This is a genomic window from Pseudomonas sp. JH-2 (assembly GCF_036231725.1).
In the GTDB taxonomy this organism is placed as follows: Bacteria; Pseudomonadota; Gammaproteobacteria; order Pseudomonadales; family Pseudomonadaceae; genus Pseudomonas; species Pseudomonas delhiensis.
Genome location: NZ_JAZAQP010000010.1, coordinates 96183 through 152169 on the forward strand (window position 1 = coordinate 96183; position 55987 = coordinate 152169).

Annotated in this window: 48 protein-coding genes; 31 read left to right on the forward strand and 17 right to left on the reverse strand. The window is 69.6% G+C overall.

All coding sequences use genetic code 11. From position 1 onward, the window contains the following. Together VV867_RS09860 and VV867_RS09865 are read right to left on the reverse strand one after the other, a co-directional pair. A partial coding sequence (locus VV867_RS09860) for a serine/threonine protein kinase (RefSeq protein ID WP_328566253.1) occupies positions 1-959 on the reverse strand: 959 nt, incomplete at its 3' end. A 110-nt stretch (positions 960-1069) separates the two neighbouring features. Then, a complete protein-coding gene (locus VV867_RS09865; RefSeq protein ID WP_328566254.1) occupies positions 1070-1555 on the reverse strand; it encodes a GNAT family N-acetyltransferase in 486 nt (161 codons plus the stop codon). A gap of 169 nt (positions 1556-1724) precedes the next feature. Between VV867_RS09865 and VV867_RS09870 the strand changes: the two genes are divergently transcribed. Then, the gene (locus tag VV867_RS09870) at positions 1725-2096 is read left to right on the forward strand and encodes a hypothetical protein (protein WP_109936634.1); all 372 of its coding nucleotides are present in this window, start codon (positions 1725-1727) and stop codon (positions 2094-2096) included. Position 2097: 1 nt separating this feature from the next. Here the strand turns inward: VV867_RS09870 and VV867_RS09875 are convergent, their stop codons facing one another. Continuing rightward, entirely contained in the window at positions 2098-3681 is a 1584-nt protein-coding gene (locus tag VV867_RS09875) for a glycoside hydrolase family 17 protein (RefSeq protein WP_109937341.1), read from the reverse strand. A gap of 276 nt (positions 3682-3957) precedes the next feature. Between VV867_RS09875 and VV867_RS09880 the strand changes: the two genes are divergently transcribed. The 10 genes from VV867_RS09880 to VV867_RS09925 all read left to right on the forward strand — a co-directional run bounded on the left by VV867_RS09880 (position 3958) and on the right by VV867_RS09925 (position 12384). Further along, positions 3958-4815 (forward strand): glycine betaine ABC transporter substrate-binding protein, encoded by an 858-nt coding sequence (locus VV867_RS09880; protein ID WP_109936635.1) that lies wholly within the window; start codon positions 3958-3960, stop codon positions 4813-4815. A 447-nt stretch (positions 4816-5262) separates the two neighbouring features. Further along, on the forward strand, positions 5263-5574 hold the full coding sequence (locus tag VV867_RS09885) for a DUF485 domain-containing protein (RefSeq protein ID WP_109937342.1): 312 nt from the start codon (positions 5263-5265) through the stop codon (positions 5572-5574). After that, positions 5571-7226 carry a cation acetate symporter gene (locus VV867_RS09890; RefSeq protein ID WP_109936636.1) on the forward strand — a complete coding sequence of 552 codons (1656 nt, stop codon included), beginning with the start codon at positions 5571-5573 and terminating at the stop codon, positions 7224-7226. The genes VV867_RS09885 and VV867_RS09890 overlap by 4 nt, the downstream gene beginning before the upstream one ends. A 78-nt stretch (positions 7227-7304) precedes the next feature. Further along, complete coding sequence (locus VV867_RS09895; RefSeq protein ID WP_328566255.1) at positions 7305-9095, forward strand: DUF294 nucleotidyltransferase-like domain-containing protein; 1791 nt, start codon at positions 7305-7307, stop codon at positions 9093-9095. Beyond that, positions 9092-9718: a 3'-5' exonuclease gene (locus VV867_RS09900; RefSeq protein WP_109936638.1), complete on the forward strand. Its 627-nt coding sequence runs from the start codon at positions 9092-9094 to the stop codon at positions 9716-9718. The genes VV867_RS09895 and VV867_RS09900 overlap by 4 nt, the downstream gene beginning before the upstream one ends. A gap of 146 nt (positions 9719-9864) precedes the next feature. Continuing rightward, positions 9865-10017 carry a DUF3309 family protein gene (locus VV867_RS09905; protein ID WP_009620484.1) on the forward strand — a complete coding sequence of 51 codons (153 nt, stop codon included), beginning with the start codon at positions 9865-9867 and terminating at the stop codon, positions 10015-10017. 114 nt (positions 10018-10131) lie between these two features. Continuing rightward, entirely contained in the window at positions 10132-10437 is a 306-nt protein-coding gene (locus VV867_RS09910) for a hypothetical protein (protein ID WP_089393064.1), read from the forward strand. A gap of 128 nt (positions 10438-10565) precedes the next feature. Next, on the forward strand, positions 10566-11378 hold the full coding sequence (locus VV867_RS09915) for an SDR family oxidoreductase (RefSeq protein WP_328566256.1): 813 nt from the start codon (positions 10566-10568) through the stop codon (positions 11376-11378). A gap of 233 nt (positions 11379-11611) precedes the next feature. After that, positions 11612-12037, forward strand: coding sequence for a hypothetical protein (locus VV867_RS09920; protein WP_089393062.1), 426 nt, complete (start codon positions 11612-11614; stop codon positions 12035-12037). 17 nt (positions 12038-12054) lie between these two features. Next, positions 12055-12384: a YnfA family protein gene (locus VV867_RS09925; protein ID WP_089393061.1), complete on the forward strand. Its 330-nt coding sequence runs from the start codon at positions 12055-12057 to the stop codon at positions 12382-12384. A gap of 307 nt (positions 12385-12691) precedes the next feature. Here the strand turns inward: VV867_RS09925 and VV867_RS09930 are convergent, their stop codons facing one another. The 4 genes from VV867_RS09930 to VV867_RS09945 all read right to left on the reverse strand — a co-directional run bounded on the left by VV867_RS09930 (position 12692) and on the right by VV867_RS09945 (position 17803). Beyond that, complete coding sequence (locus VV867_RS09930; protein ID WP_089393060.1) at positions 12692-12922, reverse strand: YheU family protein; 231 nt, start codon at positions 12920-12922, stop codon at positions 12692-12694. Positions 12923-13000: 78 nt separating this feature from the next. Further along, complete coding sequence (locus tag VV867_RS09935; protein WP_109936641.1) at positions 13001-14203, reverse strand: osmoprotectant NAGGN system M42 family peptidase; 1203 nt, start codon at positions 14201-14203, stop codon at positions 13001-13003. Beyond that, positions 14200-15972 (reverse strand): N-acetylglutaminylglutamine synthetase, encoded by a 1773-nt coding sequence (gene ngg, locus VV867_RS09940; RefSeq protein ID WP_328566257.1) that lies wholly within the window; start codon positions 15970-15972, stop codon positions 14200-14202. Before ngg ends, VV867_RS09935 begins: the two co-directional genes overlap by 4 nt. Before the next feature lie 61 nt (positions 15973-16033). Beyond that, positions 16034-17803, reverse strand: a complete 1770-nt coding sequence (locus tag VV867_RS09945; RefSeq protein WP_328566258.1) for an N-acetylglutaminylglutamine amidotransferase — start codon at positions 17801-17803, stop codon at positions 16034-16036. A 157-nt stretch (positions 17804-17960) separates the two neighbouring features. On the opposite strand from VV867_RS09945, the gene VV867_RS09950 reads away from it, so the two are divergent. Next, the gene (locus VV867_RS09950; protein ID WP_256595984.1) at positions 17961-18416 is read left to right on the forward strand and encodes a MarR family winged helix-turn-helix transcriptional regulator; all 456 of its coding nucleotides are present in this window, start codon (positions 17961-17963) and stop codon (positions 18414-18416) included. Positions 18417-18672: 256 nt separating this feature from the next. On the opposite strand, the gene VV867_RS09955 is transcribed toward VV867_RS09950, so the two are convergent. Both VV867_RS09955 and mnmC read right to left on the reverse strand, forming a co-directional pair. Next, positions 18673-19422: a sulfite exporter TauE/SafE family protein gene (locus tag VV867_RS09955; protein ID WP_328566259.1), complete on the reverse strand. Its 750-nt coding sequence runs from the start codon at positions 19420-19422 to the stop codon at positions 18673-18675. Between the two features lie 38 nt (positions 19423-19460). Continuing rightward, a complete protein-coding gene (gene mnmC / locus VV867_RS09960) occupies positions 19461-21419 on the reverse strand; it encodes a bifunctional tRNA (5-methylaminomethyl-2-thiouridine)(34)-methyltransferase MnmD/FAD-dependent 5-carboxymethylaminomethyl-2-thiouridine(34) oxidoreductase MnmC (protein WP_328566260.1) in 1959 nt (652 codons plus the stop codon). Between the two features lie 107 nt (positions 21420-21526). Between mnmC and pap the strand changes: the two genes are divergently transcribed. Further along, a complete protein-coding gene (gene pap, locus VV867_RS09965; protein WP_109933602.1) occupies positions 21527-23017 on the forward strand; it encodes a polyphosphate:AMP phosphotransferase in 1491 nt (496 codons plus the stop codon). 16 nt (positions 23018-23033) lie between these two features. Next, entirely contained in the window at positions 23034-23366 is a 333-nt protein-coding gene (locus VV867_RS09970; RefSeq protein WP_109933603.1) for a tryptophan synthase subunit beta, read from the forward strand. A gap of 359 nt (positions 23367-23725) precedes the next feature. Here the strand turns inward: VV867_RS09970 and lapD are convergent, their stop codons facing one another. Further along, positions 23726-25675: a cyclic di-GMP receptor LapD gene (lapD, locus tag VV867_RS09975; protein ID WP_328566261.1), complete on the reverse strand. Its 1950-nt coding sequence runs from the start codon at positions 25673-25675 to the stop codon at positions 23726-23728. 9 nt (positions 25676-25684) lie between these two features. After that, entirely contained in the window at positions 25685-26380 is a 696-nt protein-coding gene (gene lapG, locus VV867_RS09980) for a cysteine protease LapG (RefSeq protein ID WP_109933605.1), read from the reverse strand. A gap of 191 nt (positions 26381-26571) precedes the next feature. Between lapG and VV867_RS09985 the strand changes: the two genes are divergently transcribed. Genes VV867_RS09985 through VV867_RS10000 form a run of 4 tightly spaced genes read left to right on the forward strand, consistent with a single transcriptional unit; the run spans position 26572 to position 32936 of the window. Next, positions 26572-27696 (forward strand): efflux RND transporter periplasmic adaptor subunit, encoded by a 1125-nt coding sequence (locus tag VV867_RS09985; RefSeq protein ID WP_328566262.1) that lies wholly within the window; start codon positions 26572-26574, stop codon positions 27694-27696. Then, a complete protein-coding gene (locus VV867_RS09990; RefSeq protein ID WP_328566263.1) occupies positions 27693-30782 on the forward strand; it encodes a multidrug efflux RND transporter permease subunit in 3090 nt (1029 codons plus the stop codon). Before VV867_RS09985 ends, VV867_RS09990 begins: the two co-directional genes overlap by 4 nt. A 46-nt stretch (positions 30783-30828) precedes the next feature. After that, positions 30829-31521 carry a heavy metal response regulator transcription factor gene (locus VV867_RS09995; protein ID WP_275629162.1) on the forward strand — a complete coding sequence of 231 codons (693 nt, stop codon included), beginning with the start codon at positions 30829-30831 and terminating at the stop codon, positions 31519-31521. Further along, the gene (locus VV867_RS10000) at positions 31518-32936 is read left to right on the forward strand and encodes a heavy metal sensor histidine kinase (RefSeq protein ID WP_109933609.1); all 1419 of its coding nucleotides are present in this window, start codon (positions 31518-31520) and stop codon (positions 32934-32936) included. Before VV867_RS09995 ends, VV867_RS10000 begins: the two co-directional genes overlap by 4 nt. A 3-nt stretch (positions 32937-32939) precedes the next feature. Here the strand turns inward: VV867_RS10000 and VV867_RS10005 are convergent, their stop codons facing one another. Together VV867_RS10005 and VV867_RS10010 are read right to left on the reverse strand one after the other, a co-directional pair. Next, positions 32940-33341, reverse strand: a complete 402-nt coding sequence (locus VV867_RS10005) for a YbaN family protein (protein ID WP_109933610.1) — start codon at positions 33339-33341, stop codon at positions 32940-32942. Between the two features lie 9 nt (positions 33342-33350). Beyond that, positions 33351-33938, reverse strand: coding sequence for a UPF0149 family protein (locus VV867_RS10010; protein ID WP_089393041.1), 588 nt, complete (start codon positions 33936-33938; stop codon positions 33351-33353). Between the two features lie 844 nt (positions 33939-34782). Between VV867_RS10010 and recQ the strand changes: the two genes are divergently transcribed. The 6 genes from recQ to VV867_RS10040 all read left to right on the forward strand — a co-directional run bounded on the left by recQ (position 34783) and on the right by VV867_RS10040 (position 42477). Further along, positions 34783-36927 carry a DNA helicase RecQ gene (recQ, locus tag VV867_RS10015; RefSeq protein ID WP_328566264.1) on the forward strand — a complete coding sequence of 715 codons (2145 nt, stop codon included), beginning with the start codon at positions 34783-34785 and terminating at the stop codon, positions 36925-36927. 85 nt (positions 36928-37012) lie between these two features. Then, the gene (locus tag VV867_RS10020; RefSeq protein WP_109932672.1) at positions 37013-37297 is read left to right on the forward strand and encodes a hypothetical protein; all 285 of its coding nucleotides are present in this window, start codon (positions 37013-37015) and stop codon (positions 37295-37297) included. A gap of 34 nt (positions 37298-37331) precedes the next feature. After that, positions 37332-38489, forward strand: coding sequence for a GGDEF domain-containing protein (locus VV867_RS10025; RefSeq protein ID WP_109932670.1), 1158 nt, complete (start codon positions 37332-37334; stop codon positions 38487-38489). A 94-nt stretch (positions 38490-38583) separates the two neighbouring features. After that, the gene (locus VV867_RS10030) at positions 38584-39600 is read left to right on the forward strand and encodes a DUF2804 domain-containing protein (RefSeq protein WP_328566265.1); all 1017 of its coding nucleotides are present in this window, start codon (positions 38584-38586) and stop codon (positions 39598-39600) included. Between the two features lie 94 nt (positions 39601-39694). Next, entirely contained in the window at positions 39695-40129 is a 435-nt protein-coding gene (slyA, locus tag VV867_RS10035) for a transcriptional regulator SlyA (RefSeq protein ID WP_109932667.1), read from the forward strand. Positions 40130-40410: 281 nt separating this feature from the next. Then, positions 40411-42477 (forward strand): FimV/HubP family polar landmark protein, encoded by a 2067-nt coding sequence (locus tag VV867_RS10040; protein WP_328566266.1) that lies wholly within the window; start codon positions 40411-40413, stop codon positions 42475-42477. A gap of 778 nt (positions 42478-43255) precedes the next feature. Here VV867_RS10040 and VV867_RS10045 read toward each other — a convergent pair. Continuing rightward, a complete protein-coding gene (locus VV867_RS10045) occupies positions 43256-45442 on the reverse strand; it encodes a patatin-like phospholipase family protein (protein WP_109936433.1) in 2187 nt (728 codons plus the stop codon). Between the two features lie 65 nt (positions 45443-45507). On the opposite strand from VV867_RS10045, the gene VV867_RS10050 reads away from it, so the two are divergent. Next, positions 45508-45792, forward strand: a complete 285-nt coding sequence (locus VV867_RS10050; RefSeq protein WP_009620440.1) for a SelT/SelW/SelH family protein — start codon at positions 45508-45510, stop codon at positions 45790-45792. Positions 45793-45898: 106 nt separating this feature from the next. Continuing rightward, positions 45899-46891 carry an ADP-glyceromanno-heptose 6-epimerase gene (gene rfaD / locus VV867_RS10055; RefSeq protein WP_328566267.1) on the forward strand — a complete coding sequence of 331 codons (993 nt, stop codon included), beginning with the start codon at positions 45899-45901 and terminating at the stop codon, positions 46889-46891. A 1-nt stretch (position 46892) separates the two neighbouring features. Here the strand turns inward: rfaD and VV867_RS10060 are convergent, their stop codons facing one another. Next, positions 46893-47807, reverse strand: a complete 915-nt coding sequence (locus VV867_RS10060; protein WP_328566277.1) for a LysR family transcriptional regulator — start codon at positions 47805-47807, stop codon at positions 46893-46895. A 126-nt stretch (positions 47808-47933) separates the two neighbouring features. Here VV867_RS10060 and araD1 point away from each other — a divergent pair, with 126 nt between their 5' ends. The 5 genes from araD1 (at position 47934) to VV867_RS10085 (ending at position 54284) form a co-directional block, all read left to right on the forward strand. After that, entirely contained in the window at positions 47934-48932 is a 999-nt protein-coding gene (gene araD1 / locus VV867_RS10065) for an AraD1 family protein (RefSeq protein WP_328566268.1), read from the forward strand. A gap of 101 nt (positions 48933-49033) precedes the next feature. Continuing rightward, on the forward strand, positions 49034-50353 hold the full coding sequence (locus VV867_RS10070; RefSeq protein ID WP_109934409.1) for an MFS transporter: 1320 nt from the start codon (positions 49034-49036) through the stop codon (positions 50351-50353). 28 nt (positions 50354-50381) lie between these two features. Further along, positions 50382-51938: a UxaA family hydrolase gene (locus VV867_RS10075; RefSeq protein WP_328566269.1), complete on the forward strand. Its 1557-nt coding sequence runs from the start codon at positions 50382-50384 to the stop codon at positions 51936-51938. A gap of 121 nt (positions 51939-52059) precedes the next feature. Then, complete coding sequence (locus tag VV867_RS10080; protein ID WP_328566270.1) at positions 52060-53640, forward strand: aldehyde dehydrogenase (NADP(+)); 1581 nt, start codon at positions 52060-52062, stop codon at positions 53638-53640. A 158-nt stretch (positions 53641-53798) separates the two neighbouring features. Next, a complete protein-coding gene (locus VV867_RS10085; RefSeq protein WP_109934406.1) occupies positions 53799-54284 on the forward strand; it encodes a hypothetical protein in 486 nt (161 codons plus the stop codon). A 437-nt stretch (positions 54285-54721) separates the two neighbouring features. On the opposite strand, the gene VV867_RS10090 is transcribed toward VV867_RS10085, so the two are convergent. Then, on the reverse strand, positions 54722-55585 hold the full coding sequence (locus VV867_RS10090) for a DMT family transporter (RefSeq protein WP_244161012.1): 864 nt from the start codon (positions 55583-55585) through the stop codon (positions 54722-54724). Between the two features lie 51 nt (positions 55586-55636). Beyond that, complete coding sequence (locus tag VV867_RS10095) at positions 55637-55978, reverse strand: tRNA-binding protein (protein ID WP_328566271.1); 342 nt, start codon at positions 55976-55978, stop codon at positions 55637-55639. Positions 55979-55987 lie beyond the last annotated feature (9 nt).

The window sequence follows — 55987 nt, forward strand, 5'->3', positions numbered from 1 at the left end:
TCGATCGGGTAGTGCGGCGGGGTGACCAGCCCGCGCTGGTTGATCAGGTCCGAGGTGAAGGCGATGTCGGCCGAGGAGAAGCGGAACACCGTGCCGATCAGCATGGCCATCTCTTCGTTGGTCAGGTGCTGCCTGGAGTGCTGGAAGTCGTAGAGGAAGGCATCGTTGAGGTCGATGTAGCCCTTCTGCTGGAAATAGCGCGTCAGCTTGCCGAGCACCAGCTGGTAGTAGGTCCGGGAGTCGGTGATGCCCTTGACCTGGGTTTGCACCAGGCGGTCCAGGTTGCTCACCGAGGTGTAGAGGTTCACCGGCGGGTTGAGCAGCAGCACGCGCTTGAAGTTGAAGCTGCGGCGGGTTTCGTCGAGGTGGCTGACGAAGGCCGCGTGCAGGGCGCCGAGGCTGTAGCCGGTGAGGTAGTAGTCGGTCACCGGCAGGCTCGGGTGCTGGGCGCGCACCGCCTGCATCACCCGGTACAGGTCGTCGGCGTCGTCGGGGCTGTAGCCGGGGGTGGCGCGCATCGAGGCGCCGGCCATGAAGTCCCAGCTGGTCGGCGAGGAAATCTGCACCACGTGGTAGCCGGCGCCGTAGAACAGGCCCTTGAGGTACTCGGGCGTGTTGCTGAGGTAGCTGGCGCCGGTGCCGGCGATGATGAACACCAGCGGCGCCGGGTGGTCCTGGCGGGCCAGCCGGTAGTGCAGCTTCTTCACCGGCCAGAAGTTGTCCGGCAGCTCGAACTCGCGCTCCGGGCGCAGCTTGAGGGCGTAGTCCTGCTGGTCGATGTCGGCGGGGTCCGGCAGCTGCGGGCGCAGCTCCACCGGGGTGGTGGCGATGGTCGCTTCGAAGGGGTTGCCCAGGGGGTAGCCGTAGCTGGCCGGGTCGACATCCCTGGCGAGCGCCGGGCCTGCGAAGCCCATGACGAGGCTGCCGAGCAGGGCAGCCACGCGCGTAAGCAGAGGCATGGGGTGGATTCCTTTCAGGGGGACGCGAAATGCAGTGAAACCGAGCACTATGACAAGCGCAAGTGCTTCAAGTGCTGTAGGACGCGTCAGAAATCCACTCCAGCGGTCGTTCAGTCGCGCCGGCCGAGGCGGGCGAGGGCATCGCCGGCCAGGCGGTAGACGGTCCATTCGTCCAGGGGCACGGCGCCCAGGCTGCGGTAGAAGCCGATGGCCGGTTCGTTCCAGTCCAGCACCGACCACTCCAGGCGCCCGCACTTGCGTTCCACCGCCAGGCGCGCCAGTTCGCTCAGCAGCTCCTTGCCCAGGCCCAGGCCACGGGCGCTGGGGCGCACGTAGAGGTCTTCGAGGTAGATGCCGGGCTGGCTCAGCCAGGTGGAGTAGTTGTGGAAGAACAGCGCGAAGCCGGCGCCGACGCCGTCCACTTCGCCGATCAGCACCTCGGCGTAGGGGCGCGGGCCGAACAGGTGCTCGTGCATGCGCCCGGCGTCGGCCTTGTTCTCGTGGGACAGGCGTTCGTAGTCGGCCAGCTCGGCGATCAGTTCGAGGATCAGCGGGACGTCGTCGGGGCGGGCGGGGCGCAGCTGGATGCGGGACATGGCGATCTCCTTGAAGCGGACCGCCGAGCATGCCGTGCCGGCCCGGCGCTGGCAACCTCGGCGGTGGGGGATGCACAGCTGCTGCAGCCGCCCACGCCAGGGGCTGCGCCTCTTGCATCGGCCCCCGCGCTGGTTATGCTGGGCGCCCTTCGCCTGCGGAAGTGGCGCCATGCCCCATCGTTCGTCGCTGATCCTGCTCTGCCTCGCCGCCCTCTGGCTGGCCGCCTGCTATGGCGTGCGCTTCGGCCTGCTGGAGAACGCCAGCTGGGTGGACGTGTGCGCCGAGGACGCGTCGCTGTGGGCCTGCCAGGCGCGCTCCGGGCTGGGCCTGCTGATTCATTTCGGGGTGTTCGGCCAGGCGGCGCTGGCGGCGTCGGTGCCGGCCTTCCTGGTTCCCGGGCGCATCGGTTGGTGGCTGGCGGCGCTGGCGCTGTTCGTCGGCCTGCTGGCGCTGGTGTTCTACAGCGTGAGCATGGCGGTGTTCGCCGTGGTGCTCGCCGGGCTGCGCCTGGTGCGCCAGCCGCGCCCGGCGCGGGCCTGAATCAGGCGGCTGGTGCCGGGGCCGCGGCGGCCAGGGTGTTTTCCTGGCGCAGGCCGCGCCACAGGGCCGCGCCGAGCAGCAGCGCGACCCCCGCCCAGGTCAGCGCCTGGCGGTTGTCCAGCCCTTCCAGCAGCAGCTGCGGGACGATGCCGGCGACTATCAGCAGCGCCAGCAGGCCGGCCTCGCGGCGCGGCGCCGCCACGGGGCGGCAGAGGTAGACCAGCGCCGGGAACAGCAGGGCCGCGTTGGGGAAGTTGCGGTAGCGCGCGTCGAACACCAGGGCCAGCATCCACACCGCGCCGGCGAAGCCGCTGGCCAGCAACCACCAGCTGCCACGAGCCTCCAGCCAGGCCAGCAGACGCGCGCGCCAGCCGGCGCCGGTACCCAGGGCCAGGGAGAGGTGCAGCAGCACCAGCAGGTTGAGCAGCACCAGGTAGGCCGCCCACAGCCACTCGTCGAGGAAGGTGCAGATCACCTGGGCCTGGGCGCCCCACAGGCCGACGCAGGCGGCGCCGAGGGCGGCAGCCAGTGGCTGCAGCAGGGCGTAGCGGGCGTGGGCCGGGCGGCCGCCGAGCAGCAGGGCTGCGCCCCACAGCGCCAGCGACAGAGTCAGCCAGAGCGGCCAGTCCGGCTGGTTGGAAACCGGCCCGGCGAGCACGTTCTTGTCCTGTCGGTCGGCGTCGAACAGGCCCCAGTAGCCGCCCACGGCGCCCTCGATGCGGCGCTTCCACGGCTGGTCGAAGGCCTCGATCAGATTGTAGCGCCAGCCGTGCTCCTCGGCCAGGCGCACGAAGCCGCGGATGTAGCGCGCCTCGTTGACGCGGCTGGGCAGGGCGGTCTGGCGCTGGCGGCCCTCGCTGGGCCAGCCGGTCTCGCCGATCAGGATGGCCTTGCCGGGGAAGGCGTGGTCGAAGCGCCGGCGGATGTCCGCGACGTGCTCCAGGGCGCCGTCGATGCCGCTGGGCTGGTTGTCCCAGTAGGGCAGCAGGTGCAGGGTGATGAAGTCGACGCCGGCGGCCAGCTGCGGGTGCTTCAGCCAGTACTCCCAGACCTCGGCATAGGATACCGGCTGGCGCACCTGGCTCTTCACCCGTGCCAGCAAGCCCTCGAGGTACTTGCTGGTGACCTCCTGGCGCAGCAGCGTCTCGTTGCCGACGATCACCGCCTGGACCACGTCGGGGTAGGCGTTGGCCGCCGCCACCAGCTTCTGCACCTCGCGCTCGCTGTCGGCGGGGATGGCGTTGATCCAGGCGCCGAGGATCAGCTTCAGGCCGTGCTTGCGCGCCAGTTCGGGAATGCCTTCTAGGCCGCTCATGGAATAGGTGCGCACGCAACCGAAACGCGTCGCCAGCAGCGCCAGGTCGGCGTCCATCTGCGCCGGGCGCAGGGTGAAGGGCTGGTCGAAGGGCGACTGGTCCTTGCCGAAGGGGCTGTAGGAGGCGCACTGCAGCTTGTGCGTGGGGCCGGCCGCGTCGGGCAGGACGATGGCGCGGCCCTGCAGGTACCAGGTGGCGCAGAGGGCCAGGGTGGCCAGGAGCAGGCCGAGACAGTAGGCTGAAAAAGGATGGCGCTGGAATCTGGGCATGGGCGCGGTGCTTTCGAGCAGGTCGCGCATCTTAGCAATGCCCCGGCTCCGGCGTCTGCGCAGACGAGCGTGGGATGGCTCTCTGGCATCAAGGGTGGACACGAGCATGTCGCAAATGCTCCGTGGTTGTCGTAATCAGGCAGTCGTTGTCGCGTACCGGCAGGTTGCGCGTCGTTCTCGGAGCAGCCCGCCGGCCCCTCGCGCAGATGATGGAGGGGCGGCCAAGACCGTCCCGGAGCGCTCGTTCCGGTGAACCTAGAACAAGGGGAGACTCTTATGCGAATGATGCGACGACTAATGGGCCTGGGTGCGGGGCTCGTGCTGTCGGCGGCAGCGGGCCTGGCCGGTGCGGCGGCCAAGCCGGAGATCACCATCGGCTACGTCGATGGCTGGTCGGACAGCGTGGCCACCACCCACGTGGCCGCCGAGGTGATCCGCGAGAAGCTCGGCTACCCGGTCAAGCTGATGCCGGTGGCGGCCGGGATCATGTGGCAGGGCGTGGCCCGCGGCAAGCTCGACGCCATGCTCTCGGCCTGGCTGCCGGTGACCCACGGCGCCTACTACGCGAAGATGAAGGACCAGGTGGTCGACCTGGGCGTGAACTACCCGGGGGCGAAGATCGGCCTGATCGTGCCGGAGTACGTCAAGGCCAACAGCATCGAAGACCTCAAGGCGATGAAGGACGACTTCGGCGGCCGCATCGTCGGCATCGACGCCGGCGCCGGGGTGATGCTCAAGACCGACCAGGCGATCAAGGACTACGGCCTGGACTACAAGCTGGTGGCCAGCTCCGGCAGCGGCATGATCGCCGAGCTGACCCGCGCCGAGAACGACAAGAAGGCGGTGGCGGTGACCGGCTGGATCCCGCACTGGATGTTCGCCAAGTGGAAGCTGAAGTTCCTCGACGATCCGAAGAAGGTCTACGGCGACGAGGAGCATGTCGACAGCGTGGCCAACCCGGCACTGGAGAAGAAGGCCCCGGAAGTCTGGGCGCTGCTGAAGAAACTGCAGTGGAAGGACGGCGCCGAGATCGGCCAGGTGATGCTCGCCATCCAGGACGGCGCCAAGCCCGAGGAGGCCGCCAAGCAGTGGGTGGCCAGCAACCCGGAGCGGGTCAAGGAGTGGACGCAGTAAGCTGGCGCGGGTCGTTCCGGGGCTGTTGCCCGGCTCGATCCGGGGTATGACGAAAGCCGCTTTCCTCCAGGGGGAAGCGGCTTTTCTGTCTGGGCGTTCGGCGCGGCCGGTGAGTCCTACCCTGCCGGGGGCACTGCTTCTCGTAGAAGAGCACATCGGCGCAGCCGGCAAGACAGTTGCTCCTACGCCTGCACCCGACCGTAGGGCGAATAACCGTTCGCGGTTATCCGCCGCCGGCCCGGGCTCCGGAGTCGAGGGCAATGGCGGATAACGCCGTAGGCGTTATGCGCCCTACCTGTCCGACATTGCCTTCGCACCGTGGCCGGAGGCTCTATCCCGCGCCTTCCAGTCCGCTACGACTAAAGTCGTCTGGAGGCCTTGCACCAGAGTCCTAAAGTGGGGATCGACGACATCCGCGTCATCCCCCGCTGTGAGGACAACAACAAAATGAACGACAGCATCTACCAGCGGATTGATACCAATCCGCGCTTCAAGGAACTGGTGGCCAAACGCGAGCGATTCGCCTGGCTGCTCTCACTGATCATGCTGGGCCTGTACGTGGCCTTCATCCTGCTGATCGCATTCGAACCGCAAGTGCTGGGCGCCAAGGTGAGCCCCGATTCCTCGGTGACCTGGGGCATTCCCATCGGCGTCGGGCTGATCCTGTCCGCCTTCGTCCTCACCGGCATCTACGTGCGCCGAGCCAATGGCGAGTTCGACCGCCTGAACCGAGAAGTCCTCAAGGAGGTCCAGCAATGATCGCCCGCCTGTTCGCGGCCCTCGGCCTGGCCGCCTTCGCCCCCGCCCTCTGGGCCGACGCCCTGACCGGCGACGTGCAACGCCAGCCGATCAACATCCCGGCGATCGTCATGTTCGTCGCCTTCGTCGGCTTCACCCTGTGCATCACCTACTGGGCCTCCAAGCGCAGCAAGTCGGCCGCCGACTTCTATACCGCCGGCGGCAGCATCACCGGCTTCCAGAACGGCCTGGCGATCGCCGGCGACTACATGTCCGCCGCGTCCTTCCTGGGGATTTCCGCGCTGGTGTTCGCCTCGGGCTACGACGGCCTGATCTACTCCATCGGCTTCCTCGTGGGCTGGCCGATCATCCTCTTCCTGATCGCCGAGCGCCTGCGCAACCTCGGCAAATACACTTTCGCCGACGTGGCCTCCTACCGCCTCAAGCAGAAGAACATCCGCACCCTGTCCGCCTGCGGCTCGCTGGTGGTGGTGGCCTTCTACCTGATCGCGCAGATGGTCGGCGCCGGCAAGCTGATCGAGCTGCTGTTCGGCCTGAACTACCACGTCGCGGTGGTCATGGTCGGCATCCTGATGGTGCTCTACGTACTGTTCGGCGGCATGCTCGCCACCACCTGGGTACAGATCATCAAGGCCGTGCTGCTGCTGTGCGGCGCTTCCTTCATGGCGATCATGGTGCTCAAGCACGTCAACTTCGACATCAGCGCGCTGTTCTCCGAAGCCATCAAGGTACACCCCAAGGGCGAGGCCATCATGAGCCCCGGCGGCCTGGTGAAGGACCCGATCTCGGCCTTCTCCCTGGGCTTCGCGCTGATGTTCGGCACCGCCGGCCTGCCGCACATCCTGATGCGCTTCTTCACCGTCAGTGACGCCAAGGAAGCCCGCAAGTCGGTGTTCTTCGCCACTGGTTTCATCGGCTACTTCTACATCCTGACCTTCATCATCGGCTTCGGCGCCATCGTGCTGGTGAGCACCAACCCGGCCTTCAAGGACGCCGCCGGCGCCCTGATCGGCGGCAACAACATGGCCGCCGTGCACCTGGCCGACGCCGTGGGCGGCAGCCTGTTCCTGGGCTTCATCTCCGCGGTGGCCTTCGCCACCATCCTCGCGGTGGTCGCCGGCCTGACCCTGGCCGGTGCCTCGGCGGTGTCCCACGACCTGTACGCCAGCGTGCTCAAGGGCGGCAAGGCCAACGAGAAGGACGAGCTGCGCGTGTCGAAGATCACCACCGTCGCCCTGGGCGTGGTCGCGATCATCCTCGGCATCCTGTTCGAGAAGCAGAACATCGCCTTCATGGTCGGCCTGGCCTTCTCCATCGCCGCCAGCTGCAACTTCCCGGTGCTGCTGCTCTCGATGTACTGGAAGAAGCTGACCACCCGCGGCGCCATGATCGGCGGCTGGCTGGGCCTGATCACCGCGGTGGTGCTGATGATCCTCGGCCCGACCATCTGGGTGCAGATCCTCGGCCACGAGAAGCCCATCTACCCGTTCGAATACCCGGCGCTGTTCTCCATGGCCGTGGCCTTCGTCGGCATCTGGTTCTTCTCCATCACCGACAAGTCGGCGGCGGCGGACGAGGAGCGCGCACGCTTCTTCCCGCAGTTCATCCGCTCGCAGACCGGCCTGGGCGCCAGTGGCGCGGTAGCCCACTGATGCCTCGCGGCTGACCCCGACGAAGCCGGAGGCCCGCCTCCGGCTTCGCCTTTTACGCACTGCCAAAAGGGGCTCGCGATGCCCGAGAGCTTCAACTTCTCCGCGCCGCCGTTCGACCAGTTGCGCGCGAGCGAGCGCCAGGCCTTCGCCGAGGCCCTGAGCGTCGCCTACTACACCAGTGGCGAGACCGTGCTCGAAGCCGGCGCCGCGGTGCCCTGCCTGTTCATCGTGCTCAAGGGCGTGGTGGAGGAGCGCGGCGAGGACGGCAAGCTGTTCGCCCAGTACGCCGGCGACGACCTCTTCGACATCCGCGGGCTGTTCTCCGGCAGCAGCAAGCACGACTACCGCGCGGTGGAGGAGAGCATCCTCTACGAACTGCCGGCCAGCACCTTCCACCAGCTGTGCGGCGACAACCCCGGCTTCGCCCGCTTCTTCCAGGCCGACCTCGCGGCCAAGCGCCAGCTGGCGCGGCGCGACGGGCAGAACCTGGCCGAATTCATCCTCACCCGCATCGCCCGCGAGCACCTGCTGCCGGCCCTCGAGGTGGACGCCGGGCTGCCTCTGGGCGACGCCGCGCGCCTGCAGCTCAGCCATGGCGCCGACGCCCTGCTGGTGCGCAGCGCCGGCGAGCTGGGCATCGTCACCCGCACCGACCTGATGCGCGCGCACTTCCGCGACGGCCGCGCCGAGGACGAGGCCATCGGCCCGCTGGCCCACGGCCCGCTGGCCAGCGTCGAGCTGGGCGACTTCCTGTTCGACGCCATGATCCTCATGACGCGCCTGCGCATCGAGCGCGTCGCGGTGCGCGAGGACGGCGAAATGGTCGGCCTGCTGCACCTGACCCAGGTGCTCAGCCTGTTCTCCACCCACTCCCACGTGCTGGCGCTGCGCATCGCCCGCGCCGAGACCGAGGAGGAGCTGCGCGCCGCCGCCGAGACCCTGCACACCCTGATCGCCACCCTGGCCGGCAACGGCATCCGCCTGCGCTTCATCATGCAACTGGTCGGTGCGCTCAACGAACAGCTGCTCGAACGTCTCTTCGAACTATTGATACCGCCGCCGTTGCGCAGCCGCTGCTGCCTGGTGGTGATGGGCAGCGAAGGCCGCGGCGAGCAGTTGCTCAAGACCGACCAGGACAACGCCCTGATCCTCGCCGACGACTTCCCCCGGGAGCAGGCCCTGGCGCTGATGCAGCGCTTCAGCGATGCCCTGCTGGCCTGCGGCTACCCGCCGTGCCCCGGCGGCGTCATGGCCAGCCATGCGGACTGGTGCAAGCCGCTGGCGGCCTGGCAGCGCGAGCTGAACACCACGGCCCTGGAAGGGCGCCCGGAGCAATTGCTGCGCCTGTCGATCCTCGCCGACGCCTGGCCGGTGGCCGGCAACCGCCAGCTGTTCGAGAGCCTGCGCCAGGGCCTGCTGGGCTTCGCCACGGACGGCGAGCGCTGGCTGGCGGACATTGCCGTGGCGGCCCTGCAGTTCGACACGCCGCTGACCTTCCTCGGCCAGTTGAAGACCCGCGAGGAACACCTGGACATCAAGCGCGGCGGCATCTTCCCCATCGTCCATGGCTGCCGCGTGCTGGCCCTGCGCGAGGGCCTGGAGGTCCGCGGCAGCCTGGCCCGGCTGGAGGCGCTGCAGGCGCGCGGGGTGCTCGACGAGGGCCTGGCGGAGAACCTCGCCGAGGCCTTCGAACTGTTCCTGCAACTGCGCCTGACCCAGCAACTGGCCGGCGAGCGCGACGGCCGCCAGCAGGGCCTGGACGTGGCCCGCCTGAGCCGCCACGAGCGCGACATGCTGCGCTTCGGCCTGCACGCGGTGAAGAAATTCAAGCAGAGCCTGGAAAGGCAGTTCCACCTGGAGAGCCGATGAACGCCCTGGTGAAGATTCCCGACCAGCACTGGTCCGGCTGGCGCCGCCGGCTGTACTGGTACCTGCACGCCCCGGAGGAGGCCGAGGAAATCGTCTCCCTGGACCTGGAGACCACCAGCCTCGACCCGCGCAAGGCGGACATCCTGAGCATAGGCGCGGTGCTCATCCGCCGCGGCAAGCTGGTGCTCGGCGAGCGCCTGGAACTGCTGGTGGAGCCGCCGGCCAGCCTCGACGGCGAGTCGATCCGCATCCACAAGCTGCGCCGCGCCGACCTCGAAGGCCAGCTGCCGCTGGACGAGGCGCTGCGCCGGACGCTGGCCTTCATCGGCGACCGCCCGCTGCTGGGCTACTACCTGTCGTTCGACGTCGCCGTGCTGCGCCGCCACCTGCGCGAGCGCCTGGGCGAGGCCCTGGTCAACCCGCGCATCGAGGTCTCCGCGCTGTACCAGCGCAAGATGGCGCGGCGCTACCCGGACCTGCACCTGGACCTGCGCTTCGACACCCTGGCGCGCACCCTGGGCATCCCCGTGGAAGGCCGCCATACGGCGCTGGGCGATGCGCGCAGCGTGGCGCTGATGTTCCTGCGCCTGCGCAAGGGCTCGCTGCCCGACCTGCAGCACTGAGCGCCGGGCCCGCGGCGCAGAAAAACTGAATCCCGGCGCAGCGGCGCCGGTCCCAATAGCAGGTGGGCAGCCCCGTGCGCTGCCCGTTCCGCGGACGCGGGCCCGCAGCGCAGGCCTGCCGCCCGACTGCCTACGGGAGACGCACCATGGGAACCATTCTGCTGGTCATCCTCATTCTTCTGCTCATCGGCGGCCTGCCGGTGTATCCCTATTCACGCAGCTGGGGCTACGGGCCCTCGGGGATCCTCGGCGTGGTCCTGGTGGTGTTGCTGGTCATGCTGTTGCTGGGCTACGTGTAGCGTGAACCCTTCGCGGTTCGCCGCAGGCTGGAGGGGCGCAAAGTGATCCAGGACACAGCCGGGCATCCCTCCACGTCCTACCATGATGGCCTTTTGGGGGACGGGGGAAAGGGAATGCTCGGAGTCGTACTGGTCGCCCTGGGCAGCCTGTGGCTGCTCGGCCAGTTGTTCAGCGGCCTGGTGGCGCTGCCGGCGGCGGACTGGCTGGCGCGGGAGAGCGATCCGCAACGCTACTGGCAGTTCGTCTACTTCGCCCCCGCCCTGTTGCTGGCGCTGGGGGCCTTTCTGTTGCGCTACCGCGTGCACTCGTTCGCCGGCCTGCGCCGCGAGAAGGTCAATTGCGCGACCTTCCTGCTGATCTTCGCGGGCGTCGCCCTGGTCCTCGGGAAGCTTTCCTGCCTGCTTCTTCCATTGTTCTGAAGGCCGCGTCCGCCCTGGCTGTGGCGCCGGTTTGCCGGCGCCATTCAGCAGCCTGATTAAAGCGCAGCGCGGGTGGAGCCTTGGCTACACTGCCGGACAATTCCCCGGACAAGACAAGGCAACCCCCTATGCAAAACCGCATGATGATCACCGGCGCCGGTTCCGGCCTGGGCCGCGAAATCGCCCTGCGCTGGGCCCGCGAAGGCTGGCGCCTGGCCCTGGCCGACATCAACGACGAAGGCCTGGCCGAAACCCTGCGCCTGGTGCGCGAGGCCGGCGGCGACGGCTTCACCCAGCGCTGCGACGTGCGCGACTACAGCCAGCTCACCGCCCTGGCCCAGGCCTGCGACGAGAAGCTCGGCGGCATCGACATCATCGTCAACAACGCCGGCGTGGCCTCCGGCGGCTTCTTCGAGGAGCTGTCGCTGGAAGACTGGGACTGGCAGATCTCCATCAACCTGATGGGCGTGGTCAAGGGCTGCAAGGCCTTCCTGCCGCTGCTGGAGCGCAGCCACGGGCGGATCATCAACATCGCCTCCATGGCGGCGCTGATGCAGGGCCCGGCGATGAGCAACTACAACGTGGCCAAGGCCGGCGTGGTGGCGCTCTCGGAGAGCCTGCTGGCCGAGCTGGGCCTGGTGGACGTGAAGGTCCACGTGGTCTGCCCGTCGTTCTTCCAGACCAACCTGCTGGACTCCTTCCGCGGCCCCAGCCCGGAAATGAAGAGCCAGGTGGGCAAGCTGCTGGAAGGCTCGCCGATCAGCGCCGCCGACATCGCCGACTACATCCACCAGGAGGTCGGGCGCGGCAGCTTCATGATCCTGCCCCACGAGCAGGGCCGCCTCGCCTGGCAGGTCAAGCAGCAGAACCCGCAGGCGATCTACGACGAAATGACGCGCATGGCGCAGAAGATGAAGGCCAAGCAGCGCAACCCGGCCTGAGTTTCTGCACCGCTTCGGTGCAAGCGAAAACAGGGCTTGCCCAGGGCGGTGCAAAAGCGTAGTTTGGCGTCACCGGCCTGCCTGCCGATGTATGTTGGACCCCAGTGAAAGCCCCGCCTCCATCGCGGGGCTTTCGCTTTTCCGGGCCGGCCACGCAACATTGCCGCCTGCTGCTTTCCCGGCGCCGGCGCCTGTGCTAGAAGGCAGCGTCGTCCACAGGGAGTCTCAGCGTCTTGCAGTCCGAATCCATCGTCTATGGTTGCATCCGCGACTGGCCCGGCGACTCCATGGAGCGGCGCCTGCGCCGCGCGGCCAACCGCAAGGTGCTGGACAGCCTGCCGGTGGGCGAGGCCTGGCCGTTCCTCGGCCGCGAGATGTTCAGCCGCTGCGAGCAGGAAGGCGCCGGCCTGTACCAGTCGCAGGTGATCCACTTCGGCGCCAGCTACCCGGCCATCGAATACGAATGGAACCTGTGGGTGGAACAGTTCGAGGCACTGCTCAAGCGCCTGTACTGGGCCAGCGCTGTGGTCCACCTGGAAACCGAACTCAACGGCTGCCACACCTTCCGCTGGGAATCCGAACGCGGCTTCCACAGCCCCCGGGAAGGCGACCTGCGGGTACGCTGCGCCTGGGAACGCGAGGGCGGCCTGCGCGGCTGAGCCCCAAGGAAAGCGAGATGCTCAACTACCTCTGGTTCCTCCTTGCCGCCTTCTGCGAGATCGCCGGCTGCTACGCCTTCTACCTCTGGCTGCGCCTGGACCGCACGCCCCTGTGGATAATTCCCGGATTGTTCAGCCTGCTGTGCTTCGCCCTGCTGCTGACCCGCGTCGAGGCGGCCTATGCCGGGCGCTCCTACGCGGCCTATGGCGGCATCTACGTGGCGGCGTCGCTGTTCTGGCTGGCGTATGTGGAGAAAAGCCGGCCGCTGTGGAGCGATTGGCTGGGCGTGGCGCTGTGCATCGTCGGAGCGAGCGTGGTGCTGCTGGGGCCGAAGCTGGCGCCTTGATGGAGGCTGGCTTTTCGTAGGAGCGAGCTTGCTCGCGAATGGTGTTTGCTGGGGATTTCAGGTGCTGGGCTTTAGAGCACCCTCTCCCCAACCCTCTCCCTGAAGGGAGAGGGGGCCGTTCGGTGTCTGGGGTGGTTTCTATGCCCGCCGGCAATGCTGGAGTTGCCGGCAAGCACTGTCGTTTCGGTATGCACGGATAGCTCCCTCTCCCTTCAGGGAGAGGGCGGGGGGAGAGGGTTGCAAGGGGCAGCTGAGCACCAGGAGCCAGGTTCGCGAGCAAGCTCGCTCCTACGAAAAGCAGCCCCCCTCAATCCTCCAGCCACTCCTTGGGCACTTCCACCTTGAGCATCAGCTGGCACTGCTGGCTCTCCGGGTCGAACACGATCACCGCCTCGCCGCGCCTGAGCGCGTGGCGGGCGCGTTCGACGCGGGTGGCCAGGGGCGTGTCGTCGCCGTTGTCGGTGCCTTCGCGGGTGACGAAGTCTTCCAGCAGGTTGTTGAGGGTCTCGGCTTCGAGCAGGTCGTGGGGGATCAGCATGGCGGACATTCATCGGCATGGGGTGGAACAGGCGGCGATTCTAGTCGCGCGCGGGCTTGCCGGCGAGCCCGGGGCGCCTCAGTGGCGCCCCTTTTCGTCGTCCTTGTTGTTGTCCAGCAGTTCGCCCACCGGTTGCACGTGGGTGGTGCTCTCCATGTGCACCGGGTGTTCCAGCTGCTTGCTGAAGCGCTCGATGGCGCCTTCCTGGGGCTCGGCGTCGCTGTCGAACACCGGCGGGCTGAGCAGGTAGGCGCAGAGCAGCCGGGCCAGGTTGGACAGGCTGTCGATGTGGGTGCGCTCGTAGCCGTGGGTGGCGTCGCAGCCGAAGGCCAGCAGGGCGGTGCGGATGTCGTGGCCGGCCTCGATCGCCGACTGGGCGTCGCTGTGGTAGTAGCGGAACAGGTCGCGGCGCACCGCCACCTCGTGGCGCTCGGCCAGGCGCAGCAGGTGCCGGGAGAGGTGGTAGTCGTAGGGCCCGCCGGAGTCCTGCAGGGCCACGCTCACCGCGTGCTCGCTGGAGTTCTGCCCCTCGGCCACCGGGGCGATGTCGATGCCGACGAACTCGCTGACGTCCCAGGGCAGGGCGCCGGCTGCGCCGGAGCCGATCTCCTCGGTGATGGTGAACAGCGGGTGGCAGTCGATGGGCGGTTCCTGGCCGCTTTCCACCACCGCCTTGAGCGCCGCCAGCAACGCCGCCACGCCGGCCTTGTCGTCCAGGTGGCGGGCACTGATGTGGCCGCTGTCGGTGAACTCCGGCAGCGGGTCGAAGGCCACGAAGTCGCCGATGGACACGCCCAGCGCGGCGCTGTCGGCCGGGCTCACGGTGTAGGCGTCCAGGCGCAGCTCGACGTGGTCCCAACTGATCGGCAGGCTGTCCACCGCGGTGTTGAAGGCGTGCCCGGAGGCCATCAGCGGCAGCACGCTGCCGCGCAGCACGCCGTTGTCGCAGAACACGGTGACGCGGCTGCCCTCGGCGAAGCGGCTCGACCAGCAGCCCACCGGGGCCAGGGCCAGGCGGCCGTTGGGCTTGATCTCGCGGACGATGGCGCCGATGGTGTCCAGGTGCGCCGAGACCGCGCGGTCCGGACTGTTGCGCCGGCCGGCGAGGGTCGCGCGGATGGTTCCGCGGCGGGTCATCTCGAAGGGGATGCCGATCTCCTCCAGGCGCTCGGCCACGTAGCGCACGATGGTGTCGGTGAAGCCGGTGGGGCTGGGGATGGCGAGCATCTCCAGCAGCACCCGCTGCAGGTAGTTGAGGTCCGGTTGCGGCAGTCGGCTCATGCGGGCACCTCGCGTTCCAGGGGTTCGCGGCTGAGCGGGAAGAGCAGGTCGAGGAAGCGCTCGGCGGTGGGTTGCGGTTCGTGGTTGGCCAGGCCCGGGCGCTCGTTGGCCTCGATGATCACGTAGGCCTCGCCTTCCACGTCGGGCACCAGCAGGTCCAGCCCGGTGACCGGGATCTCCAGCGCCCGCGCGGCGCGGATGGCGGCCTCGCGCAGGGCCGGGTGGAGCTTGTCGGTGACGTCTTCCAGGGTGCCGCCGGTGTGCAGGTTGGCGGTGCCGCGCACGGCCAGGCTGCGGCCTTCGGGCAGCACGTCGTCGTAGCCGAAGCCGGCGGCGTGCAGGGTGCGCTCGGTCTCGCCGTCCAGCGGGATGCGGCTTTCGCCGTCGGTGGCGGCCTGGCGCCGGCGGCTCTGCGCCTCGATCAGCTGGCGGATGCTGTGGCGGCCGTCGCCGATCACCGTGGCCGGGTGGCGCACCGCCGCGGCCACCACTTCGTAGCCGATCACCAGCACGCGCAGGTCCTGGCCGGGGTGGTAGCTCTCCAGCAGCACGCGGCCGTCGAACTGGTGGGCATGCTCGATGGCCGCCTCGACCTCCTCGATCTTCGTCAGGTTCACCGCCACGCCCTGGCCCTGCTCGCCGTCCACCGGCTTGACCACCAGCGCGCCGTGCTCGGCGAGGAACGCGGCGTTGTCCCTGGCGCTGCCGGCCAGGCGCTGCTGCGGCTGCTTCAGCCCGGCGCGGGCGAGGGCGCGGTGGGTCAGGCGCTTGTCCTGGCAGAGGGTCATGCTCACCGCGCTGGTCAGGTCGCACAGCGACTCGCGGCAGCGGATGCGCCGGCCGCCCTGGGTCAGGCTGAAGAGGCCGGCGGCGGCGTCCTGCACCTGCACCTCGATGCCGCGGCGATGGGCCTCGTCGACGATGATCCGGGCGTAGGGGTTCAGGCCCTGCTCGGGGCCCGGGCCGAGGAACAGCGGCTGGTTGATGCCGTTCTTGCGCTTGATGGCGAAGGTCGCCAGCTCGCGGAAGCCGAGCTTGCGGTACAGCGCCTTCGCCTGCTGGTTGCTGTGCAGCACCGAGAGGTCGAGGTAGGCCAGCTCGCGGCTCATGAAGTGCTCGATCAGGTGGCGCACCAGCGCCTCGCCGACGCCCGGGCGGCTGCACTGCGGGTCCACCGCCAGGCACCAGAGGCTGGAGCCGCGCTCGGGGTCGTGGAAGGCCTTGGTGTGGTTCAGGCCCATGACCGCGCCCACGGCGTTGCCGGTGGCGCTGTCCTCGGCCAGCCAGTAGGTGGGGCCGCCCTGGTAGTGCGGGGTGAGCCGCTCGGCGTCCACCGGCAGCATGCCGCGCGCCAGGTACAGGCGGTTGACCGCCGCCCAGTCGTCCTCGCCGTGCACCCGGCGGATGCGGAAGCCGCGGAAGGAGCGGTGCGCCGGCCGGTAGTCGGTGAACCACAGGCGCAGGGTGTCGGAGGGGTCGAGGAACAACTGCTGCGGGGCATGCGCCAGCACCTGCTGCGGCGCCGCCACGTAGAGCGCGATGTCGCGCTCGCCGGGGCGCTCGTTGAGCAGCTCGGCGGCCAGCGCGTCGGGTTCGGCGAAGGTGTGCCCGATCAGCAGCCGGCCCCAGCCGCAGTGCAGGCTGTGGGGCTCGCAGCCGGGCTGCTCGTGGTCCTCGGCGAAGCGCGCCTGCAGGCGCTGGTAGGTCGGCACCTGGCCGCGCAGCAGGCGCTGGTTGTGCGGATGGGGCAGGTTGAAATGGCTTTTCATGGTTCGCTCCCTGGTGGGCGGGCCGCCGGTACGGTGCCGGTGGCCCGCGCTGCTGGCTGGGTCAGATTCCCTGTTCGGTCAGCCAGAGGTTGAGGGCGGCCAGCTGCCAGAGCTTGGAGCCGCGCAACGGGGTGAGGTCGTCCTGCGGGTTGCCGAGCAGGCGGTCGATCTGCGCCAGCTCGAACAGGCCGCGGTCCTGGCTGGGGTCCAGCAGCAGCTCGCTGACCCAGGCCCGGGTGTTGCCCTGCAGGTGCTTGAGCCCCGGCACCGGGAAATAGCCCTTGGGCCGGTCGATCACCTCGGCCGGGATCACCCGCCGCGCCGCGGCCTTGAGCACCTGCTTGCCGCCGTCGCCGAGCTTGAAGCGCGCCGGGATGCGCGCCGAGAGCTCGGCCAGGCGGTAGTCGAGGAACGGCACGCGGGCTTCCAGGCCCCAGGCCATGGTCATGTTGTCGACGCGCTTGACCGGGTCGTCCACCAGCATGATGGTGCTGTCCAGGCGCAGCGCCTTGTCCACCGCGTCGCTGGCGCCGGGCATGGCGAAGTGCTCGGCGACGAAGGCCTGGGCCACGTCCTCCACGCGCATGGCCGGGCGCACGGTGCTCTGGTATTCGCCATGGCTGCGGTCGAAGAAGGCCGCGCGGTAGGCATGTAGCGGCGAGGCGGCGTCGACCATGGGCGGGTACCAGTGGTAGCCGGCGAAGAGCTCGTCGGCGCCCTGGCCGCTCTGCACCACCTTGCAGTGCTTCGATACCTCGCGGGCGAGCAGGTAGAAGGCGATGCAGTCGTGGCTGACCATGGGCTCGCTCATGGCGCGGAAGGCCGCCGGCAACTGCTCGATCACCTCCTTCTCGGCGATGCGCAGCTGGTGGTGGCGCGTGCCGTAGCGGCGGGCGATGAGGTCGGAGTAGTGGAACTCGTCGCCGCGCTCGCCGCCGGCATCCTCGAAGCCGATGGAGAACGTCAGCAGGTCTTCCACCCCGGCCTCGTGCAGCAGGCCGACCAGCAGGCTGGAGTCCACCCCGCCGGAGAGCAGCACGCCCACCTCGCGGGCCGCGCGCTGGCGGATGCCGACCGCTTCGCGCAGGCTGTCCAGCACGCGGTCTTCCCAGTCTTCCAGGCGCAGTTCGCGCTCGTCCTCGCGGCAGCCGTATTCCAGGCGCCACCAGCAGTGCTGCTCGCTGCGGCCGTCGGCGTCGATGCTCATCCAGGTCGCCGGCGGCAGCTTGCGCACGCCGTTGAGGAGGGTGCGCGGGGCGGGCACCACGGCGTGGAAGTTCAGGTAGAGGTTGAGCGCCTCGGCATCCAGGCTGGTGTCGACGCCGCCGCCCTGCAGCAGCGCCGGCAGGCTGGAGGCGAAGCGCAGGCGCTGGCCGTCGCGGGCGAGGTACAGCGGCTTGATGCCCAGGCGGTCGCGGGCGATGAACAGCCGGCGGGCGTCACGCTCCCAGATGGCGAAGGCGAACATGCCATTGAGCCTGGGCAACAGGTCCTTGCCCCAGGCGTGGTACCCCTTGAGCAGCACCTCGGTGTCGCCGCCGGAGAAGAAGCGGTAGCCCAGCGCTTCCAGCTCCTTGCGCAGCTCGGGGTAGTTGTAGATGGCGCCGTTGAACACCAGGGACAGGCCCAGGGTGGTGTCGATCATCGGCTGGCCGGAGGCTTCGGCCAGGTCCATGATCTTCAGACGGCGGTGGCCGAGGGCCACCGGCCCTTCGCTGTGGAACCCCCAGGCGTCCGGGCCGCGGGGGGCGAGATGGTGAGTGATGCGTTCGACCGCCGCGAGGTCGGCCGGTTGCTCGTCGAAACGTAGTTCTCCTGCTATGCCGCACATTTTCCTTACCGGTTCTCCGTTGGGGATGAATGGGGGGTCAGGCCGGGGCCCTTTTTTCGTGTTAACAGAAAGACTGTTTCATGTGAAAGTAGTTCTATGATTTTTTTATGAAAAAATGCCTGATAAGTTCGGATAATTGATTATGGCTGAAAGGAATATGTCCACGGAGGACGCCTACGCGCTGTCCATGTTCCAGGCCCTGCGGCGGCTGCAGCAGGGTAGCGAGGTGCATGCCAAGCGCCTGGGCCGCTACGGCGGGCTGACGCCGCTGCAGCTGCTGATCCTGCAGGTGCTGCTGGTGGAGCGGGAGATCACCGCCAGCCGCCTGGCCAAGCGTGTGAGCCTGTCCCAGGCCTCGCTCTCCGGCGTCCTCGACCGCCTGGAGAGCCGCGGCCTGCTGGCCCGCCGGCGCGACGAGCAGGACAGGCGCAAGCAATGGCTGCTGCTGGAAGACGCCGGCCGCGACGCGCTGCAGTCGGCGCCGCCGCTGCTGCCGGAATACGTGCTGGCGCGCTTCGCCGAGCTGCCCGAGTGGGAGCGCCATGCGGTGCTGGCGGGGTTGCTGCGGGCAGCGGAACTGTTCGAGTTGCCGGAGGAGGAAGAAGAGGAATGAGGGGCCACGCCATGGCCTGGCTGGGGGGCTGATCACGGACGGAGTCCGCTCCTACAGGTTGCCGAGGCACAGCATTTCCCCGTAGGAGCGGACTCTGTCCGCGATTCGCGCGCAGGGCGCGCTCCTACAGGAGAATGGTGTGGGTGGGGCACTACCGTTCGCGGTTATCCGCCGTTGGCCGTAACACCGGGGCCGCCCGCGGCGGATAACGCCGTAGGCGTTATGCGCCCTACGATGTCGCCATTACCCTTGGCCCTCATGCCAACAGCTTCTGCGCCGCCAGCGACAGGCTCACCGCCAGCAGCATCACCGCGAAGATCCGTTGCAGGGTCGCCCCGCCCAGGCGCAGGGCCAGGCGGTTGCCGGCCAGCACGCCGAGGGCGCCGCCGGCGGCCAGCGCCGCCAGCAGCGGCATGGGCGGCTGGGCGTGGCTGAGGTAGAGCAGGAAGCCACCGCCGGAGACCAGGGCGATCACCGCCATGGAGGTGGCCGTGGCCGCCAGCATCGACAGCGGGGTGAACCACAGCAGCCCCGGCACTATCAGGAAGCCGCCGCCGACCCCCATCAGCCCCGAGAGCAGCCCCACCGCCAGGCCCAGGCCGAGCAGCGGCGCGTTGCCCGTGGCCTGGCCGGCGGTTTTCGGCATGGCCGCGCCGCGCCACATGCGCCAGGCCGACCACAGCACCAGGGCGCAGAAGCCGAGGATCAGCACCGCGTCGGGGATGAAGCGGCCGAGCCACTGGCCCAGGGCGTTGCCCGGCCAGCCGGTGAGGGTCAGCCAGAGCAGCGGGCGCCAGGCCACCTGGCCTTGGCGTGCGCGGGGGATGGCGCCGATCAGGGCGGACAGCGCCACCGCGCCCAGGCTCACGCCGATGGCGTCGTGCAGCGGCAGGTGCAGGCTCAGCAGCAGCGGCAGCGCCACCAGCGAGCCGCCGGCGCCGGTGAGGCCCAGCAGCAGGCCGAGGATCAGGCCGATGGCGGTGGATTCGAAGAGCAGGGTGTCCATCTGGCTCGGGGCTCCGGTGGTCCGGTGGCGCGGGGTGATCAGGACTTCTGGCCGCGCACCAGCTCGCGCAGGAAGAAGCGGTTGGGATGGCAGGCCTCGGCCACGGCACGGGGCAGGGGCAGCGGCTCGTCGTCCAGCCAGGCCGCCAGCAGTTCGCCGGACAGCGGCGCGCTGATCAGCCCGCGGGAGCCGTGGGCGCTGTTCAGGTACAGGCCGTCGAGCCAGGGGCAGGGGGTATCCGGCACCTGGCGGGCATCCTTGGCCAGCACGGCGTAGGCTTCGGCGAAGGCTTCGCGCGCGGCCAGCGGGCCGATCAGCGGCAGGTAGTCCGGGGTGGTGCAGCGGAACGCGGCGCGGCCTGCGAGGGCCGCCGGGTCCTGCGGGCCCAGGCGCTGCTGCAGGTCCGGGGAGATTTCCCGCAGCAGGTCGAGGTTGCCCTGGTGCTCGGCGACGGTGGGCTGCAGGTCGTCGCTGTGGAAGTCGAAGCTGGCGCCCAGGGTGTGTTCGCCCAGGCGCGGTGGGGCGACGTAGCCCTCGGCGCAGACCACGGTGCGCAGCGCCGCGCTGTCGGCGCTGGCCGGCAGGCGGCTGATCTGCCCGCGGATGCGCTTGAGCGGCAGGCTGGCCGCGCCGGGGAAGGCGCGCACCTCGGCGGCGGTGGCGAGGATGGCGACCGGCGCACTGGCCAGGCGCCGCTCGCCACTGCAGGCATGCCACTGCCCGTCTTCGCGCTCCAGGCGCACCTCATGGCCGCTCAGCAGCTCGATGTCCGGGTGTTCGGCCAGGGCCCGGCACAGCGCCGGTGGATGCGCCCAGCCGGCTTCGGGGAAGAACAGCCCGCCAGCCGGCAGGGCGATGCCCGCGCGGGCCTCGGCTTCTTCCTTCGACAGGACTTGCAGCAGGTCTTCGGGGAAGGCTTCGGCCAGCTTCGCCTGGCGCTTGCCCTCGGCCTCGTCGAAGGCCAGCTGCAGCACGCCGCAGGCGTCCCAGTCGGTGCCGCGCCGCAGGCGTTCCAGCAGCCGGCGGGTATGGCCGAAACCGGCCACCACCAGGCGCGACAGCGCCGTGCCGTGGGCCGAGAGCTTGAGGTAGAGCACGCCCTGGGGGTTGCCCGAGGCTTCCGCGGCCAGCTCGCCATGGCGCTCCACCAGGCTCACCTTCCAGCCGCGCGCGGCCAGGCTGGCGGCCGTGGCGCAGCCGGCCAGGCCGCCGCCGACCACCAATGCACGGCGCTCGCCCGCGGGCGCCGGCGGGCGCGCGTACCAGGGTCTGGCAGCGTCCTGCGGTTGGCCCTGGAACTGGCCCACCAGCATCTCGCGCTTCTGCCCGAAGCCCTTGACCCGCTGCATGGCGAAGCCGGCGGCGATCAGCCCGCGGCGCACGAATCCTGCACTGGTGAAGGTGGCGAGCGTCGCGCCGGGGGCGGCCAGCCGCGCCAGTTCGGCGAACAGCGGCTCGGTCCACATCTCCGGGTTCTTCGCCGGGGAGAAACCGTCGAGGAACCAGGCGTCGATGCGCGCGTCCAGCTCCGGCAGGGTTTCCAGCACGTCGCCCACCAGCAGGGTGAGCACCACCCGGCCACCGGCGAACACCAGGCGCTGGAAACCGGGGTGGATGGCGTGGTACTGCGCCAGCAGCTGTTCGCTCCAGGGCCGCAGTTCGTCCCACAGGGCCAGGGCGCGCACCAGGTCGTCGCGGCGCAGCGGGTACTTTTCCACGCTGACGAAATGCAGGCGCGCGTCCGGCGGGGCCAGGGCCTCGAACTGGCGCCAGGCGCAGAGGAAGTTCAGGCCGGTGCCGAAGCCGGTCTCGCCGATGCACAGGCGCCCGCCCGCCGGCAGTGCGGCGAAGCGCCGCGGCAGCTGGTTGCCGTCGAGGAACACGTGGTGGGTTTCCGCCAGGCCCGAGGCACGGGAGAAGTACACGTCGCCGTAGGCGCGCGACAGGGGCTGGCCGTTGTCGTCCCAGTCGAGCTGGGCGCTGTGGATATCGGGCATGGGCGTACCGGCAGTAAAGCGAAGCGCGCATTTTAGCCGATCCCCCGCGCAGACAGTCTGCGTCACATCCGCTACCTTCAATGCAACCCGCAGTCAGGAGGCAGTGCATGTTCGAATCCGCCGAGATCGGCCATTCCATCGACAAGGAAACCTACGAGAGGGAAGTCACGGAGCTGCGCGAAGCCTTGCTGGAGGCCCAGTACGAGCTCAAGCGGCAGGCGCGGTTCCCGGTGATCATCCTGATCAACGGCATCGAGGGGGCCGGCAAGGGCGAGACGGTCAAGCTGCTCAACGAGTGGATGGACCCGCGGCTGATCCAGGTGGACAGTTTCCTCTGGCCCACCGACGAGGAACTCGCGCGCCCGCCGCAGTGGCGCTTCTGGCGGCGCCTGCCGCCCAAGGGGCGCACCGCGATCTTCTTCGGCAACTGGTACAGCCAGATGCTCCACGCGCGGGTCAACGGCGACATCAAGGACAGCCGCCTGGACGTGGCCATCGACGCCGCCGAGCGTTTCGAGCGCATGCTCTGCGACGAGGGCGCGCTGATCTTCAAGTTCTGGTTCCACCTGTCCAAGAAGCAGCTCAAGGAGCGCCTGAAGACCCTGGAGAAGGACCCGCAGCGTTCCTGGCAGCTGAGCGAGATCGACTGGCAGCAGAGCGAGGTCTACGACAAGTTCGTGCGCTACGGCGAGCGCGTGCTGCGCCGCACCAGCCGCGACTACGCGCCCTGGTACGTAGTCGAGGGCGTGGACGAGCGCTACCGCAGCCTGACCATCGGCCGCACCATCCTCGAAGGCCTGCAGGCGGCGCTCGACGTCAAGGACCGGCCCCGCCGCCAGCCCCACGCCGCGCCGCTGGTGGCCAGCCTGGACAACCGCGGCCTGCTCGACAGCCTCGACCTGAGCCTGGCGTTGAGCAAGGACCAGTACAAGACCCAGCTGGCCCAGGAGCAGGCGCGCCTGGCCACGCTGATCCGCGACAAGCGCTTCCGCCAGCATTCGCTGATCGCCGTGTTCGAGGGCAACGACGCCGCCGGCAAGGGCGGCGCCATCCGCCGCGTCACCGACGCCCTGGACCCGCGCCAGTACCACATCGTGCCCATCGCCGCGCCCACCGAGGAAGAACGCGCCCAGCCGTACCTGTGGCGCTTCTGGCGGCACATGCCGGCGCGCCGGCAGTTCACCATCTTCGACCGTTCCTGGTACGGCCGGGTGCTGGTGGAGCGCGTCGAGGGCTTCTGCCCGCCGGCTGATTGGCTGCGTGCCTACTCGGAGATCAACGACTTCGAGGAGCAACTGGTGGAGTTCGGCATAGTGGTGGTGAAGTTCTGGCTGGCCATCGACAAGGACACCCAGTACCAGCGTTTCAAGGAGCGCGAGAGCATTCCCTTCAAGCGCTACAAGATCACCGAGGAAGACTGGCGCAACCGCGACAAGTGGGACCAGTACGTCGACGCGGTGGGCGACATGGTGGACCGCACCAGCACCGAGATCGCGCCCTGGACCCTGATCGAGGCCAACGACAAGCGCTTCGCCCGGGTCAAGGTGCTGCGCACCCTCAACGATGCGCTGGAGGCGGCGTACAGGAAGGACAAGTGAAGGAGGCGAGGCGGCGATGGTCTACGTGCAACGCGATGAGAACGGCCGCCTGGTGCGGGTCGAACGCGAACCCTTCGCCGGCGGCCAGGGCGTGCCGGCCGACGACCCCGAAGTGCTGGGCTGGCTGAGCGGGGCGCTGGACGCGCGCCTGCAGTCCCTGCAGCGCTCGGACCTGGAGCTGGTGCGGGTGATCGAGGACCTAGTGGGCGTGCTGGTGAGCCGCGGGCTGATCCGCTACACCGACCTGCCCGAGGCGGCCCGGCGCAAGCTGGAGGACCGCGCCACCACCCGCGCCGGGCTGGATGGGCTGGGCGCCCTGGTGGAAGAGGAAGACGAGCGGTTGTTCTGAGGGCCCTGCGCGGCCGGCGGAGCCGATCGCGGACGGAGTTCTCCTACAGGTGGAATGCGAACCTGTAGGAGCAGGCCCTGCCTGCGATTTCGCGCGCAGGGCGCGCTCCTACAAAGGCACGGTGTATGGGCAACCCGTAGGGCTCCGTCCGCGATAGGCCGGGCCCCATTGCGAAATCGCAGATGAATCCGCTCCTACGGGGCGGGTGGCACGGTTTCCGACTGCACCGAAGCGCTCTTCGTAGGATGGGTTGAGCCTTGGCGAAACCCACGCGGTCGTGGCGATGGGTATCGCTTCGCTCAACACCATCCTACGGAACCACAACTCTCCCCGGCGCGGACGCCGTCCGCGGTTTCGCCCTAGCCCTCTTCCCCCCACGGCGCCGGCGCGCCGATCAGGCGGCCCATGGCCCCCTTGATCCCCATCTCGCGCAGTACCCGCAGTTCCCCCTCGCTCTCCACCATCTCCGCGATCAGCGGCAGGTCGATGCTGTTGGTGGCGCGGAACACCGCCTCGATGAACAGGCGCTTGGCCTGGTCCTGGTCGATGGCGCGGATGTAGCTGCCGTCGAGCTTGAGGTAGGCCAGGCCCAGGTGGGTGAGGTTGCCGATCAGGCTGAAGCGCCCGCCGAAGTGCTGCAGGCCGAGGCTCGCGCCGGTTTCGCGCACGGCCTGGCCGAGCTGCTCCAGCTCGGCCGGCGGCGGCAGGTAGCGTTCGTCCAGCTCCAGGGTCAGCAGGACGGCCTGTTGCGGGTTGGCCTTGATGGCATCGAGCAGTTGCCGCAGCGCCCGGGGCTCGCGCACGCTGGCGGCCGACAGGCTCAGGGCCACGGGCTCGGGGTGCCGGGCCAGGTGGGCCAGGGCGTGTTCGAGCATGGCCTGGTCCAGGCGCGCCGCCCAGCCGAAGCGCTCCACCCAGGGCAGGAACTGCCCGGCGGCCACCGCCTGGCCCTGCGGGTCGAGCAGCCGCGCCAGCAGCTTGCGCTGCAGCAGGGCGCCGTCGGCGCAGCCGCGTACCGGCTGGAACCACAGTTGCAGTTGGCTCTTCTGCAGCGCGCTGTCGATCCAGGCGTGCCAGGCGTGGCTGTCCTGGGCCGGCTGGCCGCTGGATTCGTCGAGGCGCTGCCACGGCCGTTCGGCGCTGGCCTGGGCGCTGGCCAGGGCCTGGTCGGCGCGGGCCAGGACGCCGGCCGCCGCCTCGCCCGGGCGGAAGGCCGCCAGGCCCAGGTGCGCCACTGGGTGGACGTCGCTGGCGCCGGTGCGCTGGAGGCTTTCCAACTGGTCGCTCAAGGCTTCGGCCAGGCGCTCGGCGCCGCTGCCGTCCAGCCCCGGGGCGAGCAGGGTGAACTCGCCGCCGCGGCTGCGCGCGGCCAGCCAGTCGGGCTTGCCGTGCTGGGCCTGGGCGCCCTGCAGCAGGCCGGCCACCTCGCGGATCAGCGCATCGGTGCGCTGGCCGCCCAGGCGCTGGTTGAGCCCGGCCAGGTCGTTCAGGCGCAGCAGCAGCAGGTAGCCGGCGGCGCTCTGCTCGCCGGGCGTCAGCTGGGCTTCCAGGCGGGCATCGAACAGCCGGCGGTTGGCCAGGCCGGAGAGGCTGTCCTGGTAGGCCTCCTCGCGCAGTTTCTCGCTGCGCGAGGCTTCCTCGGCGAACAGCGCCTTGAGCTTCTCGACCATCTGGTTCATCGCCTGCACCACCCGGCGCAGCTCCGGGGTGCGCGGCTCGCGGGGCAGGGTGAGGAATTCGCGGCGGGTGATGGCCCGGGCCTGCTGCACCATCTGGTCCAGCGGGCGCAGCTGGGCGCGCAGCAGCCAGCCGCCGAGCAGGGCGCTGACCACCCCGCAGCCGAGCAGCCAGGCCAGGCTGCCCAGGGCGCCGTCCCACAGCCGCGCCAGGGCGAATTGCGGGTGGCTGACCACCTCGACCCGCGCCGCCTGTTCCCAGCCGCGCATGATCAGGGCGTCGCCGCCCTCGGCCTTGAGGTCCACCAGGCGGGCGAACCAGCCGGGCACCTCGCCGTTGCCGGGGGCGGCCTTGCGTTCCACCAGCACCTGGCCGTCGGCGATGCGCACCACGCGGATGCTGGCGAAGTAGCCGCTGTCGAAGATGGAGCTGACCATCAGCTCGATCATCGCCGGGTCGTCGACGTGGGGCGTCAGCGACAGCCCCAGGGCGGTGGCGGCGTCCTGGGCGTGGGAGCGCAACTGGCTGATCAGCTGCTCGCGGGAACTCTCCAGGCTGGTGGCGAAGCTGCCGGCGAAGGCCACCACCAGGAACAGGCAGATGGCCAGGAAGAGTTGCTTGAGTAGCGACATGCATGCCTCCTAGCGCGTCTCGTCGAGGACCAGCCCCTCGCCGCGCATCTTGGTCAACAGGTCCTGCCAGCGCGACAGCTGCTTGCTGCTGCCGCTGCGCTTGCCGCCGCCGGGGCCGGGCAACCACAGCCCCTCGGCGTTGAAGGCGTAGACCGGGAGCAGGTCCTGGCGCTGCGAGGCGGGGCGGATCTGCGGGATGAGGTTGTCGAGCACCAGCGGCTCGGCGTCGGCTCTGGCGTACCAGGTCAGCACCATGTGCGCCTGGTTCAGGCGCAGCGCCTTGACGTAGGTGATGCGCAGCCGCTCGCCGGGGATGCCGAGCTGGCGCAGGGTGACGTACTTGGCGATGGCGTAGTCCTCGCAGTCGCCGGCGCCCTTGTACAGCGCCTCGACGGGCGTCGCCCAGTAGTCTTCCTGGCCCCACACGCTGCGGTCGTCGCGGAAGGCCAGGCTGGCGTTGAAGAAGTCGTTGGCGGCCTTGAGCTTGCCGGCCTCGTCCAGGCCCTGGCTGCGCTGCAGCAGCTCGCCCCAGTCGCGGATGCGCTGGCGCGCCGGGCCCAGGTCGCCCCAGCGCTGCTCGGCCTTGCGCAGGATGGCGTCGAAGTCCCACTGCGCCTGGAGGCCCAGGGCCAGGACGAGGAGCAGCGCCAGGCCGGCCCCGGACGGGCGGACGAACAGCCGGAGGGCTCCTTGCAGTGGCCGCATCGCCGGGGCTCCAGGGGGAATGAGTGAAGTCTAGGCGCTGGCTGGCGGCTGTCGATGGCGGCGAAACTGTCAGCATTGTCATCTTCGGGTCAGGGTGGGGTCCCGCGGCCTGGCCTATAAACGCAGGATGCGGTCCGCCGGGCCGCGGCGACGAGGAGGGCGGCATGCAGGCGCAAGGCAGGCGGATAGGGATGGCGGCTGGGCTGCTCGGGGTGGTGCTGGCGGGCGCCCTGGCCTGGGGACTCGGCGTGCGCCAGGGCGAGCCGCGGGCGGCCGCCGCGGCGCCCGGGGTGCCGGTGACCCTGGTGCGGGTGGTGCGCGAGGACCTGGCGCAGAACCTCGCCGGCATCGGCACCGTCACCTCGCTGCATAGCGTGCTGCTGCGGCCCCAGGTCGAGGGCCAGCTGACCGCCCTGCTGGTGGAGGAGGGGCAACTGGTCGAGCGTGGCCAGTTGCTGGCGACCATCGACGACCGCGCCATCGCCGCCGCCCTGGAGCAGGCCGAGGCCACCCGGCAGAGCAACCAGGCGCAGCTGCGCATCGTCGAGCAGGACCTGCAGCGCTACCGCACGCTGATCGAGCGCGGCTCCATCTCCCGGCAGATCCTCGAGCAGCAGGAGGCCCAGGCCGCCCAGCTGCGCGCCACCCTGCGGGCCAACCAGGCGACCATCGACGCCGAGCGCGTGCGCCTGTCCTACACCCGCATCACCTCGCCGGTGGCCGGCCGCGTGGGCATCCGCAACGTCGACGTCGGCAACCTGCTGCGCACCAACGACGACAGCAGCCTGTTCAGCGTGACGCAGATCGCGCCCATCTCGGTGGTCTTCGCGCTGCCCCAGGAAAGCCTGCCGCGCCTGCAGCCGCTGCTCGGCGGCGACACCCCGGTCAGCGCCTACAGCCGCGATGGCGGCCAGCTGCTCGGCGAGGGCCGCCTGCGCAGTATCGACAACCAGGTGGCCAGCAGCACCGGCACCATCCGTGTGCGCGCGGTGTTCGACAACCCCGAGGGCAGGCTCTGGCCCGGCCAGTTCGTCGCCATGGAGCTGCGCACCGGCGTGCTGCGCGACGGCCTGCTGCTGGACAGCCGCGCCGTGCGCCGCGGCCTGGAAGGCGCCTTCGTCTACCGGGTGGTGGACGGCAAGGCCGAGGTGGCGCCGGTGCGGGTGCTGCAGGAAGTGGACGGGCGCAGCCTGGTGGAAGGCCTGGAGGCCGGCGAGGCGGTGGTGCTCGACGGCCACTCGCGGCTGGCGCCCGGCGCCCGCGTCGAGGTGCTGGGCGAGGCGCCGGCCCTGGCCCTGCGCCGGAGCCGGCCATGAACGTGCGCGCCGGCATGTCCGGCTGGTGCGTGCGCCACCCCATCGCCACCTGCCTGCTGACCATCGCCTCGCTGCTGCTCGGCCTGCTGGCCTTCCTGCGCCTGGGCGTGGCGCCGCTGCCGCAGGTGGACTTCCCGACCATCCAGGTCAGCGCCCAGCTGCCCGGCGGCAGCCCGCAGACCATGGCCTCGGCCGTGGCCACGCCGCTGGAGGTGCAGTTCAGCGCCATCCCCGGCATCGCCGAGATGACCTCCAGCAGCGCCCTGGGCTCCACCACCCTGACCCTGCAGTTCGAGCTGGAGAAGGACATCGACGTCGCCGCCCAGGAGGTCCAGGCCGCCATCAACGCCGCCTCCGGGCGCCTGCCGGCGGACCTGCCGAACCTGCCCACCTGGCGCAAGGTCAACCCGGCGGACAGCCCGATCATGATCCTGCGGGTGAATGCCGAGCTGCTGCCGCTGATCGAGCTGAGCGACTACGCCGAGGTGCTGCTGGCGCGCCAGCTCAGCCAGGTCGCCGGGGTCGGGCAGATCTTCGTGGTCGGCCAGCAGCGCCCGGCCATCCGCATCCAGGCGCAGCCGGAGAAGCTCGCCGCCTACCGCCTGACCCTCGCCGACCTGCGCCAGGCGCTGCAGTCGGCGAGCGTCAACCAGGCCAAGGGCGCGCTCTTCGGCGACGGCCGGGTGTCCACCCTGGCGGCCAACGACCAGTTGTTCAGCCCCGCCGAGTACGACGACCTGGTGGTGGCCTACCGCGCCGGCGCGCCGGTGTTCCTGCGCGACCTGGCGCAGGTGGTCAGGGCGCCGGAGGACGACTACGTGCAGGCCTGGCCCGAAGGCCGCCCCGGCGTGGCCCTGGTGATCCTGCGCCAGCCGGGGGCGAACATCGTCGAGACCGCGGACGCCATCCAGGCGGCCCTGCCGCGCCTGCGCGAGATGCTCCCGGCAGGCGTCGAGGTGGAGGTGCTCAACGACCGCACCCGCACCATCCGCGCCTCGCTGCACGAGGTGGAGCTGACCCTGCTGCTGACCATGGGCCTGGTGGTGCTGGTGATGGGCCTGTTCCTGCGCCAGCTGTCGGCGACGCTGATCGTCGCCACGGTGCTGGCGGTGTCGCTGAGCGCCAGCTTCGCCGCCATGTACCTGCTGGGCTTCACCCTGAACAACCTGACCCTGGTGGCGCTGATCATCGCCGTGGGCTTCATCGTCGACGACGCCATCGTGGTGGTGGAGAACATCCATCGCCACCTGGAACAGGGCAAGGACCGCGTGCAGGCGGCCCTGGACGGCGCCGCGGAGATCGGCTTCACGGTCATCTCCATCAGCTTCTCGCTGATCGCCGCGTTCATCCCGCTGCTGTTCATGGGCGGCATCGTCGGCCGGCTGTTCCGCGAGTTCGCCGTCAGCGTCACCGCGGCCATCCTGCTGTCGGTGCTGGCTTCGCTGACGGTGGCGCCGATGCTCGCCTCGCGCTTCATGGGCGCGCCGAAGCACGGCGGCCACGGTGGCCTTTCCGAGTGGCTGCTGGCCCGCTACGCCCGCGGCCTGGACTGGTCGCTGCGGCACCAGCGCACGGTGCTGGCGAGCTTCGGCCTGTGTATCGCGGTGGCGGTGGCCGGTTACATGGGCATCCCCAAGGGCTTCTTCCCGCTGCAGGACACCGCCTTCGTGTTCGGCACCACCCAGGCCGCCGAGGACATCGCCTACGCCGACATGGCCGAGAAGCATCGCCAACTGGCCGAGATCGTCGCCGCCGACCCGGCGGTGCAGAGCTACAACCACGCCATCGGCATCACCGGCGGCAGCCAGAGCCTGGCCAACGGGCGCTTCTGGATCGTGCTCAAGGACCGCGGCGAGCGCGACGTCTCGGTGGAGGAATTCATCGACCGCCTGCGCCCGCAGCTGGCCCGGGTGCCCGGCATCGTCCTGTACCTGCGCTCGGCCCAGGACATCAACCTGGCCACCGGCCCGGTGCGCACCCAGTACCAGTACGCCCTGCGCAGCAACGACAGCGCCGAGCTTGCGTTGTGGGCGCAGCGCCTGACCGAGCGGCTGAAGCAGGAGCCGGGGCTGGCCGACGTGTCCAACGACCTGCAGGTGGGCGCCAGCGTCACCGCCCTGGAGATCGACCGGGTGGCCGCGGCGCGCTTCGGCCTGAGCGCCGAGGACATCAGCCAGACGCTGTACGACGCTTTCGGCCAGCGCCAGGTCGGCGAAATCCAGACCGAGGTCAACCAGTACAAGGTGATCCTCGAGCTGGACGCCCGCCAGCGCGGCCGCGCCGAGAGCCTGGCCTGGTTCCACCTGCGCTCGCCGCTGACCGGCGAGATGGTCCCGCTGGCGGAGGTGGCCAGGGTCGCGCCGGCGCGTTCCGGGCCGCTGCAGATCAACCACAACGGCATGTTCCCGGCGGCCACCCTGTCCTTCAACCTGGCCCCGGGCACGGCGCTGGGCGAAGCGGTACGCCTGGTGCAGCGCGCGCAGCAGGAGATCGGCATGCCGGCCAGCATCGGCGGCGACTTCCAGGGTGCGGCGCGGGCCTTCCAGAGTTCCCTGGCGAGCCAGCCGCTGCTGATCCTGGCCGCGCTCTTCGCCGTGTACGTGATCCTCGGCGTGCTCTACGAGAGCTTCGTGCACCCCTTGACCATTCTTTCCACGCTGCCCTCGGCGGGCATAGGCGCGGTCTTCCTGCTCTGGGGCTGGGGCCTGGAGTTCTCGGTGATGGCGCTGATCGGCCTGGTGCTGCTGATCGGCATCGTCAAGAAGAACGGCATCCTGATGGTCGACTTCGCCCTGGCCACCCAGCGCCAGCGCGGCCTGTCGCCTGCCGAGGCGATCCGCGAGGCGTGCCTGGCGCGCTTCCGCCCGATCATGATGACCACCCTGGCCGCGCTGCTGGGCGCCATCCCGCTGATGATCGGCTTCGGCACCGGCTCGGAGCTGCGCCAGCCGCTGGGCGTGGCGGTGGTCGGCGGGCTGCTGGTGAGCCAGGCGCTGACGCTGTTCAGCACCCCGGTGGTGTACCTGGCGCTGGACCGCCTGTTCCACCGTAAGCCGGCACCGGTGGCGCTGGGAGGTGCGGCGTGAGGCGCGCCTGGGTAGCATGGCCGCACGCAGCGAACGGAGGCCGGGCATGCGCGTACTGATAGTCGAAGACGAGAGCAAGACCGCGGACTACCTGCAGCGCGGCCTCAGCGAGCAGGGCTTCACCGTGGACGTGGCGGCCGACGGCATCGACGGCAGGCACCTGGCGCTCAACGGCGAGTACGACGTGATAGTGCTGGACGTGATGCTCCCCGGCATCGACGGCTACGGCGTGCTGCGCGCCCTGCGCGAGCGGCGGCAGACGCCGGTGATCATGCTCACCGCCCGCGAGCGCGTGGAGGACCGCGTGCGCGGCCTGCGCGAGGGCGCCGACGACTACCTGATCAAGCCGTTCTCCTTCCTCGAACTGGTGGCCCGCCTGCAGGCCCTGACGCGCCGCGGCGCGCACCTGGAGAGCGCCACCCAGATGCGCATCGCCGACCTGTCCATCGACCTGGTCAGCCGCCGCGTGTTCCGCGGCGCCACGCGCCTGGAACTGACCGCCAAGGAATACGCGCTGCTCTGCGTGCTGGCCCAGCGCAGCGGCGAAATCCTTTCCAAGACCGCCATCGCCGAGCTGGTCTGGGACATCAACTTCGACACCGACACCAACGTCGTCGAGGTCGCCATCAAGCGCCTGCGCGCCAAGCTCGACGGGCCCTTCGAGACCAAGCTGCTGCACACCATCCGCGGCATGGGCTACGTGCTGGAGAGCCGCGCCGGCCAGGAGGGTGGCGGATGAAGGGGCTGTCGCTGTCCGCCCGCCTGGCCGGCATGTTCGCCATCGCCGCGCTGGGCGCCTTCCTGCTCATCGGCTCGGCGCTGTACTGCGTGCTCGACCGACAGATCGAGCGCCTGCAGCGCTCTGAGCTGGACACCCGCTTCAACATGGTCGCGCGCATGCTCGACAAGCCCGACCTGGTGCAGCGCTGGCCGCACCTGCAGGGCAAGCTGAACACCCTGAGCCAGGAGTACGAGCTGATCCGCTTCTGGATCGACAGCGACGACGCGAACCTGCGTTACGGCCAGGCCAGCGAGCCGGTGCGCCGCCTGCTGGCCGCCGGCAGCGGCTACGGCGAGCTGGAGTTGCCGGAGCACGGCTCGCCGCTGTCCACCCGCGTCGGCCGCCTGCCGGCCAGCGGCGAGCGCCCGGCGCTGGTGCTGCTCACCGCCATCGACAGCGTGGCCTTCCAGCACGCCCGCCAGGCCACCCTGGTGGCGCTGTTCGGCCTGTCGACGCTGGGCATCGCCCTGGCCTCGCTGTGCGGTCACTGGATCGCCCGCGTCGGCCTGCGGCCGCTGCACCGGCTGAGCGACGAGGCGCGGCAGATCAGCCCGAAGCAGCTGTCCCAGCGCCTGCGCCCGGAGCGCCTGCCGGCCGAGCTGTCGGCCCTGGCCCAGGCCTTCAACGAGGCGCTGGACCGTCTGCAGCAGGCCTACCTGCGCCTGGAATCGTTCAACGCCGACGTGGCCCACGAACTGCGCACGCCCCTGGCCAACCTGATCGGCCAGAGCCAGGTGGCGCTGTCCCGCGAGCGCAGCGCCGGCGACTACGAAGAGGTGCTGCAGTCCAACCTGGAAGAGCTGGAGCGCCTGAGCGCCATCGTCAACGACATGCTGTTCCTCGCCCGCGTCGACCAGGGCAGCCTGGCCGCCGAGCGGGTGGAGACCTCGCTGCGCGCCGAAGTGGGCAACACCCTGGACTTCCTCGAGGTGATCTTCGACGAGCAGGGCGTCAGCGTGGCGCTGCACGGCGAGGCCCGCGCCAGCGTCGAGCGCGCCCTGTTCCAGCGCGCGGTGACCAACCTGCTGTACAACGCCGCCCAGCACACCGCGCCGGGCGGGCGCATCGAGGTGCGCCTGAGCGGCGAGGGCGGTACGGCGCGGGTGGAGGTGAGCAATCCCGGCGCGGCCATCGGCGAGGAGGAGCGCGCCCGGCTGTTCGAGCGCTTCTACCGCGTCGACGCGGCGCGGGCCAACAGCCGGAGCAGCCACGGCCTGGGCCTGTCCATCGTCAAGGCGGTGGCGAGCATGCACGGCGGCAACGTCTTCGTGCGCAGCGAGGCGGGGGTGAACACCTTCGGCTTCAGCGTGGTCGCCGTGCCGGCGCCACCGGGGCCGGACGGGGAGGGCGGCGGGGAGCCGCTGCCGGCCTGAGCCTCAGATGCGGCGGGTCTTCACCTTCAGCAGGATGTACAGGCTGACCAGCACCGCGCTGCTCAGCATGAACACGCGGGCCCAGAGGTGCGGGACCAGGTAGCAGGAGAAGCCGATGCTGATCCACATCAGCCCCACCGTGTAGAGCTTGCCCTTGAGCGGGATGCCGTTGCCTTCGAGGTAGTCGCTGATCCAGGGGCCCAGCCTGGGGTGGCTCACCAGCCAGTCGTAGAAGCGCTGCGAGCTGCGCATGAAGCAGGCCGCGGCGAGCAGCAGGAAGGGCGTGGTGGGCAGCAGCGGCAGGAAGATCCCGGCCACGCCGAGCGCCACGCTGAGCCAGCCGACGGCCAGCAGCAGGTAGCGCACCCAGGCGTGGCGGCTATGGCGGATTTCCCGCGCTGCCATAGCGCCGGATCAGTGTTGGCGGGGCTTGAGCAGCGCCGGTTTTTCTTCCGGGGCCTGGCAGAGCAGGAACAGGTTGGTCAGCAGTTCCGGGATCTGCGCGACCATGTCGTCCACCAGGTGGCGGTCGCGGGCGATCTCGTCGAACTCCGGCTGCTCGTCGAACAGCCCGGAACCGACCATGATCGGCAGCAGCAGCTCGCTGACCTCTTCCTCGGCCTGCTCGAACCATACGGCCTCGCGCAGGAACACGCCTTCCATGAAGCCGATGCACCAGCCGCGGATATCGGAATCGTCCGGCTCGTCGCCCAGATAGGGCTCACAGGGCAGCTCCAGCTCTTCGTCGCTGGCCAGCTGGCGGGTGATGTGCGCCTTGAGCAGCAGCAGGGAGCCCTCGATTTCCTCGCGCTCGGCGTCGCTGCGGTAGTGCGGCGGCTCGGCGAAGAGCGCGTCGATCCACTCGCGGTCGGGCACCTGGTCGGGGCAGATCGCCAAGGCGGTCAGGTAGCCGTGGGCCGCGACATAGTCCAAGGCTTCCTCGTGCAGGTCATCGGCATCGAGAAAGGCTTGCAGGCGGGCCAGTTGGTCGGCGAAAGACATCGGTTACTACCTCGGCGGGGATGCGGGCCTGAATTGTAGTCTTTCCGCGGCCCGCGGGCCAGCCGCGGGGCTTGGCGGGCGGTGGCCGTCGGGCTTTTCCCCGGCTTTTCGTAGGAGCGAGGGGGACGCCTGGTTCTTGTAACCTGGTTATTCCCGCGAACGCGGGAAGCCAATAGCTTTGGGGTCTGGTGTAACGCGCCGCTCCGAGTGCGTTGATGTTTCTCGTTTCGCCTCCTCGGGCGAGTCACTTTTGTCAATCGCCACAAAAGTAACCAAAAAGGCTTGCCCCGCATACGGGCCCGATGAAGCCGGGCTACCCTCGCGAATTCCCCCGCCACGGAGGCCCGCCCCGACAGCACGTCCCTGTGCTGATCGGGGCTCTAGCGACATCCATGTCGCATGACCTCCTGAGCGCCGGTTTCGCTCGGCCTTCTGAAGGGGCGTTCCGGTGCGCTCGGTTGTTTCTCTGGAAGTCCAAACGCCAGAGCAAAAGCGCTTTTGCTTTTCGTAGGAGCGAGCTTGCTCGCGAACGGACTCCGCAGCGGGGTTTATTCGCGAGCAAGCTCGCTCCTACGAAGAGCATTTCGGCGCGGGCTGCAAGACAGTTGCTCCTGCGCCGCCCCACCCGCGCCATTCCCATTGTAGGAGCGCGCCCTGCGCGCGAAATCGCGGGCAGGGCGCGCTCCTACAGGTTGCTGGCAGGCACGGCATACCGTCTTCCCGCAGGAGCAGACTCCGTCCGCGATCATGCCCCTTCGCATCCGTCATCCTCGTCCGTTGCGACGGCTGACCCACCCCCATCGCCCCGCTTGCGTATAATGCCCGGCTCGAAACGGAGTCCCCCATGCTCGACCAGGCCCAGCGCATCCTCAAAGACGTATTCGGCTACGACGCCTTCCGCGGCAACCAGGCGCGCATCATCGAACGCGTGGCCAGTGGCGGCGACGCGCTGGTGCTGATGCCCACCGGCGGCGGCAAGTCGCTGTGTTTCCAGGTGCCCGCGCTGCTGCGCGAGGGCCTGACCGTGGTGGTCTCGCCGCTGATCGCCCTGATGGAAGACCAGGTCGCCACCCTCGACGAGCTGGGCGTGCCGGTCGCCGCGCTGAATTCCTCGCTCAGCCCCGAGGCGCAGCGGGACATCGCCGCGCGCCTGCAGCGTGGCGAGATCAAGCTGCTCTACCTGGCCCCGGAACGCCTGGTGCAGCCGCGCATGCTGGACTTCCTGCAGCGCCTGAACGTCGGCCTGTTCGCCATCGACGAGGCGCACTGCGTATCGCAGTGGGGCCACGACTTCCGCCCCGAATACCTGCAGCTGGGCCAGCTTGCCGAGCTGTTCCCCGAAGTGCCGCGCATCGCCCTGACCGCCACCGCGGACATGCGCACCCGCGAGGAGATGATCCAGCGCCTGCACCTGCAGAACGCCGAGCAGTTCCTCTCCAGCTTCGACCGGCCGAACATCTTCTACCGCATCGTGCCCAAGGAGCAGCCGCGCAAGCAGCTGCTCGGCTTCCTCACCGAGCGCCGTGGCGATGCCGGCATCGTCTACTGCCTGTCGCGCAAGAAAGTCGAGGAAGTCGCCGAGTTCCTTTCCAACCAGGGCTTCCCGGCGCTGCCTTACCACGCCGGGCTGTCCAACGAGTTGCGCGCCTTCAACCAGAAGCGCTTCCTCAACGAGGAAGGCCTGATCATGGTCGCGACCATCGCCTTCGGCATGGGCATCGACAAGCCCAACGTACGCTTCGTCGCCCACCTCGACCTGCCCAAGAGCCTCGAGGCCTACTACCAGGAAACCGGCCGCGCCGGCCGTGACGGCCTGCCGGCGGACGCCTGGATGGCCTACGGCCTGCAGGACGTGCTGCTGCTGCGGCAGATGATGCAGAACTCCGAGGGCGACGAGCGCCACAAGCGAGTGGAGCGGCACAAGCTCGAAGCCATGCTGGCGCTGTGCGAGGAGACCCGCTGCCGGCGCCAGGCGCTGCTGGCCTACTTCGACGAGGTGATGCCCAACCCTTGTGGGCATTGCGACATCTGCGTCGATGGGGTGGAAACCTGGGACGCCACCGAACCCGCGCGCCAAGCCCTGTCGGCGATCTACCGCAGCGGCCAGCGCTACGGCGTCGGCCATCTGGTGGACATCCTCCTCGGCAAGGAGACCGAGAAGGTACGCAGCGTCGGGCACCAGCACCTTGCGGTGTTCGGCATCGGCAAGGCGCGCGGTGAGGAGGAATGGCGCACGCTGTTCCGCCAGTTGGTCGCCCGTGGCTTCGCCGATGTGGACGTCGACGGCTTCAACGGCTTGCGCCTGACCGAAGCCTGCCGCCCGCTGCTGCGTGGCGAGGAGACGCTGGCTCTGCGCCGCGATCCCAAGCCGCAGCGCAGCAAGTCCTCGTCCTCCGGCGGCGCCAGCCCGGCCAGCCAGTTGGTGCGCCAGGAAGAGCGCGAGACGTGGGAGGCCCTGCGCACCCTGCGGCGCAAGCTGGCGCAGGAGCATTCGGTGCCGCCCTACGTCATCTTCCCCGACGCCACCCTGCTGGAAATGCTGCGCAGCCAGCCGACCACGCTCACCGCCATGGCCCAGGTCAGCGGCGTCGGCGCGCGCAAGCTGGAGCGCTACGGCCAGGCCTTCCTCGACGTGCTCACCGAATCCGAGGCGGCGCCCGCCACGCCGGCGCCAGTGGTCGACCTCAGCCACGAACTGGTCAGCCTGGCCCGCGCCGGCATGACCCCGGCGCAGATCGCCCGCCAGCTCGACTGCACCGAGAAGAACGTCTACAACCTGCTGGCCGAGGCCATCGCCGCGCAGCAGCTGAGCCTGGAACAGGCGCTGGACCTGCCCGAGGAGCTGCTGGCCGAAGTGCAGGACGCCTTCCTCGACGAGGAGGGCGAGCTGCCGCCGGTGGCGGCCCTGGCCGAGCGCTTCGAGGGCCGCGTGCCGCAGGGCGTGCTGCATTGCGTGCGCGCCGCGCTGCAGGCCGAACTGGAAGTCTGAGAGAAGGGCTTTCGGATTCGTCCCATTTCCCCGTACGGCGGCGGCTTGCAAGCTGGACGTACTAAGGATGGGAGGAGTCGCTGCCATGTGGCGTCTGGTTGCCGTACCCGTGGTGCTCGCCGGCTTGTGCGGGTTGCTCGCCCTGGAGCTTCCGGAAGGGCGCGCAGGGCCGGCTGCGCTGCTGCGCGGGCTGGGCTTCGTCGCCCTGTGCGAAATCCTGCTGTTGCTGCTGACGGCGGAAAGAACGCCGCAGGCGAGTGCGCCGCCCCTCCGGCTTGCCGCTCGCGGAAGCGGTGATGGCCCTGTGATAGCTGACAAGGAAATGGCGCAGGAAAGCGACAAACTTGTGACGCGCGTCGCTAACGGCTAAGGTGTGGCCAAGACCTCCACCAGAAGAGGCGAACGTGCCCCACCATGCCTGGCTCGACGACGTGCGCGCCAACCCCTATGCCGAACAGCTCGCCCGCGGCTTCCGCCGCCTGCGCTTCGACGCGCCGCTGGAGGGCGAGTACCGCGCCTACCTGCTGGAAGACAACTTCGCCCTCAAGTGCAGCGCCCTGGGCTTCGCGGTGCTGGCCTGGCTGGCGCTGGCGGCCATCGACCTGCTGCTGATCCCCGCCCCGCAGCACTGGGACCTGCTCGCCGTGCGCGGCGCGGTGCTGGTGCTGCTGGTGATCTGCGGCGGGCTGATCCTGCAGCGCCGCTTCGTGCGCCTGATGGTGCCGTTGAGCATCGCCTGCATACTCGCCGTGGGCATCGGCGCCGCCGTGGTGGTGGGCATCGCCCACCGCGTCGACCCGGGCTACCCCTACGAGGGCCTGCTGCTGGTGAGCATGGCCGCCTACTTCCTGGTCGGCCTGCGTTTTTCCGAGGCGCTGGGCTCAGCCTCGCTGATCCTCCTGGCCTACCTGGGCTGCGAGCTGTACGCCGGCCTGGCGCCGGCCAAGCTGCTGAACAACCTGGTGTTCCTGCTGCTGGGCAACCTGGTCGGCGCGGTGGGCTGCTACCTGCTGGAGTACAAGTCCCGCGAGCACTTCCTGATCAGCCGGCTGATGCGCCAGATGGCCGACCACGACGCCCTGACCGGCCTGCACAACAGGCGCAGCTTCGACCGCCAGCTGGAGCGCCTGTGGCGCCAGGCCCAGCGCGATGGCACGCCGCTGTCGCTGCTGCTCTGCGACGTCGACCACTTCAAGGCCTACAACGACCGCTACGGCCACCAGGCCGGCGACGAGGTGCTGCGCAGCATAGGCGCGGCGCTGGCGGCCAGCGCGCGGCGGCCGCTGGACATGGCCGTGCGCCTGGGCGGCGAGGAGTTCGCCGTGCTGCTCTACGGCACCGACCTGGACGAGGCCCGGCAGCGCGCCGAGGTGCTGCGCCAGGCGGTGCAGGGCCTGGGCATCAGCCACGAGGATTCGAGCACGGCGGCGGAGGTGACGCTGTCCATCGGCGTTTCCTGCCTGCAGCCCGGCGCGCCCTCGGCCCTGCAGGCGATCTACGCCCATGCCGACCGCGCCCTCTACGAAGCCAAGGCGTTCGGCCGCAACCAGGTGGTGGCCTGACCCATTCGGTCCCTCGCCCTGGCGCCGCCGGTGACTGCGTGCCCTGGCACGCCGGTGCTAGGATGCCGCCGACCCCGCAGCCGAGCGTTTCCCCATGGAGCGACTGATCCAGGCCAACGGCCAGCCCCACTACGGGGTGTTCGCCGAAACCCCGCAGGCCATCAACCACCGCGACTTCGACTACCGCTCGCCCATGGGGCGCAAGCTGGGGGCGCTGAGCAAGTGGCGCAACTTCCACCAGTTCCAGTACTTCGGCCTGATCAGCCCGCAGCTGATCGGCGGCTGCGCCCTGGCCGAGCTGAGCCTGGTGGCCGTCGGCTTCGTCTACCTCTACGAGCCGCGCAGCGGGCGCATGCTCGAACGTCGCTTCAAGTGCCCGCTGGGCATCGGCACGCGCTTCTCGCAACGCCCGGACGACGGCGCCTGCGAGCTGCGCCAGGGGCGCAACCGGCTGCGCCTGGAGAACGCCGCCGGGCCGCTGCGCAAGCGCCTGCTGGTGGAGCTGGACGACGGCACGCGCATCGATGCGAGCTTCGATGAACAGCAGCCGGCCTTCCAGCCCATGAGCCTGTGCACGCCCACGGCGGTGAACGGCTGGGTGTACGTGCGCAAGGTCGCCGGGGTGCGCTGCGAGGGCCAGGTGCGCAGCGCGCTGGGCGACTTCGACCTGGGCGCCATCGACGCCTTCGCCCACCACGACTGGTCGGCCGGCTACATGCGCCGCGAGACCTTCTGGAACTGGGCCTGCCTGTCCGGCGAGGCGCAGGGCCGGCGGGTGGGGCTGAACCTGTCGTGCGGGGTCAACGAGACCAGCTTCACCGAGAACTGCTTCTGGCTCGACGGCGAACTGTGCAAGGTCGACAGCGTGCGCTTCGCGTTCGACCGCGACCAGGAACTGGGGCTCTGGCGCATCAGCTCCTTCGACGGCCAGGTGGACCTGGCCTTCGAGGCCCTCGGCCTGCACCGCGAACGCCTGAACCTGGGCCTGCTGGCGAGCAACTTCAAGCAGATCTTCGGGCGCTTCCGCGGCGAGCTGCGCCCCCATGGGCGTGCGCCGGTGGTCATCGACGATCTCTGGGGGTTCGTCGAGGACCAGTACGCCAAATGGTGAACTGGCAAAGCCCTGCGACAAAATGTCATTGTACGGCCTTGATTAGCCGACTAATAATTAGCCAAATCAATTAGCCTGAAACTGCTGCAGCACAATGACAGATAAAGACAAGCACTACTTCGGCACCCAGCTGGCCCAGGCCTCGCGTGCATGGCGCGCCGAACTCGACCGCCGCCTCAGCCATCTGGGGCTTTCCCAGGCCCGCTGGCTGGTGCTCCTGCACCTGGCGCGCAATTCCGGCATCCCCACCCAGCGCGAACTCGCGCAATCGGTCGGCGTCGAGGGCCCGACCCTGGCGCGCCTGCTCGACGGCCTCGAAGCCCAGGGCCTGGTGCGCCGCCAGGCGGTGGCCGAGGACCGCCGCGCCAAGCGCATCTGCCTGACGCCCAAGGCCGACGTGCTGATCGCCGACATCGAGAGCATCGCCGCCAGCGTGCGCAACGACGTCCTGGCCGGCATCGACGAGGCGGACATTGCAACTTGTCAGAAACTCCTCTCCCGCATCCTCTCCAACCTGGAAAAGAACTGAGCGATTCTTCACACTTTTTCGAGTAGAATTGCCAAACTTCTGACGGCTCCTGCGGGGGCCGTCATTCATTCAGGGGTGCATTCAGGCATTTCGCCAGCTTTCCGACGAATTGTCTTGACCTAGAACGGGCCTGTATCTAATCGTGATGGCAACGGGCCGCCATGGCATCGCCCGGCAACCCCACGCTCCGGATGGGCGTCTATATTGCATGGACAGCATGACCGACTGCACCGCTGGGTCACGGATGGCCTGCAGACCTGGACACAACTGGGATGGGACCTATGGCTCGACTCACTCGCTTGCCGCTGGCAATGGCCGTTCTCTCGGCTCTCATGACTTCCCAGGCCCACGCGTTGGGGCTCGGGGACATCACCCTGCACTCGGCGCTGAACCAGCCGCTGGATGCGGAGATCGAGCTGCTGCAGCCCGGTGACCTGGGCAGCGACGAACTCATCGCCCGCCTGGCCGACGTGGCGACCTTCGAGCGCATGGGCGTGGACCGCACCACCTTCCTGCAGAACCTGCGCTTCACCCCGGTGATCCGCAACGGCCGCGGCTACATCCACGTGGTGTCCACCCAGCCGATCCACGAGCCCTACCTGAACTTCCTCCTCGAGCTGGAGCGCCCCAACGGTCGCCTGCTGCGCGAGTACACGCTGCTGATCGACCCGCCGGGCTACACCGGCGGCACCTATGCCCAGCGCACCCCCGCACGCGGCGCCGACAGCGGGCCGGCGGCCAGCCGCCCGGCCAAGCGCAGCTCGGCGCCGCGCCCGGCACCTGCGCCGAGCGCGCCCATCGCCGCGGGCGAGGGGCGCTATACCACCGCCGCGGGCGACACCTTGTGGAGCATCTCCGGGCGCCTGGGCGCCAAGGGCGCCGCCCGCCAGGAGCTGATGGCCCAGCTGCAGCAACTGAACCCGCAGGCGTTCATCGGCGGCAACCCGCACCGCCTGCGCCTCGGTTACCCACTGGTGCTCCCCGCCGGCCAGGCCGCGCCGGCGGTTGCCACGAATACCGCTGCCGCCAGTGCACCGACCGGCGCCACGCCTGCCGCGCCGGCGCCGAGCGAAGCGGCCGTGGGCCAGGCGCAGGACGAGCTGGCGGGCCTGACCGCCGAGCGCGAGCGCCTGAACCAGCGCATGGACACCCTGCAGCAGCAGCTCGACACCCTGCAGAAAGCCCTGGAAAGCCGCGACCAGCAGGTGCAGGCGCTGCAGGCCGAACTGGCGCAGCGCCAGGCCGAACAAGCGGCTGCCCCTGCCAGTGCTCCGGCCGCGGAGGCCACCCCCGCCGCCCCGGCGGCAGCACCCGACCCTGCCCCCACTGCCGCCGCGCCGGCGCCCCAGGCGTCCGCCGCGGTGGATGAGGAAGGCACCGTCCTGACCCGTTACTGGCCCTGGGCCGCCCTGGCAGCCCTGGTGCTGGCGCTGGGCCTGGTCTACAGCCGGCGGCGCAAGCCCGACGACGAGCCGCCGCAGCTGCAAGCCGAGGCCGCCAGCCTGCCGCCGCTGGCGCCGGCCCGCCCGGTAGAGCCGGCCAAACCGGTGGTGGCTTCTGCCGTCGCGCCGCTGGCCGGCGCCAACGAAGCCTCCCTGGCCCGCTTGCCGGCCGCCAGCAGCGACAGCCTGGAAGGGGCGAACATCTACATTGCCTACGGCCGCTTCGGCCAGGCCCGCGACATGCTGAGCAAATCCGTCGCCGCCGAGCCACAGCGTCGCGACCTGCGCCTGAAGCTGCTGCTGGTGCTCGCCGAACTCGGCGACCTGGCCGGTTTCCGCGAGCAGGAGAGGGCGCTGCAGGCGATGGGCGGCGACCAGAAGCAGATCGACCAGCTCAAGGCCCGCTACCCCGCCATGCTCGAGCGTGACGACGAGCAGGCCATCAGCGACGGCCTCGGCGAGTGGGAAGGCCTGGAGCTGGGCGACGTCGGCGAGCACCCCGCGCCGGCACAGCCGCCGCTGGGCGACACCGCCGACCTGAACCTCGGCGAACTGTCCCTGGACCTGGACTGGAACAGCCTGGACGCCTTCGATTCGCCCAAGGGCTCTTCTGCCAAGGGCGGCAAGGACGACACCGAGGACCTCCTGAAGGACTTCCGCAGCAACCTGCGCGAGCTGCCGGAGGTCACCGAGTTTGACCTGGACGACGAGCAGGCCGGCGCCTTCGGCCTGCCGAGCCGGGCCGGCGGCGAGCAGGACAAGCTGCTGGCCAGCCTCGACCGGGCCCGCGCCTGCATCGACCGCGGCGACCTCGACGAGGCCTACCGGATCCTCGAGCAGGTGCTGCAGGAAGGCGACAAGCAGGAACAGGAAGAAGCCCGCGAGCTGCTGGCGCGGATTGCCTGAGGCATTCCCGGTCCACCCGAAGCCCGGCCTTGCGCCGGGCTTTTTCATGCCGGCAATCCGCAGCGTGCCCTGCCGGTGATCGCGGACAAAGTCCGCTCCTACAGGGAAATGCCACGCCTTCCGGCAACTTGTAGGAGCGAGCTTGCTCGCGAACGGACTCCGCAGCGGGGTTTATTCGCGAGCAAGCTCGCTCCTACGAAGAGCATTTCGGCACGGGCCGCAAGACAGTTGCTCCTACGACCGTGCTTCCCTGGAACTGTAGGAGCGGACTCTGTCCGCGATTATGGCGGATAACGCCGTAGGCGTTATGCGCCCTACGGGTTTCCAGCGAAACATCCGCGCGCACCGGAACGCCCCTTCAGGAGGCCGAGCGAAACCGGCGCTCAGGAGGTCATGCGACATGGATGTCGCGAGAGCCCCGATCAGCACAGGGACGTGCTGTCGGGGCGGGCCTCCGTGGCGGGGGAATTCGTGAGGGTAGCCCGGCTCCATCGGGCCCGTATGCGGGGCAAGCCTTTTTGGTTCCTTTTGTGGCGACTGACAAAAGGGACTCGCCCGAGGGGGCGAAACAAGAAACATCCGAGCACTCGGAGCGGCGCGTTACACCAAGCCCCCAAGCCAATTGGGTTCTCGCGAACACGGGGAGCCAGGGTTCGCGAGCAAGCTCGCTCCTACAAGAGCGTTTTCCAGAGAAACATCGGTGCGTAGGGCGAATAACCGTTCGCGGTTATCCGCCGCCGGCCCGGACACCGGTGCCCGAGGACAACGGCGGATGCCGTCAGAAGTTGCGCCCCAGGTTCAGGTACACCGCATGCTCGTCGGCATCGTTGAGCCCATAGCTGAACGACAGCGGCCCCAGCGGTGTCTCGAAGCCCAGCATGATGCTCATGGCGTTGATGTAGCCGGTGTCGTAGCTGTTGTCGTTGTTCCACACCCGGCCGCGCTCCAGGCTGCCACCGAGGTAGAAGGGGAAGTCCAGGGGCAGGAAGGAGCGCTCGGTCATGCGCCGGTAGTAGATCACCCGGCCGAGGCTGTAGTTCTGCCCGGCCAGGGCGTCCTGGCGGAAGCCGGAGAGTTCGCGCGCGCCGCCGAGCAGGAAGCTCGACACCACCACGTCGGCGTCGTCCAGGGTGCGCCCGTAGCCGCCGCCCAGCACCCAGGTGTTCGGCCCGCTGCTCAGCGCCTTGTCCAGGCGCAGTTCCCACTGGCGGTAGCGGTCGTCGTCGCCCAGCGACGGCGTGTGCTCGCGGTAGCCGGCCTGGATGTCCTCGCCCTCGCGGGGGAAGTCGACGTTGTCCATGGTGTCGAAGGAGTACTTCAGCTCGGCGTAGCCTTCGTTGAAGTGGAAGTCCGGCAGGTCCCGCTGGCCCACGCGCACGTCGGCCTTGCCGAAGGCCTGGGCCACGCCCAGGCGGATCTCGCCGTTGTTGGCGATCTGCCGGCCGAGGTTGAGGCCGTAGCCGTAGCGCTCCAGGCGGTATTCGGCGATGGGGTCGTCGTTGTCGGTGGCCTCGACGTTGCGCGCCTCGTTGAACACGTAGGGCGCCACGAAGTAGCGCGAGCCGGCGTCCAGCGGCTGGTAGAACTCGCTGTAGAGCTCCTGCTGGTCGCCGATCTGCAGGCGCGTCAGCCATTCCGCGCCGAGGCGGTTGATGCCGTTGACGCGGTAGCTGGCGCCGACGTTGAAGGTGCTGTCGCCGCGCAGGTCGTCCGACAGGTTCAGGCCCAGGCGCAGGTAGTCGGTGCCGCTGCGCTTGCCCAGGGCGTGGATGACCAGGGCGTTGCCGTCCTTCTCGCGGACCACCCGGTACTGCACCTGGTCGAAGTAGTCCAGGCCGTAAAGGGTGCTCATGTCGCTCTGCAGACGTTCCAGGTCCAGCGGCTGGCCCAGCGGCTGGCGGATGTAGTGGCGGATCACCTCGTCGCCGACCTTGGAGTCGTTCTCCACGCGGATGCTGCCGATCACCGGCGTGCGCTCGTCGGGCGTGCGCGCCTCGGCCAGGGCCACCGCCTCCTGGTCGCGGGGCTTGCGCAGGGCCGCCAGGCGCGTGGCGAGGATGCTGGTGGCGCGGTAGCCGGCGTCGATCAGCTGCGGCACGCGGCCGAAGTCGGTGGAGCTGTAGCCGCTGAGCGGCGGCTGGATGAGCACGTCGTCGGGCTTCAGGGTGGCCAGCTGCGCCTCGGAGTTCTTGCGCGTCATCAGGGTGACCGACTGGTTGAGCATGTCGACCACGGTGGTCAGCTGCTTGCGTTCGAGCAGCGGGTTGCCGATGTCGACCACGATGACCAGGTCGACGCCCATCCTGCGCGCCACGTCCACCGGGATGTTGTCGACCATGCCGCCGTCCACCAGCAGCTTGCCGTCGTACTCCACCGGGGCGAACACCGCCGGGATCGACATGCTGGCGCGGATCGCCTGGGGCAGGTGGCCGTGGTCGAACACCACCTTCTCGCCGGTGGAGATGTCGGTGGCCACGGCGCGGAAGGGGATGGCCAGCCTGTCGAAGTCGCGGGTGCCGCTGGTGTGCACCAGCAGGCTCTCCAGGAGCATGGTCAGGTTCTGCCCCTGGATGGCGCCCAGGGGCAGGCCGAGGGAGCCGTCGTCGCGGAAGCTGAGCTTCTGCTTGACCAGGAAGTCGCGGTCGTCCTGCTTGCGCCGGAAGGGTACGTCCACCCGCGGCGGCGAATCGGACAGCGCCTGCTGCCAGTCCAGGCCGAGGGCGATGCGCTCCAGTTCCCTGGGCGTGTAGCCGGCGGCGTAGAGCCCGCCGACCACCGCGCCCATGCTGGTGCCGGCGATGGCGTCGATGTGGATGCCCTGTTCGTCCAGGGCCTTGAGCACGCCGATGTGAGCCAGGCCGCGGGCGGCGCCGCCGGACAGCACCAGGCCGATCTTCGGCGGGTGCCCGGCGGCGAGGGTGGACAGTGGCAGGAGCAGCAGGAGGGCGAACAGCAGGCGGCGCATTGGGCGGGTCCGATGGGGCTTCCAGGCGGCTATTATAGGCATCCCAGAGCAGGAGCCCGGACGCCATGAGCCAGCCCAGAGCGGAAATCGTCATCACCTATTGCACCCAGTGCCAGTGGCTGCTGCGCGCCGCCTGGCTGGCCCAGGAACTGCTCAGCACCTTCGCCGACGACCTCGCCCGGGTGAGCCTGGAGCCCGGCACCGGCGGGGTGTTCCGCATCACCTGCGACGGCGAGCAGATCTGGGAGCGCAAGGCCGACGGCGGCTTCCCCGAGGCCAAGGTGCTCAAGCAGCGGGTGCGCGACCGCATCGACCCGCAGCGCGACCTGGGGCACAACGACCGGCCCTGATGGCACTTCGTTAGCAAGCTAACATTCCTTGCCTTGTATCAACGGCCGCCGGCCCTGCCGGGAATAGCCTGTGGGCACTTCATTCTCCGCTGGGGAGTGTTCCCACATGAGCATCATCGTCACCGGCGCCGCCGGTTTCATCGGCAGCAACCTCGTCAAGGCGCTGAACCTGCGGGGTGAGTCCGACATCATCGCGGTCGACGACCTGACCGAAGGCGACAAATTCCGCAACCTCGCCGACTGCGACATCGCCGACTACCTGGACAAGCGCGACTTCGTCGAACGCTACGCCCGCGGCGGCTTCGGCGTGGTCCGCGCGCTGCTCCACCAGGGCGCCTGCTCCAGCACCCTGGAGGGCGACGGGCGCTACCTGATGGACAACAACTACCGCTACAGCTGCGACCTGCTGGAGGCCAGCCTGAAGCTGGGCGTGCCCTTCCTCTACGCCTCCTCGGCGGCGGTCTACGGCGGCGGGCGCGACTTCCGCGAGCTGCGCGAGTACGAGCGGCCGCTGAACGCCTACGGCTATTCCAAGTTCCTCTTCGACCAGCGCGTGCGCCGCGCCCTGCCGCAGGCGCGCAGCCAGGTCGTCGGGCTGCGCTACTTCAACGTCTATGGCCCGCGCGAGCAGCACAAGGGGCGCATGGCCTCGGTGGCCTTCCACTGCTTCGAGCAGTTTCGCGCCAGCGGCAAGGTGCAACTGTTCGGCGAGTACGGCGACTACCCGGCCGGCGGCCACCTGCGCGACTTCGTCTCGGTGGAGGACGTGGCCCGGGTCAACCTGCACTTCCTCGACAACCCCGGCCGCAGCGGCATCTTCAACCTCGGCAGCGGCCGCGCGCAGCCGTTCAACGACGTGGCCCTGGCGGTGATCAACAGCCTGCGCGCGCAGCAGGACCAGCCGCCGCTCAGCCTGCAGCAGGCCATCGCCCAGGGGCTATTGGAATACATCGACTTCCCCGACGGCCTGCGCGGCAAGTACCAGTGCTACACCTGCGCCGACATCGCCTTCCTGCGCGAGGCCGGCTACCGGGCGCCGATGCTGGGCGTGGCGGAGGGCGTCGAGCGCTACTGCCGCTGGTTGCTGGAGCAGGCCTGACTCAGGCGAATTCCTCGATCAGCAACTGCGCCGGCACCGACAGGCTGGCGCCCTTGCGGGTGACCACCTCGTAGGGTTCGCTGCGCGTCTTCACGTTCAGTGCCAGGCGGGTGACGAGCCCGGCCTCCAGGCCCACGCGCGCCACGTCCACCGGCATCAGCGCCACCAGCGCCTCGTCCTCCATCAGCAGGCTCAGGGTGGTGAAGGTGGACGAGGTCTCGACGGGGTAGGGCGGGAAGGGCAGCCCGGCCTCGCGGAACTCCCGCTCCAGCAGCAGGCGCATCGGCATGTTCACCGGGAACACCACCCAGCGGTAGGCGGCCACGTCGGCCAGCTCCAGCGAGGCCGCCCCCGCCAGCGGATGGCGCGGGTTGGCCACCAGGGCCAGGCCTTCCTGTTCCAGGGCGCGGCATTCGTAGTTGTCCGGCCGCTGGCTGACGCTGGTGCGGCAGATGGCCAGGTCCAGGCGGCCCTGGTCGAGCAGGCTGAGCAGGCGCGCGCTGGTGTCCTCGACTATCTCCACCGACAGCTCCGGCTGCTTGTGCCGCAGCCGCGCCAGGCCCTCCACCAGCATGGGCACGGCGCCCATGATCACCCCCACCGAAAGCCGCCCGCCATGGCCCTGGAGGATGCCCAGCATTTCCTCGCGCAGGTGCGCGAGGTCAGTGTGGATCAGCCGTGCGTAGCGGATCACGCAGCGCCCCAGGTCGTTGGGCTGCAGGCCCTTGGGCGTGCGCTCGAAGAGGGTGGCGCCGAGGGTCGACTCTATCTCGTGCAGCGCCTTGGTGGCGCCGGGCTGGGTGATCGCCACCGCTTCGGCGGCCTTGTGCAGCGAGCCGTGTTCGTCGAGGGCGATCAGCAGGCGCAGCTGCTTCAGGCGCAGGCGCGAGGCGATGGTGGTCAGCGAGGGCAGCATGGGGGATGAGGAAAAGTTATCGCTCAATCAGCAGCTCTCATTAGGCAGCATTTGCCCACGAATTTACAGTGGCTCCCACGAGGTTCCTGCGCAGGGCCGTTGGACAACAACAATGCGAGCCGAATCATGAGACTGATCCAATTCCTCACCGACCAGGGCTGCCGCCGGGTCGGCGTCGTCGAAGGCCAACAGGTCGAGACCCTGCGCGACTGCTCCAGCACCCGGGAACTGGCCCTGGCGGCGATCCGCGCCGGCCGCGGCCTGGTCGACGAGGTGCTGGCGCGCGGCAGCGAACCCTGCGCCGAGCCCTACGCCCAGCTGCTGGAAGCCGGCCGTGTACTGCCGCCGCTGGACCACGAGGACCCCGCCCACTGCCTGATCAGCGGCACCGGCCTGACCCACCTGGGCAGCGCCTCCACCCGCGACAAGATGCACCAGCAGAAGGACGAGGACGAAAGCGCCCTGACCGACACCATGCGCATCTTTCGCTGGGGCATCGAGGGCGGCCGCCCCGCGCCCGGTTCGGTGGGCGTACAGCCGGAATGGTTCTACAAGGGCGACGGCAGCATCGTGGTGCCGCCCGGCGGCGCCTTCCGCGTCCCGCACTTCGCCGAGGATGCCGGCGAGGAACCCGAGCTGACCGGCCTCTACGTGATCGGCGACGACGGCCAGCCGTACCGCCTGGGCTTCGCCCTGGGCAACGAGTTCTCCGACCATGTGATGGAACGCCGCAACTACCTGTACCTGGCGCACTCCAAGCTGCGCAGCTGCTCCTACGGGCCCGAGCTGCGGGTGGGCGAGCTGCCGCGCCACCTGGAAGGCAGCAGCCGTATCCTGCGCGACGGCCAGGTCGTCTGGGAGAAGGCCTTCCTCTCCGGCGAGGACAACATGTGCCACAGCCTGGAGAACCTGGAGTACCACCACTTCAAGTACGCCCAGTTCCTCCGCCCCGGCGACGTGCACGTGCACTTCTTCGGCACTGCCACGCTGTCCTTCGCCGACGGCGTCCGCACCCGGGCGGGCGACCGCTTCGAGATCAGCCTGGCCGAGTTCGGCGAGCCGCTGGTCAATGCCATCGAGCAGGTCGAGCCGGCGTTCGCCGCCGGCGGCGTCGTCCCGCTCTGAGCGACGCGCGGGGCCCCGGCCGGGCTCCGCCGCCGCGCTACGTCCACCCGCACGGCCATGGCCGCGCGGGTGCCCATAACAAACATAAGAAAGAGACGGCCATGAAAACCACCAACGCCCAGACGTTGTATGCCGATGTCGCTCCCGCCCGCGTGGCCCAGGCCACCACGGTGCGCTGGCGGATCTTCCTGCTCCTGCTGCTGCTCGCGGCGATCAACTACATCGACCGCGCCTCGCTGTCGGTGGCGCTGCCGCTGATCTCCCAGGAATTCAACCTGACCCCGGCCCTGGAAGGCCTGCTGCTCAGCTCGTTCTTCTGGTCCTACGCGCTGATGCAGATTCCCGCCGGCATGCTCCTGGACCGCTTCCAGGCGCGCAACATCGTCGGCATCGCCACCGTCGCCTGGGGCAGCTTCCAGGCCCTGGGCGCGGCCTCGCACAACTGGATCCTGCTGCTGGCCACGCGCATCGGCCTGGGCGTGGCCGAGTCGCCGATCATGCCGGCCGGGGCCAAGCTCAACGGCGCCTGGCTCACCCCCAACGAGCGCGGCCGCGGCGCCACCCTGGTGGACGGCGGCGCGCCGCTGGGCACCGCCCTGGGCGCGATCATCATCGCCGGGCTGATTTCCTGGTTCGGCTCCTGGCGCACCGCCTTCGTCATCGCCGGCATCGGCACCGTGGTGGTCGGCCTCTGGGCCTGGTGGTACATCCGCAACAACCCCGCCGAGCACCCGGGGGTGAACGAGGAGGAACTGCGGCACATCCGCGAGGCCAACGAGGCCGCCGCGCGCGAGCATGGCCACGGCCGCAGGGCGGTGCTGCGCGAGATGCTCCGCGACCGCTCGGTGCTGGCCATGATCTGCGGGTACATGTGCTACAACAGCGTGTTCTACGGCCTGATGACCTGGATGCCGAGCTACCTGCACCAGGCCCACGGCCTCGACATCAAGGCCATGGGCGGGGCGACCTTCCTGATCTTCATGTGCGGCTTCGTCGGCGAACTGGTCGGCGGCTGGCTGGCCGACAAGTGGAAGGCCGCCGGCGGCGCGCCGAACCGGGTGATGCGCAGCATGTTCGCCGGCTCGGCCATGATCGCCTCGCTGTGCATCCTGCTGGTGGCCTACACCGCCGATGCCGCCGGGGTCATCGCGCTGCTCTGCGTCGCACTCTTCTTCATCCGCTGGTGCGGCATGTACTGGTGCCTGCCGGCGATCCTCGGCGGCAAGTCACGCGCCGGCGTGCTGGGCGGCAGCATGAACTTCGGCGGCAACATGGTCGGGGTGATAGTGCCGATCCTCATCGGCCTGATCGTGCAGTTCACCGGCTCGTACTTCCTGGCCCTGATCTTCTTCGTCGTGATGGCCCTCGGCCTGGTGCTGTTCTCCAGCCTGATCGACTACCGTGAGCGCGGGCTGGCCTGAGCCGGCGCGCCGATGTGAGGTTGCTGTAATGGAACTGATAAGCAGAACCGGCGGGCAAGACACCGCCAACGCCGTGATCCGCCTGAACCCGCTGGACGACGTGCTGATCGCCCGCCTGGCCCTGCCCGCCGGCCTGGCGCTGGCGGGGGAGGGGCTGAAGGTGCGCGAGGCGATCCCCGCCGGGCACAAGGTCGCCACCCGGCGCATCGAGGCCGGCCAGCCGCTGCGCCGCTACGGCCAGATCATCGGCTTCGCCAGCCGGGCGATCGAGGCCGGCGAACACGTCCACGTGCACAACCTGGCCATGGGCGACTTCGCCCGCGACTATGCCTTCGGCGTCGATGCCGTGGCCGCCGCGCCCCTGCGCGAGGAAAGCTTCCTCGGCATCCGCCGAGCCGACGGTCGCGTCGCCACGCGCAACTACATCGGCATCCTTACCTCGGTGAACTGCTCGGCCACGGTGGCGCGGGCCATCGCCGACCACTTCCGCCGCGACATCAACCCCGCCGCACTGGCCGACTACCCCAACGTCGACGGCGTGGTGGCCCTGACCCATGGCGTGGGCTGCGCCGTCGACCCGGGCGGCGAGGCCCTGGCCATGCTGCGCCGGACCCTCGGCGGCTATGCGGTACACCCGAACTTCGCCGCGGTGCTGATGATCGGCCTGGGCTGCGAGACCAACCAGATCCCCGACCTGCTGGCGGCCCAGGGGTTGAGCAGCGGCGAGCAACTGCGCACCTTCACCATCCAGGACAGCGGCGGCACCTCGAAGACCGTGGCCAGCGGCATCGAGCAGGTGAAGAGCCTGCTGCCCATGGCCAACCGCGTGCAACGCGAGCCGGTCAGCGCGCGTTACCTGACCGTGGGCCTGCAGTGCGGCGGCTCCGACGGTTACTCGGGCATCACCGCCAACCCGGCGCTGGGCAACGCGGTGGACCGCCTGGTGGGCGCCGGCGGCAGCGCCATCCTCTCGGAAACCCCGGAGATCTACGGCGCCGAGCACCTGCTGACGCGCCGCGCGGTGAGCCGCGAAGTGGGCGAGAAGCTGATCGCCCGCATCCGCTGGTGGGAAGCCTACTGCGAGCGCATGGGCGCCGAGCTGAACAACAACCCCTCGGCCGGCAACAAGGCCGGGGGCCTGACCACCATTCTGGAGAAGTCCCTGGGGGCGGTGGCCAAGGCCGGTTCCAGCAACCTGGTGGACGTCTACGAATACGCCGAGCAGGTGCGCGCCCACGGCCTGGTGTTCATGGACACCCCCGGCTACGACCCGATCTCCGCCACCGGCCAGGTCGCCGGCGGCGCCAACCTGATCGCCTTCACCACCGGGCGTGGCTCGGCCTACGGCTGCGCGCCCTCGCCGTCGATCAAGCTGGCCACCAACTCGCGCCTGTGGGAGCGCCAGGAGGAGGACATGGACGTCAACTGCGGCGGCATCGCCGACGGCTCCACCAGCATCGAGGAACGCGGCGAGCACATCTTCCGCCTGATGCTGCGCATCGCCTCCGGCGAGCGCAGCAAGAGCGAACTGCACGGATACGGCCAGAACGAATTCGTGCCCTGGCAGATCGGCGCCATCACCTGATCCGCCACCCCTGGCGGGCGCCTATCCGCGCACGCCGGCCTTCCTTCCCAGCGGGGCCTTGGCGGCCCCACCCGCCGGCACGCCCGGCGGGCATCCGAACCCACAAGGCAAGGAGTCTTGCATGTCGCCGATACTCGGCCGCAACTTCATCGGCGGCGCCCGCAGCGGCGCCGGTTCCATCCACCTGCAGAGCCTCGACGCCAGCACCGGCGAGGCGCTGCCCTACAGCTTCCACCAGGCCACGCCGGCGGAGGTGGACGCCGCCGCGCTCGCCGCCGAAGCGGCGTTCCCGGCCTACCGCGCCTTGCCCGACGCACGCCGCGCCGAATTCCTCGAGGCCATCGCTGCCGAGCTGGATGCCCTGGGCGAGGCCTTCGTCGCCATCGTCTGCCGCGAGACCGCACTGCCCCCGGCGCGCATTCAGGGCGAGCGCGCCCGCACCAGCAACCAGCTGCGCCTGTTCGCCCAGGTGCTGCGCCGCGGCGACTACCATGGCGCGCGCATCGACCGGGCGCTGCCCCTGCGCCAGCCGCTGCCGCGCCCGGACCTGCGCCAGTGCCGCATCGGCGTGGGCCCGGTGGCGGTGTTCGGCGCCAGCAACTTCCCGCTGGCCTTCTCCACCGCCGGTGGCGACACCGCCGCCGCGCTGGCCGCGGGCTGCCCGGTGGTGTTCAAGGCCCACAGCGGGCACATGGCCACCGCCGACTGCGTGGCCGCGGCCATCGTCCGCGCGGCGGAGGCCACCGGCATGCCGGCCGGGGTGTTCAACATGATCTTCGGCGCCGGCGTCGGTGAGCAACTGGTCAAGCACCCGGCGATCCAGGCGGTCGGCTTCACCGGTTCGCTCAGGGGCGGCCGCGCCCTGTGCGACCTGGCCGCGGCGCGGCCGCAGCCGATCCCGGTGTTCGCCGAGATGAGCAGCATCAACCCGGTGCTGGTCCTGCCCGCGGCGCTGGCGGCGCGCGGCGAGCAGGTGGCCGCCGAGCTGGCCGCGTCGGTGGTGCTGGGCTGCGGGCAGTTCTGCACCAACCCCGGCCTGGTGATCGGCATCGCCTCGGCGGAATTCTCCGCCTTCGTCGCCAGCCTGGCCGGGCGCATGGCCGACCAGCCGGCGCAGACCATGCTCAACGCCGGTACCCTGCGCAGCTACGAACAGGGCCTGCAGCGCCTGCACGCGCACCCCGGCATCCGCCACCTGGCGGGCCAGGCCCAGGAGGGCAGGCAGGCCCGCGCCCAGTTGTTCCAGGCCGATGTCGAACTGCTGTTGCAAGGGGACGAGCTGTTGCAGGAGGAAGTCTTCGGGCCGACCACGGTGGTCGTCGAGGCGGCCGACGAGGCCGAGCTGCGCCGGGCCCTGGAAGGCCTGCGCGGGCAACTCACCGCCACCCTGCTCGCCGAGCCGGAAGACCTCTCGCGCTTCGCCGCCCTGGTGCCGTTGCTGGAACGCAAGGCCGGGCGCCTGCTGCTCAATGGCTACCCCACCGGCGTCGAGGTGTGCGACGCCATGGTCCACGGCGGCCCGTACCCGGCCACCTCGGATGCCCGCGGCACCTCCGTGGGCACCCTGGCCATCGACCGCTTCCTGCGCCCGGTGTGCTACCAGAACTACCCGGACGCGCTGCTCCCCCCCGCCCTCAAGGACGCCAACCCGCTGGGCATCGCCCGCCTGGTGGACGGCGCCGCCAGCCGCGAGCCCCTCTAGGGTTCGCCATGGCCTGCATCGCCCGCGCTGGCGGGCGATGTATCGGCTGTTTTACCCAGTCTTTACCAAGTGCTGACAACCAACGGCCGGCAGAACGGCGATGATAGGCACCATGAAAGGCGGGTGCTCGGGCGCCCGTGTCCGGAGGTGCAATCAATATGTCGTCACAAGCCGTGCTCAAGTCGATCGCCGCTGCCCTGGCGCTGAGCCTGTCGGCCGCCGCCGTGGCCGGGCCGCCCGGTTATGGTCCCGGCCCGGGGCATGGTTGGGGTCCGGGCCCCGGGCATGGCCATGGCCTGCCGGATTACGCGCGGTCGCTGTGGATCGGCAGTGCGCTCTACTTCGTGGCCGCGGGTACCTACTACCTGTGGAATGCCGATCGCCGCCAGTACGTGGTGGTGGAGCCGCCGCCGGCGGTGCAGCAGGCCCCGGCGGGCGTGAGCTACGACGTGATCGCCTACCCGGCGCGCGGGCAGACCCCCGACCAGCAGAGCCGCGACCGCTACGAGTGCCATACCTGGGCCGTGGGCCAGAGCGGCTTCGACCCGGCCGCGGCCAGCCAGGCGCCGGTACCCGGCGTGGCGGACACCTACCGGCGGGCGCTGGGCGCCTGCCTGAACGGGCGCGGCTACAGCATCAACTGAAACAACCGGCCCCCGGGCCGGACCGAACAGGCCGCTTCGCAGGCAATCGTGCGGTGAGTCCTTGGCAATCCCTCCCCGGGGCAAGGAGTCGGGTTACGCATGCTGCGAGGCGGCCTTCTTATTTGCGCTGGAAATGATGGTTCGCGAGCAAGCTCGCTCCTACGAAGAGCGGGTCCAAGGCCGTACCACCGGGACGTCTGGCGTGGCCGGTGAATCCAATCGCGGACGGAGTCCTACACCCGTGCTTCCCTGGAATGTAGGAGCAACTGTCTTTTGGGCTTTGTCGTTCGCGGGAGTGACTGGATCGAAATTCGCGTCTCCCATCTCGCCCCATTGTAGGAGCGGGCCCTGCCCGCGAATCGCGCGCAGGGCGCGCTCCTACAGGTGGGACAGCGGTGGCGGGGTAGGACTCTGTCCGCGATTCGGCGCATAACGCCCTAGGTTGCGCTGCGCGCGCTGAGGAAGGTGGCGAAGATGATCAGCGCGCCGCCGGCCAGCATGCGCAGGCTCGGCTGTTCGCCGAACAGCACGGCTGCGAAGGCGATGCCGTAGACCGGCTCCAGGGCGAAGATCACCGCCGCGGTGCGTGCCTTGATCAACTGCAGGCTGGCGACGAACAGGCTGTGCGCCACCCCCGTGCACAGCACCCCCAGCAGCACCAGCCACAGCCAGTCCAGCGCGCGCACCGCGGGCAGCTCGAACACGGCCAGCGGCGCCAGGCACAGGACGATGGTGAGGTTCTGGGCGAAGGCCGAGAGGATCGGGTCCAGCCCGCGCACGCTGGCGCGGTTGGCCAGCGACAGCAGGGCGAACAGCAGGCCCGAGGCGATGCCCCAGAACAGCCCGGCGGTGGCGCCCTGGCTGAAGTCCAGGTTCGGCGTCACCAGCACCAGGCCCAGGCACACCAGGCCCACCACCAGGTACTCGGCGCGGCGGATGCGCTCGCGGAACAGCAGCCCTTCCAGCAGCACGGTGAAGGCCGGGAAACTGGCGAAGCCGAGGGTGGCCACGGCGACGTTGCCCACCTTCACCGCCAGGAAGAAGGTCAGCCAGTGGGCGCACAGCAGCAGCCCGCTGCCGGCCAGTGCGGCGGCCTGGCGCAGGCCCGGCCGCGGTTGCGCGGCCAGGTGCCCGGCGAAGGCGCCGCCCAGGGCCAGCAGGCCGAACAGCGCGCGGCCGAAGACGATCACCAGCGGGGCGGCGAGGATGAGTTTGCCGAAGATGCCGCTCAGGCCGAACATCAGGGCGCCTACGTGCAGGCCCACCAGGGCCGAGCGGGGTGTCAGTCGGGGAACGCGCATTGCTTCTCTATCGTGGGTGCCGGGGAGCCAGTCGCCTGGCGGTGGAAGGCCTCAGGCCAGGCGCGCGCCGTTGGGCAGCGGCTTGTCGAAGCCGGCCAGCACCACCTTGTCGTCGCTGTCGTAGGCGCCGGTCACCAGCACCTTGGAACGCACCCCGGCGATGGACTTGGGGGCGAAGTTGCAGACACACAGGACCTGGCGCCCGAGCAGTTCCTCAATGGCGTAGTGCGCGGTGACCTGCGCGCTGGAGGTCTTCAGCCCCAACGGGCCGAGGTCGACCTGGAGAATGTACGCCGGCTTGCGCGCCTTCACGTTGGGTTCGGCGTGGACGATGGTGCCCACGCGCAGTTCGACGCGCTCGAAGTCCTGCCACTCGATGGTGTCTGCCGACATCGCTGATCT

Excerpts from the sequence above, each read along its gene's own strand:
- VV867_RS09880 (WP_109936635.1), top strand. The coding sequence starts at position 3,958 with ATGCGAATGATGCGACGACTAATGGGCCTGGGTGCGGGGCTCGTGCTG.
- VV867_RS09985 (WP_328566262.1), top strand. The coding sequence starts at position 26,572 with ATGGCGGCTGGGCTGCTCGGGGTGGTGCTGGCGGGCGCCCTGGCCTGG.
- VV867_RS09865 (WP_328566254.1), bottom strand. The coding sequence starts at position 1,555 with ATGTCCCGCATCCAGCTGCGCCCCGCCCGCCCCGACGACGTCCCGCTG.
- VV867_RS10020 (WP_109932672.1), top strand. The coding sequence starts at position 37,013 with ATGTGGCGTCTGGTTGCCGTACCCGTGGTGCTCGCCGGCTTGTGCGGG.
- VV867_RS10090 (WP_244161012.1), bottom strand. The coding sequence starts at position 55,585 with ATGCGCGTTCCCCGACTGACACCCCGCTCGGCCCTGGTGGGCCTGCAC.
- VV867_RS09895 (WP_328566255.1), top strand. The coding sequence starts at position 7,305 with ATGCCCGAGAGCTTCAACTTCTCCGCGCCGCCGTTCGACCAGTTGCGC.
- VV867_RS10085 (WP_109934406.1), top strand. The coding sequence starts at position 53,799 with ATGTCGTCACAAGCCGTGCTCAAGTCGATCGCCGCTGCCCTGGCGCTG.
- VV867_RS09945 (WP_328566258.1), bottom strand. The coding sequence starts at position 17,803 with ATGTGCGGCATAGCAGGAGAACTACGTTTCGACGAGCAACCGGCCGAC.
- slyA (WP_109932667.1), top strand. The coding sequence starts at position 39,695 with ATGACAGATAAAGACAAGCACTACTTCGGCACCCAGCTGGCCCAGGCC.
- VV867_RS10030 (WP_328566265.1), top strand. The coding sequence starts at position 38,584 with ATGGAGCGACTGATCCAGGCCAACGGCCAGCCCCACTACGGGGTGTTC.
- VV867_RS10000 (WP_109933609.1), top strand. The coding sequence starts at position 31,518 with ATGAAGGGGCTGTCGCTGTCCGCCCGCCTGGCCGGCATGTTCGCCATC.
- pap (WP_109933602.1), top strand. The coding sequence starts at position 21,527 with ATGTTCGAATCCGCCGAGATCGGCCATTCCATCGACAAGGAAACCTAC.
- VV867_RS09930 (WP_089393060.1), bottom strand. The coding sequence starts at position 12,922 with ATGCTGATCCCCCACGACCTGCTCGAAGCCGAGACCCTCAACAACCTG.
- VV867_RS09925 (WP_089393061.1), top strand. The coding sequence starts at position 12,055 with ATGCTCAACTACCTCTGGTTCCTCCTTGCCGCCTTCTGCGAGATCGCC.
- VV867_RS09915 (WP_328566256.1), top strand. The coding sequence starts at position 10,566 with ATGCAAAACCGCATGATGATCACCGGCGCCGGTTCCGGCCTGGGCCGC.
- VV867_RS10075 (WP_328566269.1), top strand. The coding sequence starts at position 50,382 with ATGGAACTGATAAGCAGAACCGGCGGGCAAGACACCGCCAACGCCGTG.
- recQ (WP_328566264.1), top strand. The coding sequence starts at position 34,783 with ATGCTCGACCAGGCCCAGCGCATCCTCAAAGACGTATTCGGCTACGAC.
- VV867_RS09935 (WP_109936641.1), bottom strand. The coding sequence starts at position 14,203 with ATGAGCCGACTGCCGCAACCGGACCTCAACTACCTGCAGCGGGTGCTG.
- VV867_RS10070 (WP_109934409.1), top strand. The coding sequence starts at position 49,034 with ATGAAAACCACCAACGCCCAGACGTTGTATGCCGATGTCGCTCCCGCC.
- VV867_RS10050 (WP_009620440.1), top strand. The coding sequence starts at position 45,508 with ATGAGCCAGCCCAGAGCGGAAATCGTCATCACCTATTGCACCCAGTGC.
- VV867_RS09890 (WP_109936636.1), top strand. The coding sequence starts at position 5,571 with ATGATCGCCCGCCTGTTCGCGGCCCTCGGCCTGGCCGCCTTCGCCCCC.
- mnmC (WP_328566260.1), bottom strand. The coding sequence starts at position 21,419 with ATGCCCGATATCCACAGCGCCCAGCTCGACTGGGACGACAACGGCCAG.
- VV867_RS10010 (WP_089393041.1), bottom strand. The coding sequence starts at position 33,938 with ATGTCTTTCGCCGACCAACTGGCCCGCCTGCAAGCCTTTCTCGATGCC.
- VV867_RS09870 (WP_109936634.1), top strand. The coding sequence starts at position 1,725 with ATGCCCCATCGTTCGTCGCTGATCCTGCTCTGCCTCGCCGCCCTCTGG.
- VV867_RS10045 (WP_109936433.1), bottom strand. The coding sequence starts at position 45,442 with ATGCGCCGCCTGCTGTTCGCCCTCCTGCTGCTCCTGCCACTGTCCACC.
- VV867_RS10080 (WP_328566270.1), top strand. The coding sequence starts at position 52,060 with ATGTCGCCGATACTCGGCCGCAACTTCATCGGCGGCGCCCGCAGCGGC.
- VV867_RS09955 (WP_328566259.1), bottom strand. The coding sequence starts at position 19,422 with ATGGACACCCTGCTCTTCGAATCCACCGCCATCGGCCTGATCCTCGGC.
- VV867_RS09905 (WP_009620484.1), top strand. The coding sequence starts at position 9,865 with ATGGGAACCATTCTGCTGGTCATCCTCATTCTTCTGCTCATCGGCGGC.
- lapD (WP_328566261.1), bottom strand. The coding sequence starts at position 25,675 with ATGTCGCTACTCAAGCAACTCTTCCTGGCCATCTGCCTGTTCCTGGTG.
- VV867_RS09970 (WP_109933603.1), top strand. The coding sequence starts at position 23,034 with ATGGTCTACGTGCAACGCGATGAGAACGGCCGCCTGGTGCGGGTCGAA.
- VV867_RS10060 (WP_328566277.1), bottom strand. The coding sequence starts at position 47,807 with ATGCTGCCCTCGCTGACCACCATCGCCTCGCGCCTGCGCCTGAAGCAG.
- VV867_RS09990 (WP_328566263.1), top strand. The coding sequence starts at position 27,693 with ATGAACGTGCGCGCCGGCATGTCCGGCTGGTGCGTGCGCCACCCCATC.
- VV867_RS09900 (WP_109936638.1), top strand. The coding sequence starts at position 9,092 with ATGAACGCCCTGGTGAAGATTCCCGACCAGCACTGGTCCGGCTGGCGC.
- VV867_RS09910 (WP_089393064.1), top strand. The coding sequence starts at position 10,132 with ATGCTCGGAGTCGTACTGGTCGCCCTGGGCAGCCTGTGGCTGCTCGGC.
- VV867_RS09950 (WP_256595984.1), top strand. The coding sequence starts at position 17,961 with ATGTCCACGGAGGACGCCTACGCGCTGTCCATGTTCCAGGCCCTGCGG.
- VV867_RS10040 (WP_328566266.1), top strand. The coding sequence starts at position 40,411 with ATGGCTCGACTCACTCGCTTGCCGCTGGCAATGGCCGTTCTCTCGGCT.
- araD1 (WP_328566268.1), top strand. The coding sequence starts at position 47,934 with ATGAGACTGATCCAATTCCTCACCGACCAGGGCTGCCGCCGGGTCGGC.
- VV867_RS10095 (WP_328566271.1), bottom strand. The coding sequence starts at position 55,978 with ATGTCGGCAGACACCATCGAGTGGCAGGACTTCGAGCGCGTCGAACTG.
- rfaD (WP_328566267.1), top strand. The coding sequence starts at position 45,899 with ATGAGCATCATCGTCACCGGCGCCGCCGGTTTCATCGGCAGCAACCTC.
- VV867_RS09875 (WP_109937341.1), bottom strand. The coding sequence starts at position 3,681 with ATGCCCAGATTCCAGCGCCATCCTTTTTCAGCCTACTGTCTCGGCCTG.
- lapG (WP_109933605.1), bottom strand. The coding sequence starts at position 26,380 with ATGCGGCCACTGCAAGGAGCCCTCCGGCTGTTCGTCCGCCCGTCCGGG.
- VV867_RS10005 (WP_109933610.1), bottom strand. The coding sequence starts at position 33,341 with ATGGCAGCGCGGGAAATCCGCCATAGCCGCCACGCCTGGGTGCGCTAC.
- VV867_RS09885 (WP_109937342.1), top strand. The coding sequence starts at position 5,263 with ATGAACGACAGCATCTACCAGCGGATTGATACCAATCCGCGCTTCAAG.
- VV867_RS09995 (WP_275629162.1), top strand. The coding sequence starts at position 30,829 with ATGCGCGTACTGATAGTCGAAGACGAGAGCAAGACCGCGGACTACCTG.
- ngg (WP_328566257.1), bottom strand. The coding sequence starts at position 15,972 with ATGAAAAGCCATTTCAACCTGCCCCATCCGCACAACCAGCGCCTGCTG.